Annotated in this window: 51 protein-coding genes, 1 tRNA gene and 2 pseudogenes (1 of these 54 only partly in view); 25 read left to right on the top strand and 29 right to left on the bottom strand. The window is 73.9% G+C overall.

Annotated elements, in window-relative coordinates; genetic code table 11:
- The 3 genes in view from ACYVJ4_RS00820 to ACYVJ4_RS00830 are tightly spaced (at most 53 nt apart) and all read left to right on the top strand, a layout consistent with a single transcriptional unit that may run on beyond the window.
- A protein-coding gene (locus ACYVJ4_RS00820; protein ID WP_460458202.1) for a helix-turn-helix domain-containing protein crosses the window boundary here: on the top strand, positions 1-172 show its 3' portion. It extends 35 nt beyond the left edge of the window; only the last 172 of its 207 coding nucleotides appear in the window; its start codon lies beyond the left edge, outside the window; it ends in the stop codon at positions 170-172.
- Positions 169-399: a helix-turn-helix transcriptional regulator gene (locus tag ACYVJ4_RS00825; protein ID WP_460458203.1), complete on the top strand. Its 231-nt coding sequence runs from the start codon at positions 169-171 to the stop codon at positions 397-399. The genes ACYVJ4_RS00820 and ACYVJ4_RS00825 overlap by 4 nt, the downstream gene beginning before the upstream one ends.
- A 53-nt stretch (positions 400-452) precedes the next feature.
- Positions 453-1,544 (top strand): tyrosine-type recombinase/integrase, encoded by a 1,092-nt coding sequence (locus ACYVJ4_RS00830; RefSeq protein WP_460458204.1) that lies wholly within the window; start codon positions 453-455, stop codon positions 1,542-1,544.
- A 76-nt stretch (positions 1,545-1,620) separates the two neighbouring features.
- Here ACYVJ4_RS00830 and ACYVJ4_RS00835 read toward each other — a convergent pair.
- From ACYVJ4_RS00835 to ACYVJ4_RS00855, 5 genes and pseudogenes are all read right to left on the bottom strand, one after another.
- Positions 1,621-1,693, bottom strand: a tRNA-Thr gene (locus tag ACYVJ4_RS00835).
- A 215-nt stretch (positions 1,694-1,908) separates the two neighbouring features.
- Positions 1,909-4,007, bottom strand: a pseudogene (locus ACYVJ4_RS00840) (catalase).
- 90 nt (positions 4,008-4,097) lie between these two features.
- Positions 4,098-5,039, bottom strand: a complete 942-nt coding sequence (locus ACYVJ4_RS00845) for an SDR family NAD(P)-dependent oxidoreductase (protein ID WP_460458205.1) — start codon at positions 5,037-5,039, stop codon at positions 4,098-4,100.
- Positions 5,036-6,220, bottom strand: a complete 1,185-nt coding sequence (locus tag ACYVJ4_RS00850) for a zinc-dependent alcohol dehydrogenase (RefSeq protein WP_460458206.1) — start codon at positions 6,218-6,220, stop codon at positions 5,036-5,038. The genes ACYVJ4_RS00845 and ACYVJ4_RS00850 overlap by 4 nt, the downstream gene beginning before the upstream one ends.
- A 78-nt stretch (positions 6,221-6,298) precedes the next feature.
- Complete coding sequence (locus ACYVJ4_RS00855) at positions 6,299-6,916, bottom strand: NADPH-dependent F420 reductase (RefSeq protein ID WP_460458207.1); 618 nt, start codon at positions 6,914-6,916, stop codon at positions 6,299-6,301.
- Between the two features lie 163 nt (positions 6,917-7,079).
- Here ACYVJ4_RS00855 and ACYVJ4_RS00860 point away from each other — a divergent pair, with 163 nt between their 5' ends.
- The 4 genes from ACYVJ4_RS00860 (at position 7,080) to ACYVJ4_RS00875 (ending at position 11,129) form a co-directional block, all read left to right on the top strand.
- Positions 7,080-8,564: a cryptochrome/photolyase family protein gene (locus tag ACYVJ4_RS00860; RefSeq protein ID WP_460458208.1), complete on the top strand. Its 1,485-nt coding sequence runs from the start codon at positions 7,080-7,082 to the stop codon at positions 8,562-8,564.
- A 302-nt stretch (positions 8,565-8,866) separates the two neighbouring features.
- Entirely contained in the window at positions 8,867-9,247 is a 381-nt protein-coding gene (locus ACYVJ4_RS00865) for a DUF2127 domain-containing protein (RefSeq protein ID WP_460458209.1), read from the top strand.
- 62 nt (positions 9,248-9,309) lie between these two features.
- Entirely contained in the window at positions 9,310-10,461 is a 1,152-nt protein-coding gene (locus ACYVJ4_RS00870; protein WP_460458210.1) for a sensor histidine kinase, read from the top strand.
- On the top strand, positions 10,458-11,129 hold the full coding sequence (locus tag ACYVJ4_RS00875) for a response regulator (protein ID WP_460458211.1): 672 nt from the start codon (positions 10,458-10,460) through the stop codon (positions 11,127-11,129). Before ACYVJ4_RS00870 ends, ACYVJ4_RS00875 begins: the two co-directional genes overlap by 4 nt.
- Positions 11,130-11,142: 13 nt before the next feature.
- Here the strand turns inward: ACYVJ4_RS00875 and ACYVJ4_RS00880 are convergent, their stop codons facing one another.
- The gene (locus tag ACYVJ4_RS00880; protein WP_460458212.1) at positions 11,143-12,003 is read right to left on the bottom strand and encodes an SGNH/GDSL hydrolase family protein; all 861 of its coding nucleotides are present in this window, start codon (positions 12,001-12,003) and stop codon (positions 11,143-11,145) included.
- Positions 12,004-12,101: 98 nt separating this feature from the next.
- The gene (locus ACYVJ4_RS00885) at positions 12,102-13,007 is read right to left on the bottom strand and encodes a TIGR01777 family oxidoreductase (RefSeq protein ID WP_460458213.1); all 906 of its coding nucleotides are present in this window, start codon (positions 13,005-13,007) and stop codon (positions 12,102-12,104) included.
- An 83-nt stretch (positions 13,008-13,090) separates the two neighbouring features.
- Between ACYVJ4_RS00885 and ACYVJ4_RS00890 the strand changes: the two genes are divergently transcribed.
- A complete protein-coding gene (locus ACYVJ4_RS00890) occupies positions 13,091-13,651 on the top strand; it encodes a dihydrofolate reductase family protein (RefSeq protein ID WP_460458214.1) in 561 nt (186 codons plus the stop codon).
- On the opposite strand, the gene ACYVJ4_RS00895 is transcribed toward ACYVJ4_RS00890, so the two are convergent.
- Together ACYVJ4_RS00895 and ACYVJ4_RS00900 are read right to left on the bottom strand one after the other, a co-directional pair.
- Entirely contained in the window at positions 13,636-13,830 is a 195-nt protein-coding gene (locus tag ACYVJ4_RS00895; protein WP_460458215.1) for a hypothetical protein, read from the bottom strand. The two genes, ACYVJ4_RS00890 and ACYVJ4_RS00895, sit on opposite strands and share 16 nt — an antisense overlap.
- 150 nt (positions 13,831-13,980) lie before the next feature.
- Positions 13,981-15,015, bottom strand: coding sequence for a hypothetical protein (locus tag ACYVJ4_RS00900; protein ID WP_460458216.1), 1,035 nt, complete (start codon positions 15,013-15,015; stop codon positions 13,981-13,983).
- Between the two features lie 117 nt (positions 15,016-15,132).
- On the opposite strand from ACYVJ4_RS00900, the gene ACYVJ4_RS00905 reads away from it, so the two are divergent.
- From ACYVJ4_RS00905 to ACYVJ4_RS00915, 3 genes are all read left to right on the top strand, one after another.
- On the top strand, positions 15,133-16,758 hold the full coding sequence (locus tag ACYVJ4_RS00905) for a hypothetical protein (protein WP_460458217.1): 1,626 nt from the start codon (positions 15,133-15,135) through the stop codon (positions 16,756-16,758).
- 67 nt (positions 16,759-16,825) lie between these two features.
- Positions 16,826-18,016, top strand: a complete 1,191-nt coding sequence (locus tag ACYVJ4_RS00910) for a DivIVA domain-containing protein (protein WP_460458218.1) — start codon at positions 16,826-16,828, stop codon at positions 18,014-18,016.
- 25 nt (positions 18,017-18,041) lie between these two features.
- Positions 18,042-19,130 carry a winged helix DNA-binding domain-containing protein gene (locus ACYVJ4_RS00915; protein ID WP_460458219.1) on the top strand — a complete coding sequence of 363 codons (1,089 nt, stop codon included), beginning with the start codon at positions 18,042-18,044 and terminating at the stop codon, positions 19,128-19,130.
- A gap of 77 nt (positions 19,131-19,207) precedes the next feature.
- On the opposite strand, the gene ACYVJ4_RS00920 is transcribed toward ACYVJ4_RS00915, so the two are convergent.
- Entirely contained in the window at positions 19,208-20,848 is a 1,641-nt protein-coding gene (locus tag ACYVJ4_RS00920) for a serine/threonine-protein kinase (protein WP_460458220.1), read from the bottom strand.
- 24 nt (positions 20,849-20,872) lie between these two features.
- Positions 20,873-21,301: a CBS domain-containing protein gene (locus tag ACYVJ4_RS00925; protein WP_460458221.1), complete on the bottom strand. Its 429-nt coding sequence runs from the start codon at positions 21,299-21,301 to the stop codon at positions 20,873-20,875.
- A gap of 189 nt (positions 21,302-21,490) precedes the next feature.
- On the opposite strand from ACYVJ4_RS00925, the gene ACYVJ4_RS00930 reads away from it, so the two are divergent.
- Positions 21,491-22,924, top strand: coding sequence for an alpha,alpha-trehalose-phosphate synthase (UDP-forming) (locus ACYVJ4_RS00930; RefSeq protein ID WP_460458255.1), 1,434 nt, complete (start codon positions 21,491-21,493; stop codon positions 22,922-22,924).
- Positions 22,921-23,682 (top strand): trehalose-phosphatase, encoded by a 762-nt coding sequence (gene otsB, locus ACYVJ4_RS00935; protein ID WP_460458222.1) that lies wholly within the window; start codon positions 22,921-22,923, stop codon positions 23,680-23,682. The genes ACYVJ4_RS00930 and otsB overlap by 4 nt, the downstream gene beginning before the upstream one ends.
- A 103-nt stretch (positions 23,683-23,785) precedes the next feature.
- On the opposite strand, the gene ACYVJ4_RS00940 is transcribed toward otsB, so the two are convergent.
- On the bottom strand, positions 23,786-24,802 hold the full coding sequence (locus ACYVJ4_RS00940) for a LacI family DNA-binding transcriptional regulator (RefSeq protein WP_460458223.1): 1,017 nt from the start codon (positions 24,800-24,802) through the stop codon (positions 23,786-23,788).
- A gap of 220 nt (positions 24,803-25,022) precedes the next feature.
- Between ACYVJ4_RS00940 and ACYVJ4_RS00945 the strand changes: the two genes are divergently transcribed.
- Both ACYVJ4_RS00945 and ACYVJ4_RS00950 read left to right on the top strand, forming a co-directional pair.
- Entirely contained in the window at positions 25,023-26,129 is a 1,107-nt protein-coding gene (locus tag ACYVJ4_RS00945; RefSeq protein ID WP_460458224.1) for an ABC transporter ATP-binding protein, read from the top strand.
- A 7-nt stretch (positions 26,130-26,136) separates the two neighbouring features.
- A complete protein-coding gene (locus ACYVJ4_RS00950) occupies positions 26,137-27,405 on the top strand; it encodes a DUF4032 domain-containing protein (RefSeq protein ID WP_460458225.1) in 1,269 nt (422 codons plus the stop codon).
- Here ACYVJ4_RS00950 and ACYVJ4_RS00955 read toward each other — a convergent pair.
- Together ACYVJ4_RS00955 and ACYVJ4_RS00960 are read right to left on the bottom strand one after the other, a co-directional pair.
- Positions 27,383-27,823 (bottom strand): NUDIX domain-containing protein, encoded by a 441-nt coding sequence (locus ACYVJ4_RS00955; RefSeq protein ID WP_460458226.1) that lies wholly within the window; start codon positions 27,821-27,823, stop codon positions 27,383-27,385. The genes ACYVJ4_RS00950 and ACYVJ4_RS00955 overlap by 23 nt on opposite strands.
- Before the next feature lie 99 nt (positions 27,824-27,922).
- Complete coding sequence (locus ACYVJ4_RS00960; protein ID WP_460458227.1) at positions 27,923-28,075, bottom strand: hypothetical protein; 153 nt, start codon at positions 28,073-28,075, stop codon at positions 27,923-27,925.
- Here ACYVJ4_RS00960 and ACYVJ4_RS00965 point away from each other — a divergent pair.
- Positions 28,068-28,553 (top strand): annotated as a pseudogene (locus tag ACYVJ4_RS00965) (DinB family protein); the annotation flags it as partial. The gene ACYVJ4_RS00960 and the pseudogene ACYVJ4_RS00965 overlap by 8 nt on opposite strands.
- A 101-nt stretch (positions 28,554-28,654) precedes the next feature.
- Here ACYVJ4_RS00965 and sigJ read toward each other — a convergent pair.
- The 4 genes from sigJ to ACYVJ4_RS00985 all read right to left on the bottom strand — a co-directional run bounded on the left by sigJ (position 28,655) and on the right by ACYVJ4_RS00985 (position 31,141).
- Positions 28,655-29,479: an RNA polymerase sigma factor SigJ gene (gene sigJ / locus ACYVJ4_RS00970; protein WP_460458256.1), complete on the bottom strand. Its 825-nt coding sequence runs from the start codon at positions 29,477-29,479 to the stop codon at positions 28,655-28,657.
- Between the two features lie 82 nt (positions 29,480-29,561).
- The gene (locus tag ACYVJ4_RS00975; protein WP_460458228.1) at positions 29,562-30,146 is read right to left on the bottom strand and encodes a carboxymuconolactone decarboxylase family protein; all 585 of its coding nucleotides are present in this window, start codon (positions 30,144-30,146) and stop codon (positions 29,562-29,564) included.
- A 62-nt stretch (positions 30,147-30,208) separates the two neighbouring features.
- Entirely contained in the window at positions 30,209-30,475 is a 267-nt protein-coding gene (locus tag ACYVJ4_RS00980; RefSeq protein ID WP_460458229.1) for a hypothetical protein, read from the bottom strand.
- 87 nt (positions 30,476-30,562) lie between these two features.
- Complete coding sequence (locus ACYVJ4_RS00985) at positions 30,563-31,141, bottom strand: MarR family winged helix-turn-helix transcriptional regulator (protein ID WP_460458230.1); 579 nt, start codon at positions 31,139-31,141, stop codon at positions 30,563-30,565.
- Between the two features lie 45 nt (positions 31,142-31,186).
- On the opposite strand from ACYVJ4_RS00985, the gene ACYVJ4_RS00990 reads away from it, so the two are divergent.
- Together ACYVJ4_RS00990 and ACYVJ4_RS00995 are read left to right on the top strand one after the other, a co-directional pair.
- Complete coding sequence (locus ACYVJ4_RS00990; protein WP_460458231.1) at positions 31,187-31,618, top strand: SRPBCC family protein; 432 nt, start codon at positions 31,187-31,189, stop codon at positions 31,616-31,618.
- Positions 31,619-31,734: 116 nt separating this feature from the next.
- Complete coding sequence (locus ACYVJ4_RS00995) at positions 31,735-33,207, top strand: FAD-dependent monooxygenase (protein ID WP_460458232.1); 1,473 nt, start codon at positions 31,735-31,737, stop codon at positions 33,205-33,207.
- A gap of 3 nt (positions 33,208-33,210) precedes the next feature.
- Here the strand turns inward: ACYVJ4_RS00995 and ACYVJ4_RS01000 are convergent, their stop codons facing one another.
- The 3 genes from ACYVJ4_RS01000 to ACYVJ4_RS01010 are packed head-to-tail and all read right to left on the bottom strand — an operon-like array spanning position 33,211 to position 34,600.
- Complete coding sequence (locus ACYVJ4_RS01000) at positions 33,211-33,810, bottom strand: maleylpyruvate isomerase family mycothiol-dependent enzyme (protein WP_460458233.1); 600 nt, start codon at positions 33,808-33,810, stop codon at positions 33,211-33,213.
- Positions 33,807-34,259 (bottom strand): SRPBCC family protein, encoded by a 453-nt coding sequence (locus ACYVJ4_RS01005; protein WP_460458234.1) that lies wholly within the window; start codon positions 34,257-34,259, stop codon positions 33,807-33,809. Before ACYVJ4_RS01005 ends, ACYVJ4_RS01000 begins: the two co-directional genes overlap by 4 nt.
- Entirely contained in the window at positions 34,256-34,600 is a 345-nt protein-coding gene (locus tag ACYVJ4_RS01010; protein WP_460458235.1) for an ArsR/SmtB family transcription factor, read from the bottom strand. The genes ACYVJ4_RS01005 and ACYVJ4_RS01010 overlap by 4 nt, the downstream gene beginning before the upstream one ends.
- A 121-nt stretch (positions 34,601-34,721) precedes the next feature.
- On the opposite strand from ACYVJ4_RS01010, the gene ACYVJ4_RS01015 reads away from it, so the two are divergent.
- Both ACYVJ4_RS01015 and ACYVJ4_RS01020 read left to right on the top strand, forming a co-directional pair.
- The gene (locus tag ACYVJ4_RS01015) at positions 34,722-35,453 is read left to right on the top strand and encodes a hypothetical protein (RefSeq protein WP_460458236.1); all 732 of its coding nucleotides are present in this window, start codon (positions 34,722-34,724) and stop codon (positions 35,451-35,453) included.
- Between the two features lie 125 nt (positions 35,454-35,578).
- Positions 35,579-36,448, top strand: coding sequence for a GGDEF domain-containing protein (locus ACYVJ4_RS01020; RefSeq protein ID WP_460458237.1), 870 nt, complete (start codon positions 35,579-35,581; stop codon positions 36,446-36,448).
- A gap of 11 nt (positions 36,449-36,459) precedes the next feature.
- On the opposite strand, the gene rlmB is transcribed toward ACYVJ4_RS01020, so the two are convergent.
- Positions 36,460-37,491 carry a 23S rRNA (guanosine(2251)-2'-O)-methyltransferase RlmB gene (gene rlmB / locus ACYVJ4_RS01025; protein WP_460458238.1) on the bottom strand — a complete coding sequence of 344 codons (1,032 nt, stop codon included), beginning with the start codon at positions 37,489-37,491 and terminating at the stop codon, positions 36,460-36,462.
- Complete coding sequence (gene cysS, locus ACYVJ4_RS01030; RefSeq protein WP_460458239.1) at positions 37,491-38,951, bottom strand: cysteine--tRNA ligase; 1,461 nt, start codon at positions 38,949-38,951, stop codon at positions 37,491-37,493. Before cysS ends, rlmB begins: the two co-directional genes overlap by 1 nt.
- 53 nt (positions 38,952-39,004) lie before the next feature.
- On the opposite strand from cysS, the gene ACYVJ4_RS01035 reads away from it, so the two are divergent.
- A complete protein-coding gene (locus ACYVJ4_RS01035) occupies positions 39,005-40,090 on the top strand; it encodes an S-(hydroxymethyl)mycothiol dehydrogenase (RefSeq protein ID WP_460458240.1) in 1,086 nt (361 codons plus the stop codon).
- Entirely contained in the window at positions 40,087-40,722 is a 636-nt protein-coding gene (locus ACYVJ4_RS01040; RefSeq protein ID WP_460458241.1) for an MBL fold metallo-hydrolase, read from the top strand. Before ACYVJ4_RS01035 ends, ACYVJ4_RS01040 begins: the two co-directional genes overlap by 4 nt.
- 57 nt (positions 40,723-40,779) lie before the next feature.
- On the opposite strand, the gene ispF is transcribed toward ACYVJ4_RS01040, so the two are convergent.
- The 4 genes from ispF to ACYVJ4_RS01060 form a co-directional block, all read right to left on the bottom strand.
- Positions 40,780-41,268, bottom strand: a complete 489-nt coding sequence (gene ispF, locus ACYVJ4_RS01045; protein ID WP_460458242.1) for a 2-C-methyl-D-erythritol 2,4-cyclodiphosphate synthase — start codon at positions 41,266-41,268, stop codon at positions 40,780-40,782.
- On the bottom strand, positions 41,265-41,936 hold the full coding sequence (gene ispD, locus ACYVJ4_RS01050) for a 2-C-methyl-D-erythritol 4-phosphate cytidylyltransferase (RefSeq protein ID WP_460458243.1): 672 nt from the start codon (positions 41,934-41,936) through the stop codon (positions 41,265-41,267). Before ispD ends, ispF begins: the two co-directional genes overlap by 4 nt.
- Positions 41,933-43,015 carry a PIN domain nuclease gene (locus ACYVJ4_RS01055; RefSeq protein ID WP_460458244.1) on the bottom strand — a complete coding sequence of 361 codons (1,083 nt, stop codon included), beginning with the start codon at positions 43,013-43,015 and terminating at the stop codon, positions 41,933-41,935. Before ACYVJ4_RS01055 ends, ispD begins: the two co-directional genes overlap by 4 nt.
- 73 nt (positions 43,016-43,088) lie before the next feature.
- Positions 43,089-43,571: a CarD family transcriptional regulator gene (locus ACYVJ4_RS01060; protein WP_460458245.1), complete on the bottom strand. Its 483-nt coding sequence runs from the start codon at positions 43,569-43,571 to the stop codon at positions 43,089-43,091.
- A gap of 250 nt (positions 43,572-43,821) precedes the next feature.
- Between ACYVJ4_RS01060 and ACYVJ4_RS01065 the strand changes: the two genes are divergently transcribed.
- Complete coding sequence (locus ACYVJ4_RS01065; RefSeq protein ID WP_460458246.1) at positions 43,822-44,298, top strand: hypothetical protein; 477 nt, start codon at positions 43,822-43,824, stop codon at positions 44,296-44,298.
- Between the two features lie 39 nt (positions 44,299-44,337).
- Here the strand turns inward: ACYVJ4_RS01065 and ACYVJ4_RS01070 are convergent, their stop codons facing one another.
- Together ACYVJ4_RS01070 and ACYVJ4_RS01075 are read right to left on the bottom strand one after the other, a co-directional pair.
- On the bottom strand, positions 44,338-45,018 hold the full coding sequence (locus ACYVJ4_RS01070) for a response regulator (protein ID WP_460458247.1): 681 nt from the start codon (positions 45,016-45,018) through the stop codon (positions 44,338-44,340).
- Positions 45,015-46,259, bottom strand: coding sequence for a sensor histidine kinase (locus tag ACYVJ4_RS01075; protein WP_460458248.1), 1,245 nt, complete (start codon positions 46,257-46,259; stop codon positions 45,015-45,017). The genes ACYVJ4_RS01070 and ACYVJ4_RS01075 overlap by 4 nt, the downstream gene beginning before the upstream one ends.
- A 124-nt stretch (positions 46,260-46,383) precedes the next feature.
- On the opposite strand from ACYVJ4_RS01075, the gene phoU reads away from it, so the two are divergent.
- Both phoU and ACYVJ4_RS01085 read left to right on the top strand, forming a co-directional pair.
- Positions 46,384-47,058 (top strand): phosphate signaling complex protein PhoU, encoded by a 675-nt coding sequence (phoU, locus tag ACYVJ4_RS01080; protein WP_460458249.1) that lies wholly within the window; start codon positions 46,384-46,386, stop codon positions 47,056-47,058.
- Between the two features lie 164 nt (positions 47,059-47,222).
- Positions 47,223-48,179 (top strand): hypothetical protein, encoded by a 957-nt coding sequence (locus ACYVJ4_RS01085; protein ID WP_460458250.1) that lies wholly within the window; start codon positions 47,223-47,225, stop codon positions 48,177-48,179.
- The last annotated feature ends 21 nt before the right edge of the window (positions 48,180-48,200 follow it).

The following is a 48,200-nucleotide window of genomic DNA, read 5'->3' on the forward strand; positions in this document are numbered from 1 at the left end:
GACGGTGACAGGGGCGGCCCGACTGTTACGAGTCCACCCTCGCGACGTGCTCGAAGGAGCAGCGAACGGCTCCTTGCCGGCGCACTACCTGGGTCGCCAGCCGTACTTCGACCGAGCAGAACTCATGGCGGCCCTCGCGACGCCGCATCCGGACTCGTCCTCGGAACGGTGAGCGCCGTGACACGGGACGAGTTGTTGGCTCTTCCCCCCGTCATCGATCTGCCCACCGCCGCCGACGCGTTGGGCATCGGCCGGTCGGCTGCCTACGAACTGGTGCGACTTGGCCAGTGGCCGACGCCTGTCGTCCGGTTGGGCCGCCTCATCCGTGTCCCAACGGCGTTCCTCCACGAGCTGCTGGGCCTGACTGCCGCCGACTCGAGCCAGCGCTCGGCAGGCTGAATATGGGCGAGCCCATTCGAAGAGTAGTCCGGCCTAGCGGCCTGGTGCGGTGGGTGGCCGTCGTCGACGTCGGTACGAAGCCTGATGGTCGGCGCGCGCAGTCGCAGCGCACCTTCACCACCCGCCGAGACGCTGCTGCGTGGGTCACTGACGCTCGACGCAGCAGTCGGGAGGGGGCGACCCCCCTCGAGCAGCGAGAAGTCAAGGAGTACCTAGAAGGTTGGTTGTCGGATCGTCGCTCCATCCGCCCCACGACCGTGCGCAACTACCGCGACGCGTTGGCACCCGTGATCCGCCTCCTGGGAGACCGCGGCCTGCAGACCATCGCCCGAGCCGACGTGGACCAAGTCGTGACCTGGATGCTCACCGAAGGCGGCCCGCGCCACAAAGGAGTGGGCCCGACCACCGTCCACCTCACGCTTCGCGTTCTGCGCCACGCCATGCAGGACGCCGTGCGCGACGGTCTGGTCCGACAGAATGTGGTCGACCACGTGGAGAGACCCCGACGCGTCCCGAGGGAGATGCGCACCTGGACTGCTGACGAGGTGGCGATCTTCGCCAGGCGTGCGAAGCGGGACCGCTACCACGCCGCGTGGCTCCTGAGCCTGATGGGGCTGCGGCGCGGCGAGGTCCTCGGACTGCGGTGGGCCGATGTCCAGCTAGCAGGACGGCCACAACTCACCGTTCGACAGTCTCGGGTGCTGGTGACCTCCGACGACATCGTCACGAGCCCTCCGAAGACAAGACGCGGTGCCAGGTCACTGCCGCTCGAGCCCGTGGTCGCCTCCGCACTCGCCGCGTTCGCAGAGTCACAACGAGCCGACCGAGGCCGGGCGGCTGCCGCGTACGCGTCCTCCGGGCTCGTCGTCGTCAACGAGCTGGGCGCGCCGTTGCGCCCCGACGTGTACAGCGATCGGTTCCGACGGCTCGCAGCCGAAGCTGGTCTGCCGCCGATACGCCTGCACGACCTCCGCCACACCGCGCTCACGCTGATGACTCTTCGCGGTGTGCCTCTCCCGGTGGTCGCGGCGTGGGCCGGCCACGCGGACGCTGCCTTCACTCTGCGTACGTACGCCCACTCACAACCCGCCGCCCTGCTGGACGCGGGGCGCAAGCTGGCTCTTGGGGGCAGCGATGCGCCGTGAGCATTCTGTGAGCATCACCGCAACCGCAGCGTCACTGCGGGCGCCGGCGAAGCTCCTGTTGAGCACGAATCGAGAGAGCCGGCAGCGGGACTTGAACCCGCAACCTTCCGATTACAAGTCGGGTGCGCTACCAGTTGCGCCATGCCGGCCGGCACGGACGACGACGCGTCCGCTGCCCCGCAGCGTACCGACCCAGGTACGGCGCCCGGACGCTCTTGACGTCCGGCCGGCAGGCGCTCCGCACCAGCACCGGGCCGCCCGGGGCGCCCCCTCGACCGTCAGTCCCGCTCCCACGGCGGCCACAGCCATCTCCCGCTCGGGACAGCCACCGACCGTCCGTCCTCGTGATGACTCGTGGTCCGGGTCAGACCTCGACCAGCACCTCGGGAAAGCGGTCCCAGGCGCGGTGCAGACCGAGCGCGGTCAGCAGGCCCTTGCGCAGCGCGGCGGTCGACGACCGCCTGCCAGCAGCACGCCCGGGCGGTCGACGTCCACGCCGGCCGTCGCGAGCACCCGCTCGCCGTCGCCCCAGGCCGCCACGGCCTTGCAGTGCCGGTAGGCCTCGTCGAGCAGCACCCGCACCTTGACGTCGTCGGCCCCCTCGGTGCGGCCGGCGACCACGACCGCGTCGAGCTCGATCGACCGCACGGTCAGGAACGTCCGGTCGACGGCGAGCCGCTGCCTGCCGGTGCGGATCTGACCCCCGTGAGGGGCGACGACGTGCACCACCACGCCTTGGGCCTGCAGGCCTTCGCGCAGCTTGACGACACCGGCCAGGTCCGCGCCGTCGGTGGCGACGACGCCCACCACCCGCCCCGCGACCGGCCCCGGCCGGGTGACGACCTGCGAGAGCGCGGGAGAGGGGTCGACGTCTGCCGGCGGCTCGGCGGTGTCGGGCGCTGCCAGCCCCAGCCCCTCCGCCACCAGCCGGCACAGGTCGGCGTCGACGCGCGCGAGCGAGGCCAGCACCCGTTCGCGCACGGGCGTCTCGAAGCACTTGCCCAGCTCGAAGGTGAAGGCCTCGACGATGTGGGTGCGCTCCACGGCGGTCATGCTCCGCCAGAACAGCGTCGCCTGGGAGTGGTGGTCGGAGAACGACACCGGCGCGTCGCGTCCGACCTGGCCCTGCACCCGGCGCGGCACGTGGACGAAGGCGCCCTCGCGGGCGGTCGACAGCTTCGGCTCGCCCCCGTCCAGCGAGTTGGGCCGGTAGGGCGCGACGCCTTCGTGCACGGCCGTCTGGTGCATGCCGTCGCGCAGCATGTCGTTGACCGGGCAGTGCGGGCGGTTGATCGGCAGCTGGGTGAAGTTCGGACCACCCAGGCGGCTCAGCTGCGTGTCCAGGTAGCTGAGCATGCGCCCCTGCAGCAACGGGTCGTCGGTGACGTCGATGCCGGGCACCAGGTGCCCGGTGTGGAAGGCCACCTGCTCGGTCTCGGCGAAGTAGTTGGTGGGGTTGGCCTCCAACGTCATGGTGCCCACGACCTGCACCGGCGCGAGCTCCTCCGGCACGAACTTGGTCGGGTCGAGCAGGTCGATGCCCTCGAACGTCTCGTCCTCGACGTCGGGGAACAGCTGCAACCCCAGCTCCCACACCGGCAGGGCGCCGCCCTCGATGGCGTCGGCGAGGTCGCGTCGGTGGAAGTCGGGGTCCGCGCCTGCCGCCAGCTGCGCCTCCTCCCAGACCAGCGAGTGCACGCCGGCCGCCGGCTTCCAGTGGAACTTGGCCAGGGTCGTGCTGCCGTCGTCCGCGACCAGCCGGAAGGTGTGGACGCCGAAGCCCTCCATCGTCCGGTACGAGCGCGGGATGGCCCGGTCGGACATCGCCCACATCAGCATGTGCGTCGCCTCGGTGTGCAACGACACGAAGTCCCAGAACGTGTCGTGCGCCGACTGCGCCTGCGGGATCTCGCGGTCGGGGTGGGGCTTGCCGGCGTGGATCAGGTCGGGGAACTTGATCGCGTCCTGGATGAAGAACACCGGGATGTTGTTGCCGACGAGGTCGAAGGTGCCTTCGTCGGTGTAGAACTTCGTCGCGAAGCCACGGACGTCACGCGCGGTGTCGGCCGAGCCGCGCGACCCCAGCACCGTGGAGAACCGGACGAAGACCGGGGTCTCGGCCCCGTCCCGGAGGAACGCCGCGCGGCTGACCGCGGACGCGGCTCCGTTCGCGCGGAACGTGCCGTGCGCGGCGGCCCCCCGGGCGTGCACGACGCGCTCGGGGATGCGCTCGTGGTCGAAGTGCGTGATCTTCTCGCGCAGGTGGAAGTCCTCGAGCAGCGTCGGACCGCGCTCGCCGGCCTTGAGGCTGTGGTCCGTGTCGTGCAGCCGCACCCCGTGCGCGGTGGTCAGCCGCTGGCCCTGCTGGGCGCTGCGGCGACGACTGCTGGACGGCGCCGCGCCCGTGGGGCTGAAGGGCTCGGGCGCGCGCTGGTCGTCGTTCGGGCGGGCGGTCTTGGCCATGGGAGCACCTCGTCGTGCGTCGTCAGCGAGACACGGCACTCTGCTCGACCGAGGAGCCGGGGGACCCCCAGCAGGACGACCGTAGACCGGTCACCGGTTCGTCGCAGCGCGAGAACCCGACCGACTGCCGCGCGCGGCCCACCACGACGTCAGCCCCGGGTGACGGCCCCGGAGCTGCTCCCGCTCGGGCTGCGGCTGCAGCACGTTGCCGCTGGTCGGTGCCACCGCCGTCCGCTCCCGGCCGAGCCAGCGGAACAGCGGACCGACCACGGCGTCGTACAGACGCGGGACCACGGTGAAACCCAGCACCATCAACGGGTTCGCCGCCCCGACGTCGAGCAGCCGCGGCGGGTGGTCGAACGCGGCGACGACCCGACGGGCGACGGTCTCGGGGCGGTACACCGGCGGTGGCGGCTTGCCCACCCGACCGCTGTGGTTGGCCGCCTGCGTGTAGATCGGGGTGTCGATGCTCCCGGGCCGCACGAGGCACACGCGGACCCCGGGGACGTCGCGCGTCTCCAGCTGCAGCTGACGGGTCAGCGACCGCACGCCCCACTTGCTGACGACGTACGGGCTCATCCCCGGCACCGCGATGCCTCCGATCACCGAGCCGACGAGGAACAGGCTGCCCCGGCCCTGGGACCGCAGGTGGGGCAGGGCGGCTCGGGCCACGTTGGCGGCCCCGAGCACGTTCACCTGCAGCACGCGGTCGAAGATCTCGGCCGGCACCTCCTCGAACCGGCCGTAGCCGACGACACCGGCTGACTGCACGACGACGTCCAGCCGGCCGAGCCGGGCCACGGCCTGGTCCACGACGTCCTGCACGCCGGCGCCGTCCGTGACGTCGACCGCTGCCGTCGTCACCGAGCCTGCCCCGGCCGCGCGGCAGCGCTCGGCCGTTCGGTTGAGGGAGGTCTGCGACCGGGCGAGCAGGACGAGGTGCTCGCCTCCGCTCGCGGCGAGGTCGGCCACGGCCAGGCCGATGCCGCTCGTGGCGCCGGTGACGAGGACGACCCGCGGGCCGTCCGTCACGGCTGCAGGACCACCTTGACGCAGCCGTCGCTCTTGGCCTGGAACATCTCGTAGCCGTGCGCCGCCTCCTCCAGCGGCAGGCGGTGGGTGGCCAGCTGCTCGAGGTCGAGCGGGTCGTCGTCCGCCAGCGCGACCGGCAGGATGTCGTCGACCCAGCGCTTCACGTGGCACTGGCCCATGCGCAGCTGGATGCCGCGGTCGAACATCTCCATCATCGGCATGGGGTCGAGCTCGCCGCCGTACACACCGCTGACCGACACCGTGCCGCCGCGACGGACGGCCTTCAGCGCCGTGTGCAGGGCGTCCAGCCGGTCGACGGCCGCCTTGTCGCTGAACGGCTTCGCGAGCGCGTCGGGCAGCAGGCCGACCGCCGCGTGCGCCAGCTTGGCGCGCGGAGAGCCGTGCGCCTCCATGCCCACGGCCTCCAGGACGGCGTCGGGGCCACGGCCGTCGGTGAGGTCGATCAGCGTGGCCGCGACGTCGTCGACGTCGTCCAGGCTCACCGTCTCGACGCCGTGGGACGCCGCGAGCGCCAGCCGCTCCGGCACCAGGTCGACCCCGATCACGCGCTCCACCCCGAGGTGCTGGGCCACCCGGGTCGCGAGCTGCCCCACCGGCCCCAGGCCGAGGACCGCGAGCGTCCCGCCCGGGGGGACGTCCGCGTAGACGACGCCCTGCCACGCGGTCGGCAGGATGTCGGACAGGTACAGCACCCGCTCGTCGGGGACGCCGTCCGGCACCTTGATCGGTCCGAAGTGGGCCTGCGGCACCCGCAGGTACTCGGCCTGCCCACCCGGCACCGAGCCGTACAACGACGTGTAGCCGAACAGCGACGCGCCCTTGCCCTGCTCCTTCACCTGCGTGGTCTCGCACTGCGCGAACAGGCCGCGCGAGCACATCCAGCAGGTGCCGCACGAGATGTTGAACGGCACCACGACGCGGTCGCCCGGGGAGATATGGTGGACGTCGGCGCCGACCTCCTCGACGACACCCATCGTCTCGTGCCCGAGGACGTCGCCCGGGTCGAGGAACGGCCCGAGCACCTCGTACAGGTGCAGGTCGCTCCCGCAGATCGCCGTCGACGTCACCCGGACGACGGCGTCCGTCGGCTGCTCGACCCGGGGGTCCGGCACGTCCACGACCTGCACGTCCCTCTTGCCCTGCCACGTCAGTGCCCGCACGTCACCACTCCTCGCCTGCTCGACCTGGTCCGTCCTGCGACCGTCGCACGGCGTCGGCGGACGCGCACGGCGAGGACGTCAGCCGCGAGCGGCCTCGACCGCGTCCGCCGCCTCGGCCGGCGCGAGCATCGCGCCGTAGAGCGGGCCGTCGGTCTGGAACAGCCGACCCGTAGCGAGCGGGCCGACGTCGAGCGGCTCGAACGCGGCGGCTCGCACCAGGTCGGCGGCGGCGCCCTTGGCCACCGGGTCGTCCCCGGCGACGAAGATGGTCAGCGGGTCGACCTCCCGGCCGTCGGCGCGCAGCTCCATCTGGGCCGCGTACATGGCGTTGAAGGCCTTGACCACGACGGCACCCGGCAGCGCCGCGGCCACCGCCTCGGTCTGGCTGGCGCCCTGCAGGTCGAGGTCGCCGTCCCGCTGGGGGTAGTAGTTGGAGGCGCTCACCACCAGCTTGCCCGCCACAGCCGCCGGCGGGAGCTGCAGGCTGGCCGCGAACGGCAGCGCGTCGAGCAGCACGTCGCCGAAGGCGAGCGCCTCGTCGAGGGTGCCGACCCGGGCGGTCGAGCCGGCTCTCGCAGCGAGCTCCGCCAGGCGGTCGGGGTGGCGCGAGGCGAACAGCACCTCGTGACCAGCCCGCGCCCATGACCGACCCAGGGCCGACCCGATGTTGCCGCTCCCCAGGATCCCGATCCTCATGCTCGCTCCTCGACGTCGCAGGTGCTCCGGCACGAGGGTCAAGGTCGCGTCGCGGTCCGTTGTTCCGCGGCGCACGTGGCGCGCGTGGCGCGGTTGGCCGGTCCGCGTTGCTCGATCGCGGGTGGCCTCGAAGACTGGACCTCCCCCACCACCAGGAGCGCCGATGACGCGGCGATGGCTGTTCGCCGACCAGCTGGGCCCGCACTTCGACGTCGGGCGCTCGGGCGTGCTGCTCGTCGAGTCGACGCACGCCCTGCGCCGTCGGCGCTACCACCGGCAGAAGCTGCACCTCGTGCTGTCGGCGCTGCGGCACCGCGCCGCCGAGCTCGGCGACTCTGCGGTGCTGCTGCAGACCGCCACGTACGCCGATGCGCTGCGCGAGCTCGGTGAGCCCGTGCGCGTCTGCGAGCCGACGTCACGCGCCGCGGAGTCGTTGGTGGGTCGGATGCGGGAGGCCGGCGTCGTCGAGGACGTCGACCCCACGCCCGGATTCACGTTGTCGCGCAACGACTTTGCGGCCTGGGCGGGTGATCGCCGGCGTCTGCGCATGGAGGACTTCTACCGGTTCCAGCGCGACCGGCTGGGTTTGCTGCTCGAGCCCGACGGCTCGCCGACGGGCGGCCGGTGGTCGTTCGACGACGAGAACCGCGAGCCGCCGCCGAAGGGGGCCGTGCAGCTCGACGTCCCCCCGCCGTACCGTCCCCGCGAGGACGACGTCGACGCCCAGGTGCGCGAGGACCTCGACCGCTGGACCCGCGACGGCGAGCTCGAGACGGTCGGCGACGACGGGCCTCGGGCCTTCGCCGTCACGCGTCGCGAGGCCCTCGCCGCGCTCGACCGCTTCGTGACCGAGCGGCTGCCGACCTTCGGGCGCTACGAGGACGCGATGCTGCGCGGAGACTGGGCGATGGCGCACAGCCTGCTGTCGGTGCCGTTGAACCTCGGCCTGCTCGACCCTCTCGAGGTGGCGTCGCGTGCGGTGCAGGCGCACGCGGAGGGCACGGCGCCGCTCGCCGCCGTCGAGGGGTTCGTGCGCCAGGTCGTCGGCTGGCGCGAGTACGTCTGGCACCTCTACTGGCACTTCGGCCCGACGTACCGCTCGCGCAGCGCCATGGCTGCGCGCGAGCCTCTCCCGACGTGGTTCGACGAGCTCGACGCCGGCAGCGTCGACGCGGCCTGCCTCTCCGACGTCCTGCAGGGCGTGCGCGAGCGCGGCTGGGTGCACCACATCCCGCGGCTCATGGTGCTCGGCGGCTGGGCCGCGCAGCGCGGCTACGACCCCGACGAGCTGACGACGTGGTTCCAGACCCGGTTCGTCGACGGGTACGACTGGGTGATGCCGGCCAACGTCGTGGGCATGAGCCAGCACGCGGACGGCGGGGCGATGGCGACCAAGCCGTACGTCTCGGGCGGCGCCTACATCAACCGGATGTCGGACTACTGCAGCGGTTGCCGCTACTCGCCCACCGTGCGGGTCGGCGAGAACGCCTGCCCCTTCACCGCGGGGTACTGGGCCTACCTCGACCGCAACGCCGAACGGCTCGACGGCAACGCGCGCATGCGGCGTCCGCTGCAGCAGCGGCACCGCCTGGCCGATCTGGCGGCGGTCGTGGCCCAGGAGAAGGCCCGCGGCGAGGGGCCACCCTGACCGCTCGACCCCAGCATCGCCGTCATCGCAGCGGTCATCGCAGGGAGAGTGCTGCGATCACGACGTCCCGGCTGCGATGACGGCTGCGAAGAGACGCCAAGGGTGGGCACGTCGGCCTTTCGGAAGGTGTCGGCGTCGCCACGCGCCCGCACCTGGGCCCGCGGGCTGTGACGCCACGTCGTCAACCTCGGGACAGGCGTGGGACACCGGTGGGACCGTGGTCCGGTGACGCGGGGACCTCGTGCCGCGCAGGCTCGAGGTCGTCGCCGGGAACCGCCTGGCTCCGCACCGAGGAGATCGCCATGCACCGCAGCCGCGCCCTGCTGGCCGCCATCTGGCTCAACGTGCTCGTCGCCGTCGCGAGCATCGCCTTCGCACTCGTCTTCCTGCCCAAGGGGTCCGACCAGGGCGACCAGGCCGTGCCCTACCCCGTCATCGTCATCGGCCTGGTGCTCGGCGTCGTCGGCCTGATGTCGAGCTACGGCCTGTGGCGCAAGGAGCGCTGGGGCGTGGTGCTCACGCTCGTCGTCCAGGCCCTGCAGATCATCACCGGCGCCCCGGGCATCGTCTTCGGCCCGGACCGCTTCACCCAGATCAGCTCCGTCGTGGGGCTCGCGGTGAACGTGGCGGTCGTCGTCCTGCTGCTCCGTCGCTCCGAGCGCCGCGCGGCGGTGGCCCCCTGACCACGAGCGACACCCCGGGGCGCGCCGGCCGAGCGGCCGGCGCGCTCACGGCGGGACTGCTCGTGGCCTACGTGGTCAGCGGCTACGTCATGGTGCTGTACGTCAGCGGGTGGCGCGGCACGAGCACGCCTCCGTGGTGGGCGAACGTCGCGGCGGTCGCGCTCGTCGCGGCGACGCTCGAACCGGTGCGCCGCTGGCTGCGACAGCACGTCGAGGACGTGCTGCTGCTGCCCGAGAGCTCGCCGTACGACGTCATGTCGACGGTGCAGACCCAGCTCGGTGCGGGAGACCCGCGCGACGTCGTCCCGACCATCGCGGCCAGCATCGCCCACACCCTCGGGCTCCCCCACGTCGAGATCAGCGCGGAGGGCGAGCCGGACGCCGGCGCGCGCTACGGCGCCCCGCCGCCCGGCGTCGAGCCCGTGGAGCTGCCGCTTGCGTACCACGGCGAGGTGGTGGGGCGGCTGGTCGTGACGCCCGGACGACGGTCCGAGCTGACCGCCACGGACCAGCGCCTGCTGCGCGACCTGGCCCAGCAGGTGGGCATCGCCCTGCACGCGGCACGGACGACGCGCGCGCTGCAGGAGTCGCGGGCCGAGCTGGTGGCGGCGCGCGAGGAGGAGCGGCGGCGCATCCGGCGCGACCTGCACGACGGGCTCGGCCCGACGCTCGCCTCCCTGCGGCTGCAGCTGGCGGCCGCGCGACGACTGCTGCCCGGGGACCCCACTGCCGCGGCCTCGATGGTCGACGAGCTGCAGGACGAGGTGCGCTCGACGACGGCCGAGGTGCGGCGGCTCGTCTACGACCTGCGGCCGCCGCTGCTCGACGAGTTCGGACTGGTGGGCGCGCTGCGCACGCGGGCGGTCGCCCAGGACGGGCTGCGCGTCGACATGCAGGCGCCGGACGACCTGCCCGACCTGCCCGCGGCCGTGGAGGTCGCGCTGTTCCGCGTGGCGACCGAGGCCCTGCACAACGTCAGCCGGCACGCGGCGGCCAGCACCGCGACGGTGCGGCTCGAGATCGCCGGGGACGACGTGGTGCTGACGGTCACGGACGACGGTCGCGGGCTCCCCCAGCCGTTGCTGCACGGCGTGGGGCTGCAGGCGATCGCCGAGCGGGTCGAGGAGCTCGGTGGACGCGCCGCGGTCGAGCCGGGGCCGGGCGGCGGCACCGTGGTGACCGCCGCCGTACCCCGCAGGGGAGGCGTGCGATGAGCGACGAATCCGTTGTCGCCCAGCCGTTGCGCGTGCTGGTGGCCGACGACCACACCCTGTTCCGCAAGGGTGTGCGCGCGCTGCTGTCGACGCTGCCGGACGTCGAGGTGGTCGGCGAGGCGGCGACCGGCGAGGAGGCGGTGGCGGCCGCGGCGAGCACCGCGCCCGACCTCGTGCTGATGGATCTCGGCATGCCGGGTGCCGGCGGCCTGCCGGCGATCCGCGCCATCACCGCGGCGCAGCCGGCGACGAACGTGCTGGTCGTGACGATGTTCGAGGACGACGACTCGGTCTTCGAGGCCATGCGCGCCGGGGCCCGCGGTTACGTGCTCAAGGACATGGACGCCGACGACTTCGCCCGCGCGATCCTGGCCGTCGGGCGGGGCGAGGCGCTGTTCTCCCGCGGCATCGCGAGCCGGATGATGTCGTTCTTCGCGCACCCGCCGTCGGCGCCGGTCGCCGGCGACGCCTTCCCCGAGCTGACCGAGAGCGAGCGCAACGTGCTGCGGCTCATGGCGAACGGCGTCAACAACGCCGCCATCGCCAAAGAGCTGCACCTCAGCCCGAAGACGGTGCGGAACTACGTGTCCAGCATCTTCCGCAAGCTCCAGGTCGCGGACCGGGCGCAGGCCATCGTGCGCGCCCGCGAGGCCGGCCTCGAGCGCTGAGCCGCGTCGGGCGTCAGCGGCCGGCCCTCTTGCCGTAGAGGACCTCGAACACCAGGGCGGCCATCTTGCGGTGCCCGCTCACCGACAGGTGGTTCATGTCGGGCGACAGGTCTGGCGGCGTCAGCCGCAGCCCCTGCAGCGCGCCGCCGTCGGTGCGACACCTCGGGTAGAGCCCGCAGACGTCGCCGATGATCGCGAAGTACCGGTCGACCAGACCCTGCAGGTAGGCCTCCTTGGCCGGCAGGACCTTGCCGGTGCGCGTGTCCGCCACGTCGCACGGGCCCGATCCCTTCAGCTTGTCGGGGTTGACCTGCAGAGCGACGCGGTCGTAGGTCTTCACCGACGACCACTGGTCGACGAAGAAGACGCGGGCGTCCGGGAGGTCGCGGGCGAGGGCGTCCATGACGGTGGTCAGCTGCTGCCGGAAGCGCTCGTAGTTCTGGTCGTCGGTGCCGTCGCACTTGATGTCGTTGTCGATCGACTGGATCAGCACCAGGTCCGGCCGCGGTCGCACCGCCGCAGCCTGCAGCTCTTGGTCGATCAGGCTGTCGACGTCCGATCCGTCGATCCCGAACCCGACGGCGTGCCCCTCCACCGCCGGGTTCAGCGCGAGGACGCGCAGGTACAGGCTCTGGACGGCCGGGTTGGTACCGACCGCCCACGAGTTCGCCAGCACGTCGGTGCCAGGGGCGTCCGGGTCGGAGTCGTACCCCGTCGTCCCGGAGTGCCCCAGCACCACGATGGACGACGGGTACGGCGAGGCCGGCGCGCTCGTCGCCGACGACCGCAGCGCAGACGGGGAGGGCGACGCGGATGCCGTGCTGGCCGCGTCCCGGGTCGAGGGTGCGGACGAGCACGAGGCGGCGACCGTCACGGCGACGAGCGCTGCCGCTGACGCACGACCCGCGCGGGCGGGCCAGCGAGCGACCACAGGAGATTGTCGCTCCGGCGCCGCCCCCGAGGTCAAGAGCGTCAGCGAGGGCGGCCGAGCAGGTCGTCGAGCGCGTCGTCCAGGCGCGGGAAGCGGAACGTGAAACCGCTGTCCTGCAACGCCTTCGGCACCGCCCGTCGTCCGGTCAGCGCCAGCGCCGGGTCGGTGCGCAGCAGCACCGCACCGAGCCGGACGGCGAGAGCCGGCGTCGGCGGCGCGGGCGGCCGGTGCAGCACGCGCCGCAGCGACGCCATGAGCTCGGCGTTGCGCACCGGGAACGGCGAGGTCGCGACCAGCACGCCGTCGCGGTCGCCGTCCAGGACGTCGCGCACCACCGCGAGCCAGTCGTCGACGTGCATCCAGCTCACCCACTGCCGGCCGGAGCCGACCCGGCCGCCGAGCCCCCAGCGCGCGAGGCCGGCGAGCCGGTCCAGCGCCGGGGTGTCGCGGTCGAGCACGACACCGGTGCGCAGCACGACCGTCCGCCGCGCCGCCACGCCCTGCACCGCGGCCTCCCAGGCGCGCGCGACGTCGACCATCTGCGGCGGACCGTCGCCCGGCGGTGACGACTCGTCGAGCACGACCTCCCCGGCGTCGCCGTGGATCGCCAGCGTGGACGCCTGCACCCAGACCGGCACCGGCTCGCCCAGCCCGGCAGCAGCACCGGCGAGCGCCCGGGTGGGCTCGACCCGCGACGACGTCAGCAGGGCGAGGCCCTCGGCCGACGGACGCCGGTCGACGATCTCGCCGGCCAGGTTCACGACCGCCGCCCCCTCGAGCTCGGCCGCCCACGCGCCTGCCGTGCGGCCGTCCCACGCGACCTGACGGTGCTCCGCCCCGGGCCGCGGCGAGCGGGTCAGCACCACGACGTCGTCCCCGCGCGCGGCGAGGTCGTGGCACAGCCGTCGTCCGAGCGCGCCGGTGCCCCCCGCCACCACGACCTTCATGCGGCGACCCTAGGACACGCCCGGCGATGACTTCGCGGGCTGCGTGCGGTCTGATCTGCACCGACACCTACCCAGGGGGACCCGTGCGCAAGGTCGTGCTCTACACGCTGATGACGCTGGACGGCGCCGTCGACCACCCCGAGCAGTACTTCGCACCCGAGCCGGGCCGGGCCCCCGTCTTCGACGCGGTGATGGACGAGAACGAGCGCGCCGTGATCGAGCGGCAGGACGTCGTGCTGCTCGGCCGCCGGATGTACGACGAGTGGTCGCAGTTCTGGCCGACGTCCGACATCGAGCCGTTCGCGTCGTTCATCAACCGCGTGCCCAAGCTGGTCGTCACCTCGACGCCGCTGACCTCGGGATGGGCCGGGGCGCAGGCGGTCTCCGGCCCGGTCGAGGAGGTCGTCCGCGACCTGATGGCGCAGGACGGCGGCGACGTCGGCGTGCACGGCAGCATCGAGCTCGCGCAGTCGCTGCTGGCGGCAGGGCTCGTCGACGAGCTGCGGCTCGTGGTGGCCCCCGCGACCGGCTTCACCGGACGACGGCTGTTCCCGGACGACGCCGAGCAGGTCCGCCGGCTCGAGCTGCTCGAGTGCCGCAGCAGCCCGAGCGGCAGCGTGCTGCTCGCCTACCGCGTGCTCTGAACCCGTCCCGGGTGGTCGACGCGCACGAGCCGCTGGGCGAGCTTGCCCTGGGTGACGCGCGGCAGGTCGCTCAGGGCGACCACGTTGCCGCGCCGGGCGCGCACGGCCCGCTGGCGCGGGACGCCGGACGTCGGCGCCGCGGCGGGCGAGGAGCAGGAGGGGCTGGTGCGAGGCGACATGGGCGTGACCTTCCGTCGAGCCGAGCCGGCGGACCGGCGAGGGGTCGCACAGTCGCGCTCAGCGGGCCTTCGGCCGCGGCTGCGTCCCGTGCCCTCGGTGCAGCACCGCGGGCGCGGGATCTGTTCCCCGATCGCGAGAACTCGCGCGGATCAGATCGGGCGGTACGCCGTCACCGTGCTCGGGAAGTGCACGACCGTGCTCGGGCCGCTGATGACCCGCACCTCGGTCCAGGCGTGCAGCGGACCGCCGCAGCCCTTGTCGGCGCCCAGCAGGGTGGCGGTGCCCTGGACGGCGACCGGCAGGTGGTGGCGGGTGGCGGTGATGCGCACCTGGGTGGTCGAGCCGGGCACGACCGTGGTGCCGCAGACGCGCGTGCCGCCGGCCGAGTACTGGCGGACGACGAGCCGCACCTGCACCAGCGAGCCGGTCGACACGTGCCGGGTCACGGCGGCGGTGCACAGGTCCTTGCCGTTGGTGGTCTGGTCGCGCGAGCCGCCCTGGAAGGAGCAGGTGGTCAGGTAGACGTTGCCGGTGACGACGGCCTGCGAACCGGGGGTGTCGGTCGTCGCGAACTCGCCGGTGTGCGTGTACGCGCCGGGCTTGGCGAGGAACGAGCGGCCGGAGTAGCCGCGGTTGGCGTCGTCGTACACGAACCGCTTGGTCTCGCGGGTGGCCGAGGCGACCGGGCCCGTGACCGTGATGGTCGAGCGGGCCGACAGGCGTCGCGTCGACGGCGAGGCCGAGCTGCCCTTGAGCCGCGTCGTCGCGCCGTAGGCGAAGCAGACCGCGCGCTTCTTCACCGAGAAGTACACGCGCGCGTTGAGGGTGCGGGTCTCGCCGCGCACGATGTTGGTGGCCGCGCCCACCTGGTCCTCGATGCTCGTCTCCTCCTTGCAGATGAGGGACACGGCGACGTACTGCACCGAGTCGGCGCTGCCGTCGGTGATCCGCGACGACAGGTCGGCGTGGTAGGTGCCGGGCGAGGGCACCTTGACCGAGCCCAGGCTGACCCGCGTGCCGGTGGCGTTGACCACCGAGCCCGGGTACAGCCAGACCGACGTGCTGCCGGTGTAGGAGGCGGCGGATGCGGGGGCCGCACCCGTCACCAGGCCGGCGAGCAGCCCCAGCACGAGCAGGGCGAGCACGGACGTCGGGGCGAGGCGGCGGCGAGGCAGAGCAGTCACCCGGGGTGTCTCGGCAGCAGCCGCGCCCGACTTGAGCCCCTCCGGACGTGACCCCGGTCACAGGGTTCGCCCGACCGGGGGTGCCGCTGACCGGGTGGCATCTGACACGATGCGTCCATGAGCGGTGACAGCGAGAGGGAGGACCTCGCGGCCCCGCCGAGCACCGAGCCGGCGCCCGGCGCGCCGTCCCCTGCGCCCGCCGCCCCCGCCTTCGGACCCGGCGCGCCTGAGCCCGTCCCGTCGGCCGGTTCGTCCGATACGCGCCCCCAGGTCGCCGAGCAGGCCGTCGAGATCCTCGCCCGCGCCCAGCAGCACGCCGACCGCCTCACCGCGGGCGCCGAGGAGCACGCCAACCGGGTGCGCGTCGAGGCCGACTCCGAGGTGCGCCGGCTGGTCGGCGGCGCCCGGGCGGACGCCGAGCAGCTGACCCGCGAGACCGCCACCAAGCGCGCCGAGATCGAGCAGGCCCACGCCACGGCCGTCGCGGCCGCCCGCGACGCCGAGCACAAGCTGGCCGAGGCCGAGCGCGTGCTGACCTCGGCCCGCGAGGAGGCCCACCACCTGGTGGCCGACGCGAGCGACCAGGCCTCCATGGCCCTCGCCTCCGCCGACCGCACCAGCGAGCAGCTCGTCAGCGAGGCCCGCGACGAGGCGGTGCGGCTGCGCACCGACAGCCGGCGCGAGGCCGACCAGCGGCTGAGCAGCGCCCACGCCGAGCACGCCCGCACCGTGGCGGTCGCGCGCGACGTCCTCGTCATGACCCGCACCGCGTCGGCCCAGCGCGCCTTCGAGCAGCAGGAGCGGCTGCGCGACCGGATGCTCGCCCACGAGCACGAGGTGCGCACCCGCCAGCTGGCGCTGGGCGACGAGGTCGAGCGCACCCTGGCCCAGGCCGAGGCGGACGCCGACGCGCACCGCACCAAGGCCCAGCAGGAGGCCGAGCAGGTGCGCTCCGAGATCGCGGCCGAGCGCGAGGCGCTGGTCGACGAGCTCGAGCAGCGCCGGGCCGAGGCGCAGAGCCGGCACGACGCCGTGATGGCCGAGGCCGACGAGCAGATCGCCTGGGCCCGCAGCACCGTCGACGAGCTGCTGGCCACCGCCGAGCAGGAGGCCCAGCGCTCGCGCGACCAGGGCGAGCACGCCGCGGCCCAGCACCTGGAGGCCACTCGCGCCCGCGCCACCAAGCTGCTCGAGGACGCGCACGCCCAGCGCGAGGCCGCGCAGGCCGAGCACGAGTCCGAGATGGCCCGGCTCGCCGCCGAGGCGCAGTCGACGCTCGAGCAGGCGCACCGCGACGCCGAGGAGCACCGCGCCACCGTCGCCGGCGAGGCCGAGCGGCTGGCGGCGCTGGCCGCGGACGACGAGCCGCGCGCCGCCGAGCGGGCCCTGCGCCGGCTCGACGAGGCCGAGTTCGGCGCCAAGGCCTTGCGCGAGCGCGCCGCCGACAACCTCTCGACCGCCCAGGTCGAGGCCCACACGCTGCGCCGCGACGCCCGCGCCGAGGCCAGCCAGCTCGTCTCGAGCGCCCGCGCCGAGGCCGACCAGCTGCGGGCCGAGGCGCGCCAGCTGCTGGCCGACGCCCGCGCCGAGGTCGGCGCCCTGGCCGAGCGGCGCTCGGCGATCGAGAAAGAGCTCGGCAACCTCTCCGGCGTGATCGAGGCGCTCGCCGTCCCGGAGTCGGTCGAGCAGCTCTCGCAGCAGGCCGCCGGCCCGAGCCGACCACCCGACGGCGACGCCGGCTGAGCCCGGCGACACCCACCCAGACCCCTGACCGGCCACTTCCCTCCAACCCCAAGGTAATGAGACGGACATGAGCGACACCCCCCAGTTCCGCACCGTCCTGCGCGGCTACGAGCCCGCCGAGGTCGACGCCACCTTCCGCGACCTGCGCGAGCAGCTGGCCCGTGCCCGCGAGCAGGCGCAGCAGTCCGGCGACGCCCACCAGCAGGTGGCGCAGCACCAGGCGCGCATCGCCGAGCTCGAGGCCGAGGCGGCGGCGCGGGCCGCCGAGCCGCCGGCCGAGACCGAGCCGACGTTCGAGCGGCTCGGCGCGCGGATCAGCCAGATCCTGGGCCTGGCCGGCGACGAGGCCGCCGAGTTGCGCGACAAGGCGCACGCCGACGCCGAGGAGCACAAGAAGGCCGTGCACGCCTCCACCGAGGCGCAGCGCCAGGAGGCCGACCGCTACGCGGAGGAGCGGCGGGGGGCCGCGGACGCCGAGGCGCAGCGCATCCTGGAGGACGCCAAGCGCAAGGCCGACGAGATGCTCGACGACGCCGACCGCGAGGCCACGGCCCGCCGCGAGGAGGCCGAGGCGGTCTACGAGAACCAGCGCGCGAACGCCGCCAAGGCCGCCGCCGACTTCGAGACCACCCTGGCCCAGCGCCGTCAGCGCTCCGAGAAGGAGTTCATGGAGCGCAGCGCCCTGGCCGAGCAGGAGCTCGAGGCGCTGCAGGAGCGCACCGAGGGCATCCGCCAGGAGTCCGAGCGGAACCAGGCCGAGGCCGCCGAGCAGTCCCGCACCGACGTCGAGGCCGCCCGTCGCCAGGCCGCCGAGATCGTGTCCCAGGCCGAGGCCCGCGCCGCCCGCATCCGGGCCGAGTCCGAGCGCGAGCTGACCGCCGCCACCCAGCGCCGCGACAGCATCAACGCCCAGCTCACCAACGTCCGCCAGATGCTGGCCACGCTGTCGGGCACCTCGCCCGCCGCGTTCGCCCAGCTCGGCGCCGAGGCCGAGGCCCCCGCTGCTGCCGAGGGCGGCGCCGAGACCGCCGTCGACGAGGGCAGCGCCGTCGTCGGCGAGCACGACGAGGCGGCCGACGTGGACGAGGCGGCCGAGGTCGAGGCGGTCGAGGGCGAGGCCGCCGACGTCGAGGACGTCGAGGCGCAGGAGTCCGAGGAGACCGGGGAGACCGAGGGCGACGACGCCGAGGTCACCGACCAGGACGACGAGATCGACGTCACCGAGGACGACGAGGTCGCGGCCCAGCAGCGCCGCTGACCGCTCCCGCCCGAGGGACCACCGCATGACCCGCCGCTCGGCGACCACCACCCTGGTCGCCGAGCGGCTGGCGTCCCAGGGCCTGGCCGGCCGCCGCTCGACGTCCGCGACGGCGGTGGTCGATCGGCTGCTCGCGGTGCAGGCCCAGGACCCGCGCGGGCTCCGGCTCGCCGTCCGCAGCCGCTCGACCGGGCTGACCGCGGCGGACGTCGACACCGAGCTGACCGACGAGCGCAGCCTGCTCGTCACCTGGCTGCACCGCGGCACGCTGCACCTGGTGGCGGCGGCGGACTACTGGTGGCTGCACCCGCTGACCACGCCGCAGCTCGCCACCACCAACCGCACCCGGCTGCGGCAGACCGGCGTGGACGAGCGGCAGGCCGAGACCGGCGTCCAGGTGGTGGTCGACGCCGTGGGCGAGGGGCCGCAGACCCGCGACGCGCTGCGCGCCCGGCTGGACGACGCGGGCGTGCCGACGGCCGGGCAGGCGTTCGTGCACGTGCTGATGGCGGCCTCGCTCGCGGACGACGTCGTGCGCGGCCCGGTGGTCGCGGGCGAGCAGGCCTTCGTGCGGGCCGGGCAGTGGCTCGGCCCGGCGCCGCGACCGCTGGACCGCGACGAGGAGCTGGCCCGGCTGGCCCGGCGCTACCTGGCCGGGCACGCGCCGGCCGACGCGCGCGACCTGGCGTACTGGGCCGGGCTGACGCTGGGCGACGCCCGGCGCGGGTTCGCGGCGGTCGAGGACGAGACGGCTGCGGTCGACGGGCCCTCGCGCGAGGCGGGCGGGCTGCGGCGGCTGGCGTCGTCGTCCAGACGGGTGCCGGCGGTGCCCGGTCCGCGGCTGCTCGGGCCGTTCGACCCCCTGCTGCACGGCTGGCCGTCGCGCGAGCCGGTGGTGGGCGCGCACCAGGGCGTCGTGACGAGCAACGGGGTGTTCCGGCCGAGCGCGCTGGTCGACGGCCGGGTGGTCGCGACGTGGGGCCTGTCCGGCGGTGTGGTGGCGCTGAAGCCGCTGGAGCCGCTCGACGACGCGACGCTGACCGCCCTGCGGCGCGACGCCCGCGCCGTCCTGGCCTACCTCGGGCTGCCCCCCACCGACCTCACCCTCCCCTGACCTTTCCGCCACCCAGGCCGGTTTCCGCCGCCAGGGCCGCCACCCGGCGGCGCAAAGCAGCCCGAGTGGCGGAAAGGTCAGAGGCCGAAGGGGAGCTGGACGGCGGGCCAGGGGTCGGACCCGCCGTGCTGCACGGCCCACACCGCGAGCGCACCCGCCACCAGCATGATCCCGAGCGCCCACCCGACCTGCTGGGACGACGGCACGACCACCCGCAGCGTCGTGCGCGCCCCGCGGCGCAGGGAGCCACCGGCCGGTCCCCACCACGCGGCGAGCAGCGCGATGGTCGCGCCCGCCCCGATGGCCGGCAGCGACCCCGGGTCGGCCGAGCCGTCCGAGGCCGGCAGCGCCAGGCCGGTCGAGAAGGCCGTCGCCACGCCGAGCAGCAGCGGCAGCACGCACGCGAGCACCGTGACCAGCACCGAGCGCACCAGGTGCCAGGGCGAGCTGAGGGTCGCCACGAACGCGTCGCTGCGCCGCGGGCCGCGCTCGTAGCGCCGCCGGGCCAGCGAGAGCCGGTTGCGCTCGACGGTGCGCGCCAGCACGCACAGCACGACGAAGACCACCGCCGTCACGACGGGGTAGGCGAGCGCGCCGCACACCAGCGCGACGAGCAGCGCGGCCACGACGCCCGAGCGCCGCCCGGGCGCCGCCGCCTCGGCCGCGGCCTGCGCGACCTGCGGGTTCACCGCCGACGCCGGCATCGGCAGCAGCTCGTCCATCGGCACGTACGGCGAGCCGACGACCGAGCCCACCACCGGGGCCGGGACGGGCGCCGGCGGCTGCGGCCGGGCCGGTGGCGGCGCGTACGCGGTCGACGGGGAGTACGGCGAGTAGGGCTCCCCGGGCGGGGGCAGCGCCGTGGTGCGGGGCGTGCCCACCGGCACGGTGACGGTGACGTGCTCGCCGCGCGCGTACCGGTCGAGCGCGTCGAGCACGTCGCCCTCGCCGGGCCGGTGCCGCGGGTCGACCGCGAGCGCCGCCGACAGCAGGGGCTGCAGGCGCGCGTCGACGCCCTCGAGGTCGGCCTGCCCGCGCCGCACCCGGTCGATGACGACGTCCATCGGACCGCGGCCGAAGGGCGGGCGACCGCTCGCCGCGAACGACAAGGTGGCGGCCCAGCCCCACCAGTCGGTGGCCTCGGTGACCCGCCCGCCGTCGATGACCTCGGGCGACAGGTACCCGGGCGTGCCCATGACCAGCCCGGTCGAGGTGAGCCGGACGTCGTCCGCGACGTGCGCGATGCCGAAGTCGATGACGACGGGGTCGCCGTCCAGCACCAGGACGTTGGCGGGCTTGAGGTCGCGGTGCACGACCGACACCTGGTGGATCGCCCGCAGCGCGCTCGACAGCCCGCGCCCGAGCCGCAGCAGCTGCGCCGGGGCGAGCGGCCCGCCCTCGCGCACCACGGCGTCGAGCCCCGAGCCGGGGACGAACCGCGTAACGACGTACGGCTGGGCGCCGTCGACGTCCGCGTCGAGCACCTCGGCCACCAGCGGGTGGCGCACGCGGCGCAGGGTCGAGACCTCGCGGGCCAGGCGGGCGCGCGCCTCGGGGTCGTGCGCGACGTGCGCGCGCAGCACCTTGACGGCGACCGCGCGGCCGGCCGGGTCGAGCCCCAGGTGGACGACGCCCATGCCGCCCTCGCCGAGCCGCCCGCGCAGGCGGTACGGACCCAGCTGGGTCACGTCGTCAGCCGTGCGCTCCCCCATGGCCATGCGCACCACGGTACGCGAGCGGGCCTACTGGTTGATGTATCCGACGAGCTGGTCGCGCTCGACCTGGAGCTCGTCGATCCGGTGCTTGACGACGTCCCCGATGCTCACGATCCCGTGCAGCCCGCCGTCGACGACGACCGGGATGTGGCGCACCCGCATGTCGGTCATCAGCCGCATGAGGTGCTCGACGCCGTCGTCCGGGCCGCAGGTCGTGACCTCGGCGGTCATCACGTCGGAGACGGGCAGGTCGAGGACGTCGGCGCCCGCGGTGTGCAGCCGACGGACGACGTCGCGCTCGCTGACGATGCCGTCGACGGACGTGCCGTCGACGGAGACCACGAGGGCGCCGATGCCGTGCTCGGCCAGCTGGGCGATCAGCGAGCGCACCGTGTCGTCCGGCTTGACCGTGACGACCTCGCCGCCCTTGCGCCTGATGACGTCCGAGATCCGCATGACGTTCGCCTCCTGCTCCGGGGGACAGACCGTCGTCTCACCGTAGTGCGTCCGGACTCGCGGCGACAGGTTCGCCAACCCCCCGTAGGGTGGAACGCGAACCCGCCAGACCCGAGGAGCCGACCACTCGTGACCCCCACGGCCGCGCCGTCCACGCCGTCCACCTCGACGACGCACGGGGCGGGCGACCTGCAGGTCTCCGGCGCCGAGCAGGGCACGTACGAGCTCGTCGTGGTCGCCAACCGGCTGCCCGTCGACCGCGTGACGGACGACGACGGCACCGTCACGTGGAAGCAGAGCCCGGGCGGCCTGGTCACCGCCATGCAGTCCGTCATGGCCGGCGAGGACGGCGCGTGGGTCGGCTGGAGCGGCGACCCCGGAGACGCGCCCGAGCCGTTCGACGAGGGCGGCATGCACCTGCACGCCGTCGGGCTGTCGGCGCAGGAGGTCGAGGACCACTACGAGGGCTTCAGCAACGAGACGCTGTGGCCGCTCTACCACGACGTCATCGTGCCGCCGCGCTACCGCCGCCGCTGGTTCGAGGGCTACCGCACGGTCAACCGGCGCTTCGCCGAGACGGCCGCCGCGCTGGCCGCACCCGGCGCGACGGTGTGGGTGCACGACTACCAGCTGCAGCTGGTGCCGGCCATGCTGCGCGAGCTGCGGCCCGACGTCCGGATCGGCTGGTTCGACCACATCCCGTTCCCGCCGGTCGAGCTGTTCGCCCAGCTGCCGTGGCGGCGAGCCGTCGTCGAGGGCCTGCTCGGTGCCGACCTGCTGGGCTTCCAGCGCAAGGCGGACGCCGAGAACTTCGTCCGCGTCTGCCGCCGGCTGCTCGCGCTGCCGACCCGCGGCGACACCGTCACGGTCAAGGACGCCGAGGGCGCCGAGCGCACGGTGCGGGCCACCGCGTTCCCCATCTCGATCGACGCGGCCTCGCTCGAGGAGCTCGCCCGCCGTCCCGAGGTGGCCGAGCGCGCGCGGCAGATCCGCAAGGACCTCGGCGACCCCGAGCACGTGCTGCTCGGCGTCGACCGCCTCGACTACACCAAGGGCATCCGCCACCGCCTCAAGGCCTACGAGGAGCTGCTGCACGACGGCGTGCTCGCGCCGCCCGGCACCGTGCTGGTGCAGGTCGCGACGCCCAGCCGCGAGCGGGTGTCGGCGTACATCCGGCTGCGCGAGCAGGTCGAGGTGACGGTCGGCCGCGCCAACGGCGACTACGGGCAGCTGGGCCAACCCGCCATCCACTACCTGCACCAGTCGTACGGCCGCGACGAGATGGCGGCGCTGTTCCTGGCCGCCGACGTCATGCTCGTGACGCCGCTGCGCGACGGCATGAACCTCGTGGCCAAGGAGTACGTCACATGCCGGCACGACGACGGCGGCGCCCTGGTGCTCTCGGAGTTCACCGGCGCGTACGGCGAGCTCGACCGCGCCTACATCTGCAACCCCCACGACATCTCGGGCCTGAAGCAGGTGATCCGCGAGGCGCTCGACGCCGACCCGCGCGAGAAGGCCCGCCGCATGCGCGCGATGCGCAAGCGCGTGCGCGAGCACGACGTGCAGCGCTGGGCCGACGACTTCCGCCGCGCGCTGGTCACGGCCCCCGAGCGCCCGTGACCGCGGACGACGGGCTGCGGGCTGCCGTGCAGGGCCTGGCCGGGCGGCCGCTGCTCGTCGGGCTGGACTTCGACGGCGTGCTCGCCCCGATCGTGGAGCGACCCGGTCACGCGCGCGCCCTGCCCGGCACGATCGAGGCCGTGCAGGCGCTCGCCGCCCTGCCGTCCGTGACCGTGGCGCTCGTCAGCGGCCGCGCGCTCGCGGACCTCTCGGCCCTCACCGGCCTCACCCCGGACGGCGACGTCCGGCTGGTCGGCAGCCACGGCGCCGAGGTGGCGCCCGACCCCACGCCGGTCGACGAGGCCGCACGGCAGCGGCTGGCCGACGTCCAGGCCCGCCTCGAGGTGCTGGCCGCCGAGCACCCGGGGGCGCACGTCGAGAGCAAGCCCAGCGCCGCCGTCCTGCACACGCGGTCGCTGCCGGCCGCGGTGTCGGCGCGGGTGACGGCCGAGGCGCTCGCCCTGCTGGCCGAGGTCGAGGGCGTGCACGTCACGCGCGGCAAGGAGGTCGTCGAGGCCGCGGTCACCGAGACGAGCAAGGGCCGGGCGATCGGCCGGCTGCGCGACGCGCTCGGCGACCGCGCCGGCGTGCTCTACGTCGGCGACGACGTCACCGACGAGACGGTCTTCACGACGCTGCAGCCCGGCGACGTCGGCGTGAAGGTCGGCGACGGCGACACCGCCGCCGCCCACCGCCTGCCCGACCCCGAGGCCGTCCGCACCCTCCTGCAGACCCTCCCCGCGCTGCTGCGCAGTTGATCACGTCATGCATGGCTAGACCTGCTTCACGTGGCCTGCAACCCTCGACCAGCACACGGAACCCTCGACAAGTACCGACGGCAGGCGGGTCGAGGAGCGGCCGCTAGCGGCGGGCGGGCGCCGCGCCGGTCGAGCCGCGCACGACCAGCTCGGGCCGGAACACGTACTCGGCACGCGGCGCCGGCTGCCCCGAGATCTCGTCGATGAGCGCCCGGACGGCGGCCTCGCCCATCGACTGCACCGACTGCCGCAGCGTGGTCAGCGGCGGATCGGTGAACGCCACGAGCGGTGAGTCGTCGTACCCGACCACGCTGACGTCGTCCGGCACCGACAGGCCCATCGCGCGGGCGGCCCGGATCGCCCCGAGCGCCATCAGGTCCGAGCCGCTGACGATGGCGGTGCAGCCGCGCTCGAGCAGCCGCTGCGCCGCGGCCTGCCCGCCCTCGACGGAGAACAGCGAGCGCTCGATCAGGTCCTCGACGTCGACGCCGGCGCGCACCGACGCCATCGCCTGCCGGAAGCCGGCGATCTTACGGATCGCGGGCACGAACCGCTCGGGGCCGACGGCCAGCCCGATCCTGGTGTGCCCCAGCGCCAGCAGGTGCGCGACGGCCAGCTCGCTCGACGCGATGTCGTCGCACGAGACGTAGGGCGCCTCGACGTCGTCCGCGTAGCCGTTGACCAGCACGATGGGCAGACCGCGCGCGCTGAGCTGGCGGTAGCGCTCGTGGTCGGCGAGCGAGTCGGCGTGCAGCCCGCTGACGAAGATGATGCCGCTGACGCTGCGCTCCAGGAGCATCTGCGTGTAGTCGTCCTCGTGCACGCCCCCAGGGGTCTGGGTGCAGAGCACGGGCGTGAACCCGTGGCGGGCCAACGCGGTCTCGATCACCTGCGCGAAGGCCGGGAAGATGGGGTTGGTGAGCTCGGGCACGATCAGCCCCACGAGCCCCGCGCTCTTGCGGCGCAGCCGGGTGGGCCGCTCGTAGCCGAGGACGTCGAGGGCGGTCAGCACCGCCTGGCGGGTCGAGTCGGCGACGCCGGGCTTGCCGTTCAGCACCCGGCTGACGGTCGCCTCGCTCACGCGGGCCTGCACCGCGATGTCGGCCAGCCGCGCGGCCATCGCCTCCCCCTCGTCGTCGCAAGATCTTGCAGCAAGAGCATACGGGCGCGGTGCGGCCCGGCGTGGAAACTCCGCCGCAAGGACTAGCCGGGACGTCGTCGGGCGGGCAGGATGAGGCGCGCACCACCCGTACGCGGACGTGCACAACTGAAGAGCACGGCCCACCTCTCCACGACGGATCGTCCGGCACGTACCTGCCGGTGGAAGGAAGTGAGAACGCATGGCTACCGTCACCTATGACCAGGCCACCCGCCTCTACCCCGGGGCCGACAAGCCCGCGGTCGACAAGCTGAGCATCGACATCGAGGACGGCGAGTTCCTCGTCCTGGTCGGGCCGTCCGGCTGTGGCAAGACCACCTCCCTGCGCATGCTCGCGGGTCTCGAGGACGTCAACGACGGCCGCATCCTCATCGGTGAGCGCGACGTCACCCACGAGGCGCCGAAAGACCGCGACATCGCGATGGTGTTCCAGAACTACGCGCTGTACCCGCACATGTCGGTGGCCGACAACATGGGCTTCGCGCTCAAGATCGCGGGCACGCCGAAGTCCGAGATCCGTTCTCGCGTCGAGGAAGCAGCCAAGATCCTCGACCTCACGCAGTACCTCGAGCGCAAGCCGAAGGCGCTGTCGGGCGGCCAGCGCCAGCGCGTCGCCATGGGCCGTGCGATCGTGCGCCAGCCGCAGGTGTTCCTCATGGACGAGCCGCTGTCGAACCTCGACGCCAAGCTGCGCGTGCAGACCCGCACCCAGATCGCCTCGCTGCAGCGCCGGCTCGGCATCACGACGGTGTACGTCACCCACGACCAGGTCGAGGCCATGACCATGGGTGACCGCGTCGCGGTGCTCAAGGACGGTCTGCTGCAGCAGGTCGACACCCCGCGCCGCATGTACGACCACCCGAACAACGTCTTCGTGGCCGGCTTCATCGGCTCGCCCGCGATGAACCTCATCGACACCGCGGTCACCGACGGCGGCGTCAAGTTCGGCTCCGGCACCTACCCCGTGGCGCGCGAGCACCTCGACGCGGCCGGCAAGTCGGTGACGATGGGCGTGCGTCCCGAGGACCTCACGCTGACGACCGAGGGCAACGGCCTCGCCGTCACCGTGGACGTCGTCGAGGAGCTCGGCGCGGACGCGTACATCTACGGCCAGGCCGAGGCGCAGCAGCACGTCGAGGGCGGGGACGAGCTGGCCGAGGCCAAGCCGTTCATCGCGCGCGTCGACGGCCGCACCCCGCCGGAGAAGGGCCAGACCGTGTACCTGGCGCCCAAGGAGGGCCACGTGCACATGTTCAACGCCACCTCCGGCGAGCGCATCGGCGACTGAGGTCGCCTTGCCCGACGCCCGTCCGGTTGCGCTGCAGATCACCGCAGCGCAACCGGACCCGGCGCTGCTCGACCTGCCGTGGTCGCTGCCGCTCGAGACCTGGCCGGACGAGACGCTCGCCGCGCTGCCCCGCGGCATCTCGCGCCACGTCGTCCGGTTCGCGCGGCTGTCCGGTCGCGTCATCGCGATCAAGGAGATCCGCGAGGACCTGGCCCGGCGCGAGTACGGGCTGCTGCGGCTGCTGCGGCGCCTCGACGTCCCGTCGGTCGAGCCGGTGGGCGTGGTCACCGGGCGGGTGGCGCGCGACGGCACGCCGCTCGACCCGGCGCTCGTGACGCGGCACCTGCAGTTCTCGCTGCCGTACCGCGCGCTGTTCAGCCAGTCGCTGCGGCCCGACACCGCCCGGCGGCTCGTCGACGCGCTCGCCGTCCTGCTGGTGCGCCTGCACCTCACCGGCTTCTTCTGGGGCGACGTGTCGCTGTCGAACACGCTCTTCCGCCGCGACGCCGGTGCCTTCGCCGCCTACCTGGTCGACGCCGAGACCGGCGAGCTGCACCAGTCGCTGAGCGACGGCCAGCGCGAGCACGACCTCGAGATCGCCCGGGTCAACATCGCCGGCGAGCTGATGGACCTGCAGTCGGGCGGCCTGCTCGAGGAGGACGCCGACCCCCTCGACGTGAGCGAGACGATCATCCACCGCTACCGGTCGCTGTGGGGCGAGCTCACCGGCGCGGAGTCGTTCGAGCAGGGCGAGCGCTGGCGCGTCGACGCGCGCATCCGCAAGCTCAACGACCTCGGCTTCGACGTCGGCGAGCTGTCGATCGCCACCGACCTCGAGGGCGCGACCGTGCAGATCCAGCCCAAGGTCGTGGACGCCGGACACCACTCGCGCCGGCTGCTGCGCCTGACCGGCCTGGACGTCGGCGAGAACCAGGCCCGTCGTCTGCTGAACGACCTCGACTCCTACCAGGCGGCGACCGACCGGCAGGGCGACAGCGAGGAGATCGTGGCCCACGACTGGCTGTCGAACGTCTTCGAGCCGGTGGTGCGCGCGGTGCCGAGACCGTTGCGCGCCAAGCTCGAACCGGCCGAGGTCTTCCACGAGGTGCTCGAGCACCGGTGGTACCTCGCCGAGCAGCGCGGGCGCGACGTCCCGCTGCGCGAGGTGGTCGACGACTACGTCGACAACGTGCTGCCGAGCAAGCCGGACGAGGCCGCGGTGCTCGGCGTCGACACCCAGGCGATGCCCGTCGTCATCCCCCGCGACGACGCCTGACGTCGCGGTCGTCGTCCGGTGGGGCGAAGCCGGTGGCCGCCAGCAGGGCCGTGCGCACCGGGACGTGCACGGGGGGCGGCAGGTCGTCGAGGCCGAACCACCGCAGGTCGTCGTGCTCCTCGGGAGCGACGTTCGCCGGCGTCCCCTGCCAGTCGCGCACGAGCCAGGCGCTCAGCCGCACCGGCTCGTCGCCCGGCTGCACGACGAACGCGCACAGGTGGCTCACGGTCGACGCGTCGACCGTGACCCCGAGCTCCTCGTGCAGCTCGCGCACCAGCGCGTCGAGCTCGGTCTCGCCCGGCTCGACGACACCGCCCGGCAGGTCCCACACGTCGGGGTAGGCGTGCTTGTCCGGACGGCGGTGCGCGAGCAGGACGCGACCGTCACGGACCAGCGCGCCGAGGACCACCTGGTGCATGCGCCGATCCCACCACGGACCCCCGACAGGCCCGCGCCCGCCCTCGGCCCGCTCCTCGGCGGCTGTCGGCGGTCCGCGCCATGATCGCGGCATGACGACCTACTCCGGCACCGACGAGTTCGAGGGCGCGACGTTCGTGCGCGCCAGCTTCAAGGGCGCGACCCTGCGCTTCTCCGACGTCAGCGGCGTGCGCATGCGCAGCGTCGACGTCGGCGGGCTCGACATCGACAGCCACGACCTGGGGATGAGCACGCTCCTCGTCAACGGCGTCGACGTCGTGCCGCTCGTCGAGGCCGAGCTCGACCGGCAGCTGCCGGGTCGGGCGCTGCGCCAGGCCCGGACGCCGGAGGGCCTGCGCGAGGCGTGGGCCGCGGTCTGCGCCGCCTGGGCCACGACGGTCGACGGGACGCCGCGTCAGCTGGTCGACGTCCGGGCCGACGACGAGTGGTCCCTGGCGCAGACGCTGCGGCACCTCGTCCTGGCCACCGACGCCTGGCTGCGCGGTGCCGTGCTGGGCGTCGAGCAGCCGTTCCACGAGATCGGTCAGATCTTCACCGGCGCCGCCGAGATGGGCTTCGACGTGTCGATGTTCCGGGCCGAGCCGCCGTCGTACGACGAGGTGCTCGCCGTGCGGGCCGAGCGGCAGCAGCTGGTGGCGGACTTCCTGGCGACCGTCACGTCCGAGGTGCTCGACGAGCCGCGGGCCGACCCCTGGGGCGGCAGCTGGCACCCGACGGTGGGCGACTGCCTCCGCGTCGTCCTGGACGAGGAGTGGGCGCACCTGCGCTACGTGCGGCGCGACCTCGCGACCTCACGACGGCCTAGCGGCCGTTACCGCGTCAGGGCCGCCTCGTCGTCCAGCCGGCCCAGCTTGTCGGGGTTGCGGACGGCGAAGACCCGGCTGATCCGGCCGTCCTCGACGACGAACGTGATGGCGGTGTCGAAGCCGTCGGCGACGCCCACGACCCGCGCCCCGAGCGCGCCGTTGAGCTGCACCGGGAGCACCTGCGCACCGGCCCCGAACTTGGGGAAGGCGCGCATCAGGTTGGCGACCTTCTTGGCCCCGACCACCGGTGCGGTCACCGCCTGCGCCACCCCGCCACCGTCGGCCACGAGGACGACGTCCGGTGCCAGCACGTCGATCAGGCCTTGCAGGTCGCCCCTGGTGACCGCGGCCAGGAACCGTTCGACCACCTGCTGCTGCTCACCGCGGCTGACGTCCATCCGCGGGCGTCGGGCCGCGACGTGCTCGCGGGCCCGGTGCCCGATCTGCCGCACCGCCGCGGCCGACTTGTCGACGGCCTCGGCGATCTCGTCGTACGGGGTGTCGAACACCTCGCGCAGCACGAAGACGGCGCGCTCGGTCGGCGTCAGCGTCTCGAGCACCGTCAGCATCGCGAACGACACGCTCTCGGCCAGCTCGACGTCGTCCGCCACGTCGGGCGCCGTGAGCAGCGGCTCGGGCAGCCACTCCCCGACGTAGTCCTCGCGACGCCGCGCGTCGGCCCGCAGCCGGTCGAGCGCCTTGCGCGTCACCATGCGCACCAGGAACGCGCGGGGGTCGCGCACCTCCGCCCGGGCGTCGGCACCGATGGCGTCCCAACGGATCCAGGTGTCCTGGACGACGTCCTCGGCGTCGGACGCCGCGCCCAGCATCTCGTACGCGACCGTGAACAGCAGGCGGCGGTGGACGACGAACACGTCGTCGTCCGGACCTCGACCCGGCGCAGCAGCCACGTCACGACCCTACGGCGACCCGCGAGGCCAACGGTCGCAGCCCGCAGGCCGCCGCGAAGCCGTCGGACTCGATGCCGAGCGCCACGTTGGGCCGGGTCGTGAAGTTGGCGAACGCGATCACCGCCGTCAGCTCGACCACGCCGGCGTCACCGAGCTGGGACCGCAGCGAGGCGACCATCTCGTCGGTCACCGTGGGCTCGGTCTCGGTCATCGCCTCGGCGTAGGCGAGCACCTCGCGCTCGAGCGGCGTGAACACGTCGGACTCGCGCCAGCGCGGCACCTGCACGGCCTTGTCGAGGTCGAGGTCCTTGTTGTGCGCCTCGAAGTAGTTGAAGTCCAGGCACCAGGTGCAGCCGACGCGGGACGCGACGGCCATGTGCGCGAACGACTTCAGCTGCTCGTCGCACGCGTGCCACTTCTTCAGCTTGCCGCCGAGCGATCCCATGTCCATCAGCACCTTCTGGTGGTGCCAGTACACGCCGATCGAGGTCGGCACCTGCCCCAGCGTCTTCTTCGCGAACCGCTTCACCAGCCACCCCTTGACGCCGGTGATCTCGGCGGCGGGGATGCGCGTCGTGCCTGTCATGTCGTCCTCCTGTGGTGGTCTCGACATGAAGACGCCGCCCGGCACCGGGTTGTGACAGACCGCTAGACGTCGACCAGCTCCACCGCGACGCCGTCGGGCCAGGACACCTCGACCAGGAGGTCGGTGAAGGTCACCGGGTTCGGCCCGGCGTTGCACGCGAGCCGCAGGTGCCGGGCGTCGTGCTCGACCACTCGCATCCCGCCGTTCGCGGTCCACGCCCCCGTCGCACCGTGCACGTCCTTCCAGACGTTCCAGACGCCGACCTCGAACGGCGGGCGCTGGGCCAGCATCTCGACCGCGACCGGGAACGGGCTGTGGTCCCAGAGCACGAACCGCTCGGCCTCGACGCCGGCGATGCGCTCGCTCCGTGCGACGGTGGCTGCGACCGCGCACGTACTGCTCGCCGAAGCTCTCGCTCATGGCCCGACCTCCCCGGCCTTCTCGGTCTCGCGGGCCGCCGTGGCCTGCGCTGGGCAGCGCCCGTCGGGGCGGCCGCACGCGGCGAAGTCGCACGCCCGGCACCACCAGGCCGGGGCGTCGCCCTGCGCCCGTCGGGCGAGGCGCTGCTCGACCCGCGCCCCCACCAGCCGGTCGAGCAGCGGCTCGAGCGCCCGCCGCTGGCCGGCGGACAGCCCGGCCGCGACGTCGACGACGACCTCGTCGCGCGCGCGCCGCGCGGTGCGGGCCCGACGTCGTCCCTTGGCGGTGAGGCGCACCTCGACGCGCCGCCGGTCGGCTCCCGGTCGTCGTCCGGCCAGGCCCTCGGCCTCGAGCTGGGACACGACGCGCACCGCCCCCGAGTGCGTCAGGCCCAGCACGGAGGCCAGCCGCCCGACGTGGACGCCGTTCGCGAACTCGTCGAGCGCCAGCAGCGCCACCGCCGCGCTGCCGACCACCCCGCTCGCCCGCTCGAGGGCCTCCTGCCCGTCGGCCGCGAGGTTGAGCGACAGCGAGGCGAGCAGGTTGTCGAGCCGATCGATTGCGGGGTCCGCCACCTCATGATTGTATGAGGGCCTCATACAAATGAGGAGATGACACGCATGACCGGTTTCTCAGCCACCGCCGAGGTCGACGTCGACGCCACCCGTGAGCAGGTGTGGGCCGCCCTCACCGAGCCCGAGCAGATCGCGGCGTACATGCAGGGCTCGAAGGTCAGCACGACCTGGGAGGTCGGGTCACCGATCACCTGGGACGGCGAGCACGACGGCCACGCCTACCAGGACAAGGGAGAGGTGCTCACCTACGACGAGCCGCAGGTGCTCTCGGTGACGCACTACAGCCCGATGATGGGCGAGCCGGACGAGCCGAAGAACTACCACACGCTGGTCTACACGCTCGGCGACGCGGACGGCGGCACGCACCTCGAGCTGACGCAGGACGGCTGCGAGAGCGAGGAGCAGGCCGAGCAGTTCAGCCAGAACTGGCAGAGCATGCTCGACGGCCTCAAGGCCCACGTCGAGCAGTCCGGCTGACGCCGGACCCACCGCTCCCTGCATCTCCACCGTAGCGCGCCGACGGGGGCTTGCGGCAAGGCCCCCGTCGTGCCGCAGACTGCTCGGCCGGACGACGACGGACGAGGGGGCGTGGCATGGCAGAGACGGTCGACGTGGCGGTGGTGGGTGCTGGTCCGACCGGGCTGGTGCTGGCCGGCGAGCTGGCGCTGGCGGGGGTCGACGTGGTGCTGCTCGAGCGGCGGCCGACGTCCGAGCTGCTCGGCACCCGGGCGCGCGGGTTCCACGCGCGCACCATCGAGGTGCTCGACCAGCGCGGCATCGCCGACCGGTTCCTCGAGGCCGGTCAGACGGTCAGCGTGCTGTCCTTCAGCACCACGCGGCTCGAGCTCGGCGACTTCCCGACGCGCCACCCGTACACGTTGGGGCTCGGGCAGTCCGGCGTCGAGGAGATCCTGCTCGGGTGGGTCGAGGAGCTCGGCGTCCCGGTGCGCCGAGGGGTCGAGGTCACGGGCATCACCCAGGACGACGACGGCGTCGACGTCCGGCTGGCCGACGGCGGCACCCTGCGCGCCACCTACCTCGTCGGCGCGGACGGCGGTCGCAGCCTCGTGCGCTCGGCGGCGGGCATCGAGTTCGTCGGCCCGGACGCGAGCCGCAGCCACCTCGTCGCCGAGGTCGAGATGACCGAGCAGCCGCCGCCGGGCATCCGCATGGACGACGTCGGCATCCACGCCACCAACGTGCTGCCCGACGGTGCCGTCGGCCTCGTCGTCACCGAGCGCGAGCTGGGCCCGTCGTCCGAGCCGACCCTCGACGAGCTGAAGCAGGCGCTGGTCGCGGTGTACGGCAACGACTTCGGCGCCCACGACCCCCGCTGGATATCACGCTTCACCGACGCGACCCGGCAGGCGGCGACCTACCGGCGAGGGCGCGTGCTCGTCGCGGGGGACGCCGCGCACGTGCACCCGCCCACCGGCGGGCAGGGCATCGGCCTCGGGGTGCAGGACGCCGTCAACCTCGGCTGGAAGCTCGCCCAGGTCGTGCAGCGCGTCTCGCCCGACAGCCTGCTCGACACCTACGAGTCCGAGCGCCACCCCGCCACGGCGCGGGTGCTGACGAACGTGCTGGCCCAGGCGCAGCTGCAGCGCGGCGACGCCCGCACCATGGCGGTGCGAGACACGATCAGCGACCTGCTGGAGTCCGACGAGCCGCGCCGCCGGCTCGCCGGCCTGCTGTCCGGGCTCGACATCCGCTACGACTGGGGCGACGAGCACGCCCTGCTCGGACGACGGGTGCCGGACCTCGACCTGACGACGGACGACGGGCCCACCACCGTCTTCACGCTGCTGCACCCGGCCCGCGCGGTGCTTCTGGACCTCGGCGAGCCGGGCGTCCTCGACGACGTCGCGCGACCGTGGACCGACCGCGTGCGTCACGTGCGCGCCCGCACCGAGGGTCCGTGGGAGCTGCCGGTCGTCGGGCCTGTCGCCGCGCCCACCGCCGTCCTCGCCCGACCCGACGGCCACGTCGCCTGGGTCGGCCAGGGCACGGCCGCCGACCTGGCGGAGGCGCTCACGACCTGGTGCGGCGCAGCGGATCTCGGCTGAGGGTCAGCGCCGTGGCAGGGCCCGCCCGTCGGGGAGGGTGCGGCCGCTGAGCAGGGAGACGAGCGACCCGCCGTCCGCGCGCACGACGTCAGCTCCGTCACCCGACGTCCAGCCGAAGTCGGTGGCCTCGAACCGCACGCCGCTGACGTCGACGCCGAACCACGTGCCCTCGGACGCCGCGAGCAGGTCGAGCACGACCTCGACGGCCTCGGCCGGTGCGACGGGCGGTCGGCCGAGCGCGACGGTGACGTCGAGCGAGTGGATGACCGCGTGGCTCAGCGCCCCACCGGCTCCGCCGCCGGGCGGCTGCCAGCCGTGCAGCCGCTCGGACCGCAGCTGGTCGAGCAGCTCGGACGTCGGGAGGGCGCCGTCGCGCAGCGCCACGGCATTCGACATGGCGGTGAAATCGCCAGCGGCAGAAGCCATCTCGGCGCCGTACTGCTCCGGCGTGAGCCGGGCCGGCATGGTGACGTGCGCGACGAGGTGGCGCACCTGCCACCCCGCGCACAGGGACGGCGCGTCCCAGACGTCGTCCGGGCCGGCGTCGAGCAGGTCGGCCAGGCCGGTGCAGGTCGGGGCGACCCACTGCTGCAGATCGGTCACGAGCGTTCTCCTTCGACGAGTCGGGCGAGGTGCTCCTCGAGCTTGTCGAGGGAGGTGAGGAAGCCGGCCTGGGCCTCGGGGCGCAGCATCCAGTCCGGCACGTGCCGCTGGTGGATGCGCACGGCGGTCGTGCCGTCGCCGAGGTCGTCGAGCGTGCTGGTCGTGTGCATCCCGGTGCCGGTCTCGACCCAGGCGACCAGCGAGGGCGGGACGACGTCCGTGAACGTCGCGACCATGCGGTGGCTGCCACCGCCGCCGACCATCAGGGTCTCGAACCGGCCGCCGGGTCGCAGCTCGACCACGAGCCCGTCGAGCGGCGTCGACATGCCGCGCGGCCCCCAGAACTGCGCCAGCTCGGCCGGGTCGGTCAGGCAGCGCCAGACCAGCTCGCGCGGGGCGCGGAACACCCGCTCGTGCACCAGCTCGGCGTCGCTCGCAGGGGTGCTCACCGGTCGTCGTCCTGCAGCCGGGCCAGGTGCGCGTCGAGGCGGTCCATGCGGTCGGCCCAGGTGCGCCGGCTCTCCTCGATCCACGACAGCGCGGCCTCGAGGGCCGCGGGCTCCAGGCGGCACGGCCGGGTCTGGCGGAGGCGACCGCGGCTGATCAGGCCGCACCGCTCGAGCACCGCGAGGTGCTGCGACACCGCCTGCAGGCTCATGGCGTAGGGCTCGGCCAGCTCGCCGACCGTGGCCTCCCCCGCGCCCAGCCGGGCCACGATGTCGCGCCGCGTCGGGTCGCTCAGCGCGGTGAAGACCGCGTCGAGATCGGGGTCGGCCAGGGCGGTGGGCATGGGCGCTATTCAAGCAGGTGCTTGATCAAGCGTCAACTGGACCACGCCGAAGCGGCCCCGCGACCCGGCACCCGGGGGCACACTGCTGGGCGGACCGCCGTCGTCACGAGGGGTGCGTGCCATGTCGATGTCGTCGCCCGAGCCCGCGCCGTCGCCGCCGCCCGCGCAGCACCCGAGCCCGCCAGCACCCGGAGGGACCGCCGCCGGCGCCGGGCAGCCGAACCTCGGGCTGCGGGCGCAGATCCTGGCCACCGAGCACTGGAGCCTGCTCGCCACGCGCGGCATGACGTGGTCGGAGGTCATGAGCCGCATCGGCATCCACCTGACCGTCTCGTCGGCCTCGCTCGTCGTGCTGGCGCTGCTGGCCCAGGCCTCGGGGTTCGGCACCGCGTTCCGCGTCATGTCGATCGGGCTGGCGGCCGCCGTCCTGGTGCTCGGCACCATGACCCAGATGCGCGTCATCAACGCGAGCGTCGACGACGCGTCGGTCGTGCTGGCCATGAACCGGCTGCGCGCGGCGTACGTCGACCTCGACCCCGCCGTCGAGCCGTACTTCCTGACCTCGACGCACGACGACATGGCCGGCCTGCTGCAGACGTACTTCATGGGCTGGCCGCGCAGCACCCTGAGCCACGTCACGGCGAGCACGAGCCTGTTCATGACCGTCTTCAACGCGATGGTGGCGGGCACGCTCGGTGCCCTCGTGACCGACGCCGCCGGCGGGACGGTCGCGCTCGTGGTCGTCGTGGGCGCGGTGGCCGGCCTGGGCTACCTGGGGGTGCAGCTGCTCATCGGCTCCCGCACGTTCACGAAGGTGCCGCAGACGGCCTACTCGCCGACGCCGCCGGCCTGACGCGAACCGCGCGCCTGGGGTTGCGCTCCGTGACTGATGTGTCACGCTTCGGGGTACCGGGGTTGGCTGACCAGCGGCGTGCGCTGGCGACGGGCGAGGGGGTCCGGGTGGGGGTAGTCGGCTCGGTGACACGTGCCGGGACGAGCGAGGGGCTGGACGCCGCCCTCGACCACCTGCAACGGGAACGCCCGGACGTCGTCTGGGCCTTCGCGTCGGTGGCGTCCGACCGGTACGCCGTCCTCAAGGTGCGCGACCCGCTCGGTCGGGTGCGCGCGGGCGACGTCGTGCGCCCGACGTCCGACGACGGAGCGGTGCTGGTGCACCCCGTCGTCGGCCAGGGCGGTTCCGCGGTCAGCGTCCTGTGGGGACTGGACCGGACGTCGTCCGGGCGGCTCGACGACGTCCGCGACCTGGTGGCCGTGCTGGCCCGGCTGGTCGGGCTCGTCGCCCGCTCCGAGCACGCCCACGTCACCACCGCCCGGCGCTCGCAGGTGCTGCACGAGCAGGCGCACACCGACGAGCTGACCGGGCTGCCCAACCGCCGCGGCTGGTCGACGGTGCTCGAGAGCGAGCAGCCGACCCAGGCCGACGACGAGGCGCCGTCGGTCGTGGTCATCGACCTCGACGGCCTGAAGGAGATCAACGACGTGCAGGGCCACGTCGCGGGCGACGAGTACCTGCAGCTGGCGGCGGCGACGCTCGCCGCCGTGAGCCGCGACAGCGACGTGGTGGCGCGGCTGGGCGGCGACGAGTTCGGGGTGCTGGTGGGCGGCCCCGATCCGGACGCCGCCCAGCCCGTCGTCGCGCGCATCCGCGAGGCCTTCGAGGCCGCCGGCGTGGCGGCCTCGATCGGACACGCGGAGTACGAGAGCGAGGGCGGCCTCGAGCGCACCTGGTGGCGCGCCGACCAGGCGATGTACGCCGAGAAGAAGAAGCGTCGACGCGCCCGCTCGCGGCGGCCGCGCCCGGACCCACCGGTCGACGGCGTCGCCTAGGGACGCCCCGCTCAGCCGCCGTGCGAGCGGCGGCGCGCGACCTCGTACAGCGCCACCCCCGCGGCGACCCCGGCGTTCAGCGACTCGGTGGCGGCGTGCATCGGGATCGAGACCACGAGGTCGCAGGCCTCGCGCACCAGGCGTGACAGCCCCTTGCCCTCCGAGCCCACGACGATGACCAGCGGGTCGTGGGCCACCGCGATCTGCGGCAGCTCCATGTCGCCGTCCATGTCGAGCCCGATGACGAAGCAGCCGTCGGCCTTGAGCTGCTCGAGCGCCCGCGTCAGGTTCGTGGCACGGGCGACCGGCAGCCGGGCCGCCGCGCCGGCGGAGGTCTTCCAGGCCCCGGCGGTCATGCCGGCCGCGCGCCGCTCCGGAACGATCACGCCGTGCCCGCCGAAGGCGGCCGCCGACCGGACGACGGCCCCGAGGTTGCGGGGGTCGGTGATCGCGTCGAGGGCGACGATGAGCGGCGCCTGGCCCGCCTCCTCGGCGGCCCGGACCAGGTCGTCCGGGTGCGCGTACTCGTAGGGCGGCACCTGCAGCGCGAGGCCCTGGTGGATCGCGCCGTCGGTGAGCCGGTCGAGCTCGCCGCGCGGCGTCTCCAGCACCGGGATCGCCCGCAGCGCAGCGGTCTTGAGCGCCTCGCGCACGCGGTCGTCGACGTCGATGCGGCTCGCGACGTACATGGTCGTCACAGGCACCTCGGCGCGCAGCGCCTCGACGACGCTGTTGCGGCCGGCCACCATCTCGCTCGACGTCTTGGACCTGCCCCGCGCCGGCGGACGACCGCCGGGGCGACCGCCCCCGCGCCCGCCCGCCGAGCGCGCCGGCGCGCCACGGCCACCCTTGCTGAGGGCGGCGTCGCGGCGTTCCGCCGCCCGGCGCTTCTTGGCGGCGACATGCTTCTCGCGGTCCTCGGCCTTGGGCGTAGGGCCCTTGCCCTGCAAGCCCTTCCGCTGCTGACCGCCGGAACCGACGAGAGGTCCCTTGCGCGAGGCGCCCTTGCGCACCGCGCCCTTGCGCTGGGAGTTGCCGGCCATCAGGCAGGTCCTTCCGTGGAGCCGGTCGGGCGCGCCAACGTCCAGCGCGACCCCCCGGCGGTGTCCTCGACGGCGATGCCCGCCGCGGTGAGCCGGTCGCGGATCGCGTCGGCGGCGGCGAAGTCGCGGGCCGCTCGCGCGGCCTGCCGGGCGTCGAGCTCGGCCCGCACGAGCGCGTCGAGCGCCGCAGCGGTGCGGTCGTCGGTGCTGGAACCCTTGTGCCACACCGGGTCCAGCGGGTTGATGCCCAGGACGTCGGTCATCGCCACCACCGCACCCAGAGCGGCGAGCGCGCTGGCGTCGTCGCCGTCGTCCAGGGCCGTGTTGCCGGCCCGGACGGTGTCGTGCACGACGGCCAGGCCGCCCGAGACGTTGAGGTCGTCGTCCATCGCCTCGGCGAAGGCCGCCGGAACCGTTGCGCCAGAAGGCACCTCGCCGAGCTCGCGGGCTCGCAGCACGAAGCCCTCGATGCGCTCGACCGCGGCCTCGGCCTCGCGCAGCGAGTCGGGCTGGTACTCGATCATCGAGCGGTAGTGCGCCGCGCCGAGGTAGTAGCGCAGGGCCAACGGCCGCACGTGCTTGAGCACCTCGGTGACGACGAGCGAGTTGCCGAGCGACTTGCTCATCTTCTCGCCGCCGACGGTGACCCAGCCGTTGTGCAGCCAGTACCGCGCGAAGCCGAGACCGGCCGCGCGGGACTGCGCCTGCTCGTTCTCGTGGTGCGGGAAGCGCAGGTCGACGCCGCCGCCGTGGATATCGAAGGTGTCACCGAGGTACTTGCGCGCCATGGCCGAGCACTCGAGGTGCCAGCCCGGTCGGCCGCGGCCGTACGGCGAGTCCCAGCTGGCCGACGCCGGCTCGTCCGGCTTGTGGCCCTTCCACAGCGCGAAGTCGCGCGGGTCGCGCTTGCCGCGCGGGTCGGCGTCCTCGGCCGGGGCCATGTCGTCGATCTTCTGGTGGGTCAGCTCGCCGTAGTCCGGCCAGGACTTCACCTCGAAGTACACGTCGCCCGCGCCGGCTGCCGCGCCGTCGCCGCCCTCGTCACCCGGGTAGGCGTGACCGCCGTCGACGAGCGTCTGCATCAGCTCGACCATCTCGGGGATGTGGCCGGTGGCGCGCGGCTCGTAGGTCGCCGGCAGCACGCCCAGCGCGTCGAGCGCGGCCGACGTCTGGCGCTCGTTCTCGTAGGCCCAGGCGAACCACTCGACGCCCGCGTCGGCCGACTTGGCGAGGATCTTGTCGTCGATGTCCGTGACGTTGCGCACGAGGGTGACGTCGTACCCGTGGCCGGTCGTCAGCCACCGCCGCAGGACGTCGAACGCCACCGTGAACCGCACGTGCCCGATGTGCGGCGAGCCCTGCACCGTGAGGCCGCAGATGTACAGACCCACCTGGCCGGGGCGCAGCGGCTCGAAGTCGCGCAGCTCTCGGGTGGCGGTGTCGTACAGGCGAAGTGTCACCGCACAAGGCTACCGGTGGCACGGCGCTCTCCCTGACCCGTAGATTCGCGAGCATGCCGCAGACCGTGAACGCCGTCATCGCCCGCGCCCAGGGCGCCCCCGTCGAGATCGTGCCGATCGTGGTGCCGGACCCCGGCCCGGGCGAGGCGGTGGTGGAGGTGCAGGCGTGCGGCGTCTGCCACACCGACCTGCACTACCGGGAAGGCGGCATCAACGACGAGTTCCCGTTCCTGCTCGGTCACGAGGCGGCCGGCGTCGTCGAGGCCGTCGGCGAGGGGGTCACGGACGTCGCGCCCGGTGACTTCGTCGTCCTGAACTGGCGGGCGGTGTGCGGCTCGTGCCGGGCCTGCCTGCGCGGCAAGCCCTGGTACTGCTTCAACACCTTCAACGCGACGCAGAAGATGACGCTCGAGGACGGCACCGAGCTCACGCCCGCCCTCGGCATCGGCGCGTTCGCCGAGAAGACCCTCGTGCACGCCGGGCAGTGCACCAAGGTCGACCCCGAGGCGCCGGCCACCGCGGCCGGGCTGCTCGGCTGCGGCGTCATGGCCGGCTTCGGTGCGGCCGTCAACACCGGCGGTGTCGGCCGCGGCGACAGCGTGGCCGTGATCGGCTGCGGCGGCGTGGGCAACGCCGCGATCGCCGGGTCGCGGATCGCCGGTGCCACCACGGTGATCGCCGTGGACGTCGACGACCGCAAGCTCGAGTGGGCCAAGGGGTTCGGCGCGACGCACACGGTCAACAGCCGCAGCACCGACGCGGTCGAGGCGATCCGCGAGCTGACCGGCGGGTTCGGCGCGGACGTCGTCGTCGAGGCGGTGGGGCGGCCCGAGACCTACGAGCAGGCGTTCTACGCCCGCGACCTCGCCGGCACCGTCGTGCTGGTGGGCGTGCCGACGCCCGACCTGAAGGTCGAGCTGCCGCTGATCGAGATCTTCGGCCGCGGCGGCGCGCTGAAGTCGAGCTGGTACGGCGACTGCCTGCCCTCGCGCGACTTCCCCGTGCTGGTCGACCTCTACCGCCAGGGACGCTTCGACCTCGACGCGTTCGTCAGCGAGACGATCGGGCTCGGCGACGTCGAGGCGGCCTTCGACAAGATGCACCGCGGCGAGGTCCTGCGCTCGGTGGTGGTGCTGTGAGCGGCGACGTCCGGGTCGACCACGCGGTCACCAGCGGCACGTTCAGCCTCGACGGCGAGACGTTCGACGTCGACAACAACGTCTGGGTGCTCGGCGACGACGACGAGTGCGTGGTCATCGACGCCCCGCACGACCTCGACGTCATCACCGGCCTCGTCACCGGACGTCGGGTGGTGGCCGTCCTGTGCACGCACGCGCACGACGACCACGTGGATGCCGCCCCCGGGCTCGGCGAGCGGGTCGGGGCGCCGGTGCTGCTCCACCCGGACGACCTCGCCCTCTGGACGCTCACCCACCCGGACCTCGCCCCGGACGGCACGCTGCACGACGGCCAGGTGGTCTCGGTGGGCGGGGTCGACGTCCACGTGCTGCACACGCCCGGGCACTCCCCCGGCGCGGTCTGCTTCCACGTGCCCGCGCTCGGCACGGTCTTCACCGGCGACACGCTATTCGCCGGCGGGCCCGGCGCGACGGGACGCTCGTTCAGCGACTTCCCGACGATCGTGGCCTCGATCCGCGACCGGCTGCTGACCCTCCCGGGCGAGACCGTCGTCCGCACCGGCCACGGCGACACCACGACGGTCGCGGCCGAGGCCCCCCACCTGCAGGAGTGGCTCGACCGCGGCCACTGAGCTGCACTTGTGAAGGGTTTCCAACCCCTCAGACGTGCCTGAAGGGTTGGAAACCCTTCACAAGTCGGCAGGCACGACGAGGGCGGTGGCGATCGCGGCGACGCCCTCGCCGCGCCCCGTCAGTCCGAGCCCGTCGGTCGTGGTGGCGCTCAGCGACACCGGCGCCCCGCACGCCGCCGCGAGCGCCGCCTCGGCCTCGCCCCGGCGCGAGCCCAGCCGCGGCCGGTCGCCCACCAGCTGCACCGCGACGTTGCCGATCTCGAAGCCCGCCACGCGCACGCGCCGCGCCGCCTCCGCGAGCAGCACCGCACCCGGCGCGCCCGCCCAGCGCGGGTCCGAGGTGCCGAAGTGCGTACCGACGTCCCCGATCCCCGCAGCCGAGAACAGCGCGTCGCAGCAGGCGTGCGCCACCACGTCGGCGTCCGAGTGGCCGTCGAGCCCGCGCTCGCCGGGCCAGTCGAGGCCGGCCACCCGCAGCGGGCGGTCCGACCCCTCGGCCGCGAACGCGTGGACGTCGGTGCCGATGCCGACCCGCGGGAGCGTCACGGCTCGAGCCTAGCCAGCAGCCACTCGGCCCGGGCCAGGTCGTCGGCGGTCGTGACCTTGAGCGCCAACGGGTCACCCGGCACGACCACCACCGGCAGGCCGAGCTGCTCGACCAGCGACGCGTCGTCGGTGGCCGGCGCGTCCGTCGCGGCCGCCGCGTGCGCGCGCTCGAGCACCTCGCGCGAGAACCCCTGCGGGGTCTGGACGACGCGCAGCCCGTCGCGGTCGACCGTGCCCACCACGACTCCGTCGGCGTCGACCTGCTTCATCGTGTCGGCCACCGCCAGGCCCGGGACGACGGCCACCGCCCCGCCGCGCACCGCCTCCGCCACCGCCACCACGAGGGACGACGGCGCCAGGGCCCGCGCGGCGTCGTGCACCAGCACCACGTCGCAGCCGACCGGCAGCGCGCCGAGCCCGGCCGCGACGGACGCCCGCCGGTCGGCGCCTCCTGCCACGACGCGCGCCCGACCCGCGAGCAGCTCGGCCGCCGCGCCCACCAGGTCGGTGGGGACGACGGCCACGACCTCCGCGACGCCGGCGTCCAGCACCCGGGCGACGGCGTGCTCGAGCAAGGTCACCCCCGCGAGCTCGACGAACGCCTTGGGCCGGCCGGCCGCCAGCCGCGTGCCCGAGCCGGCCGCGACGACGACGCAGCCGGTGCTCACGCGTCCTGCGGGCGGGAGAAGACCATCCGGCCGTTGGCGGTGGTGAGCACGCTGGTGACGGCGACCGCGACCTCCTGGCCGATCCGCTCGCGGGAGCGCTCGGCGACGACCATCGTGCCGTCGTCCAGGTAGCCGACGGCCTGGCCGGCCTCCTTGCCCGCCTTGATCAGGCTGACCCGCACCACGTCGCCGGCCGTCACCGGCGGGCGCAGCGCGAGGGCGAGGGCGTGCAGGTTCATGACGCTCACCCCGGCGAGCGCGGCCGCCTTGGCGAGGTTGGTGTCGAGGGTGACCAGCGCGGCGCGACGCTCGAGGCAGATGCGGACCAGCTTGGCGTCGACGTCCGGCACCTCGCGGACGGAGTCGGGGATGACCTCGAGGTCGACGGTGCGCTGGCGCCGCAGCGCCTCGAGCGCCTCCAGCCCACGGCGCCCGCGGCCGCGGCGGACGTCGTCGCCGGCGTCGGCCAGGCCCTGCAGCTCGTCGAGCACCGGCTGGGGCACGAGGAAGCCGCCGGTGAGGAACCCCGCCGTCACGACGTCGACGATGCGCCCGTCGACCGCCACCGACGTGTCGAGCACCCGCTCGCCCGAGCCCGCGGACGACGTCCGGCTCAGCCCCGCCTGCGCGCCGAACAGCGCCAGCAGGTCGTGCCGACGGGCCAGCCCCACGCGGTACCCCAGCAGCGCGAGCGTGACGAGGATGAAGCCGAACAGCGGCAGCATCACGACCTGGCTGCCGATCAGCAGCAGCGGCCAGGTGACCGCCGCGGCGACGAGCACGCCGATGGCGGCGCCGATCATGCCCGAGAGCACCTGCTCGGTGGACCGCTGGCGCAGGCTGCGCTCGGCCGAGGCGACCGAGCGCACGGTCAGCCGGGCCACGACGCCGCCGAGCACGTAGCCGACGGCCGCGCCGAGCAGGACGCCGGCCCCGGCCGCGTCGAGCGGGCCGAGGCGCAGGTCGACCGGGTCGGCCGCCACCGCCACCTGGTACCCGAGGCCGGCGAAGAAGACGACGACGAAGAGCCGCAGCAGCTCGATGACGCCGACCGGCACGCGGAGGGGGCGGGGGTTCACCGGACCAGTGTGACGGACGCGCGCCGCCCGGAGGGGCGACGCGCGCCGTGGTGGTGCGGGGTGAGCAGGACGATCAGGAGGCGAGGACCTCGTCGAGGATCGCCTCGGCCTTGTCCTCGTTCGTGTGCTCGGCGAGGGCCAGCTCGCTCACCAGGATCTGGCGGGCCTTGGCCAGCATGCGCTTCTCGCCGGCCGACAGGCCGCGGTCCTTCTCGCGGCGCCACAGGTCGCGGACGACCTCGGCGACCTTGATGACGTCGCCGGAGGCGAGCTTCTCGAGGTTGGCCTTGTAGCGGCGCGACCAGTTGGTCGGCTCCTCGGCGTGCGGCGTGCGCAGGACCTCGAAGACGCGGTCGAGACCCTCCTGGCCGACGACGTCGCGGACGCCGACGAGGTCGCAGTTCTCGGCCGGGACCTCGATGGTGAGGTCTCCCTGCGCGACCTTGAGGACGAGGTAGAGCTTGTCCTCACCCTTGATGGTTCGCGTCTTGACCTGCTCGATCAGTGCCGCTCCGTGGTGCGGGTACACGACCGTCTCGCCGACTGTGAAGACCATGTGTTCTTTTCCCCTTTCGCGGCTACCAGGATAACACGCTGTGACCGCCCAGCAGAAGCCGTCCCGGCGACGTTTGCGCAGGTCAGAGCCGGTGCGAGCCACCGGAAGGGGTCTTGACAGCAGCCCGATCGCATGCTTCACGCGCGCCCGGTCGTGCCGCTCCGCAGCCGCCCGATACGCTGGGCCGCGGACCTGGCCGGCCGACCGGACGGGCCCGTCCACCTGCTGCCGTGCCGAGGAGATCGTCGTCGTGATGCGTCCCAGCCGCCGGGGCCTGGCCGCCCTCGCCCTCGCCGCTCCCCTGCCGCTGCTGGGCGCCTGCGCGTACCTCTCGCCGTCGTCCACCGAGACCGACTACGACGCGGCCAACGGCGTCACCGCGACGGTCGGCGACGTCCTCGCGCGCGACCTCGTGGTCGTCGGCGACAAGGGCGGCGAGGGCCTGGTCTCGGGTGCGCTGGTCAACACCGGGAAGGCCGACGCCGCCGTGACCATCGAGACCAAGGGCCAGCCGCAGCCGGTGAAGGTCACCGTGCCGCCCGGCGGCCTGGTGCGCCTGGGCAGCGGCACCGACGACACCTCCGTCGTCGTGGGTGACCTGGCCCAGGGCGCGGGCTCGCTGCTCGAGGTCACGCTGTCGAGCCCGTCCGGCGGCTCGGTCGTCACCTCGGTGCCGGTCGTGCTCCCGCGGTTCGAGTACGCGACGGTCACGCCGACCGCGAACTGACCGCGCGACGTCCGGGCTCGGCGTCGGGCTGGCTCCGCGCTAGGCGTCGAGCTTGTAGCCCAGCCCCCGCACCGTGGTGAGCATCGTGGGGTTCGACGGGTCGGGCTCGATCTTGGCTCGCAGCCGCTTGACGTGGACGTCGAGCGTCTTGGTGTCGCCGACGTAGTCGCTGCCCCACACCCGGTCGATGAGCTGGATGCGGGTGAGCACGCGCCCGACGTTGCGCAGCAGCAGCTCGAGCAGCTCGAACTCCTTGAGCGGCATGGCCACCTGGCGGCCGTCGACCGTGACGACGTGCCGGTCGACGTCCATGCGCACCCGGCCGGCCTGCAGGGTGGGCGGCACGAGGTCGTCGGGCTCGTGGTGGCGGCGCAGCACGGCCTTGATGCGGGCCAGCAGCTCGCGGCTGGAGTACGGCTTGGTGACGTAGTCGTCGGCGCCGATCTCGAGCCCGACGACCTTGTCGATCTCGGAGTCCTTGGCCGTCAGCATGATGATCGGGACGGCGCTCTGCGACCGCAGCTGGCGGCAGACCTCGGTACCGGACAGGCCGGGCAGCATCAGGTCGAGCAGCACGAGGTCGGCCCCCGCGCGCTCGAAGTCGGCGAGCGCCTGGTGGCCGTCGGGAGCCACGGCCACCTCGTACCCCTCCTTGCGCAGCAGGTACGACAGCGGGTCGCTGAAGGACTCCTCGTCCTCCACGACGAGGATGCGGCTCATCCGCGGGCCTCTTCCGGGGTGCTGGCGGACGCGAGCGCGCCCGAGGTGGTCTGGTGGTGCGGGTCGCCCGCGGCCGGCGGGACGTGCTGCTCGACGTCCGGCTCGGTCTCGGCCTGGTCGGGGCTGGCGGCCGGCAGGCGCATCGTGAACGTCGAGCCCTGGCCGGGCCGGCTCCACACGGTGACCTCGCCGCCGTGGTTGGCCGCAACGTGCTTGACGATCGCGAGCCCGAGGCCGGTGCCGCCGGTGGAGCGCGAGCGGGCCGGGTCGACCCGGTAGAACCGCTCGAAGATGCGGGCCTGCTCGCGGTCGCTGATGCCGACGCCCTGGTCGGTGACCGCGACCTCGACCAGCCCGTGGTGCAGCGTGACGGCCACCGCGACGCGCGTGCCGCTGCCGGAGTACGCGACTGCGTTGTCGACGAGGTTGCGGACGGCGGTCATCAGCAAGTCGGCGTCCCCGAACACCCGCGCGAGCGGCTCGTTCTGGACGACGACCTCGATGTCCTTCGCGGACGCGACCAGCCGGCAGCGGTCGGTGGCCTCGGCGACGACGGCGTCGACCGGCACGAGCTCCGGCGGGTGCAGCGTGTCGGCGACCTGCAGGCGCGAGAGGTCGACGATCTCCTGCACCAGGCGTCCGAGCCGGCTGGACTCGACCTGCATGCGCGAGGCGAAGCGGCGCACGGCCTCGGGGTCGTCGCTGGCGTCGAGCACGGCCTCGGCGAGCAGCGAGATCCCGCCCACCGGCGTCTTGAGCTCGTGGCTGACGTTGGCGACGAAGTCGCGGCGGACCGCCTCGACCCGGTGCGCCTCGGTGCGGTCCTCGACCAGGAGCAGCAGGTGGCCCGAGCTGAGCGGGGCGACGCGCGCGCGCACGGTGAGGCGGCCGCGGCCCAGCGGACCGCGGGCCAGCTCGAGCTCGCTCTCGCGGATCACGCCGTCGCGGCGCACCTGGCGCACCAGGTGGCGCAGCTCGGGGTGGGTCAGCTCGCTGCCGGCGACCAGGCCGTACGCGTACGCCGCGGGGCTGGCCTTGGTGACCGAGTCGTCGGCGGCGACGACGACCGCGGACTCGCGCAGGACCGCGAGGACGTCGGCGACACCGCGGGGCAGCTCGGGCTCGGGCTGCACCGGCACGGTGCGCTGCGACCGCTCGGACCAGCGCACGGCGACCATGGCGATCGCGCCCAGCGCGAGGCCGGCCACGCCGCCGAGGGTCGCAGCAGTTGCGGGGTCCACGACATCCAGCGTACGCACGCCGGACGGGTGGTTCTCGCCGTCGGCAGGCCGCTGACGTGCGACTTCAGCAGATGTTCACCTGGCCAGCCGGTTCCGTTCACCGCCTGCTGGCACGCTCTCGCCCATGCGCGACGCGTTCCACGAAGGACTCGACCACACCAGCGAGCAGCTCGTCGAGATGACCCGGCTCGCCGGCTCGGCCATCGCCCGGGCCACCACTGCCCTGCTCGACGCCGACCTCGCGATCGCCGAGAGCGTCATCGCGGCCGACGAGCAGATCGACCGGATCCAGCGCGAGCTGGACGACCTGGCGCTCGACATGCTCGCCCGTCAGCAGCCGGTGGCCACGGACCTGCGCACCATCGTCACGAGCATGCGGATGAGCGCCGACCTCGAGCGCATGGGAGACCTGGCCCGGCACATCGCCAAGGTCGCGCGGCGCCGGTACCCCGACTCCGCCGTCCCGCCGACGCTGCGCGCGACGCTGCTCGAGATGGGCCAGGTGGCCGAGCGCATCGTGGCCAAGGCCGGGTCGGTCATCGCGTCCAAGGACGTGGCCATGGCCGTGCAGCTCGAGCAGGACGACGACGAGATGGACCGCCTGCACCGGCAGATCTTCGCCGAGCTGCTGGGCGACCGGTGGCAGCACGGCATCGAGGCGGCCGTCGACATCACGCTGGTGGGCCGCTACTACGAGCGCTTCGCCGACCACGCGGTCTCCGTCGCCCGCCGGGTCGTCTACCTCGTGACCGGCGAGTGGCACGAGACCTACGACCCCACCGCCTCCACCACCGCCTGACCCCACCGCCCCCGGGGGCCCGGCGCGTCTCTACAGCCGTCATCGCAGCCAACCTGTCGTGATCACGACGTCCCGGCTGCGATGACGCGTGCGATGAAGCGCCCGCTGGGCCGTCGTCCACAGGGTCACGGCGGCGGAGGTCCGTACTGCGCCACGCTCGTCGGGTGGACGACGACCTCCGCGCGCTCGCCGAGGGACAGCGCGGGCTGGCCCGGCGCGACCAGCTCGCCGGCCTGGGCGTCACGGCGGCGCAGCTGCGCTGGCGCCTGGGCCGGACGTGGCGGCTGGTGCTGCCCCGCGTCGTCGCGCTGGACACCGCATCCCTGACCGACGGACGACGCGCCGCCGCGGCGGCGCTCGAGGCCGGCGAGGGAGCTGTGGTGACCGGTGCGTACGCCTGCGCCTGGCACGGGCTGGACCACGTGCGGCTGGACGGGCAGGTGCACGTGCTCGTCGAGGCCTCGAAGGCCTCGCGCACCACCGGCTTCGCGCGGATCCGGCGCACGACGCTGCACCCGGCGTCCGATCGCGCGGGCGTGGTCGGCTACGCCACGGTGCCGCGCGCGGTCGTCGACTGCGCGTGCGACGCCCGGACGCCGGACGAGGCCGAGGCCGTCGTCGTCCAGGCGGTGCAACGCCGGCTGGTCACGGTCGAGCAGCTGCGGCACGAGCTCGAACGCCGCCGCGCCAACGGCACCCGCGTGGCGCGCGCCGCCCTGGCGGTCGCGGAGGCGGGCGCGTGGTCGGTTCCGGAGGCGTCGGTGCTGCGGGCCGTCGCGGCCAGCACCGTGCTCCCGCACGCGTGGCCCAACCCCGAGCTGCGCCTGCCCGACGGCACGCCCCTGGTGTCGCCCGACCTGTGGTTCGACGACGTCGGGATCGCCGTCATGGTGCACTCGCGCGCCTACCACTCCCGCGACGCCGACTGGGAGCGCACCGTGGAGCAGGACGGCCGGCTGACCGAGCACGGCGTGCTGGTGCTGGCGTTCACCGGCGCCACGGCGCGCCGACGTCCGGACGAGGTGGTGCGGCGGGTCGAGCGCGCGTACCTGACCGCGCGGCGTTCGGGTCGCCGGCGTCCGGACGTGGTGATGGTGCCGCGGGGGCGCGGACTGGCCTGAGGCCCCCCCCCCCCCCCCCCC

The sequence above is a fragment of the Angustibacter peucedani genome (assembly GCF_054779595.1).

What these genes read in the sequence shown, in the direction of transcription:
- rlmB (WP_460458238.1), bottom strand. Translation starts at nt 37,491, where the DNA reads ATGGCCGGCAACTCCCAGCGCAAGGGCGCGGTGCGCAAGGGCGCCTCG.
- ACYVJ4_RS00855 (WP_460458207.1), bottom strand. Translation starts at nt 6,916, where the DNA reads ATGAGGATCGGGATCCTGGGGAGCGGCAACATCGGGTCGGCCCTGGGT.
- ACYVJ4_RS00910 (WP_460458218.1), top strand. Translation starts at nt 16,826, where the DNA reads ATGAGCGACACCCCCCAGTTCCGCACCGTCCTGCGCGGCTACGAGCCC.
- ACYVJ4_RS00920 (WP_460458220.1), bottom strand. Translation starts at nt 20,848, where the DNA reads ATGGCCATGGGGGAGCGCACGGCTGACGACGTGACCCAGCTGGGTCCG.
- ACYVJ4_RS00915 (WP_460458219.1), top strand. Translation starts at nt 18,042, where the DNA reads ATGACCCGCCGCTCGGCGACCACCACCCTGGTCGCCGAGCGGCTGGCG.
- ACYVJ4_RS00995 (WP_460458232.1), top strand. Translation starts at nt 31,735, where the DNA reads ATGGCAGAGACGGTCGACGTGGCGGTGGTGGGTGCTGGTCCGACCGGG.
- ACYVJ4_RS00895 (WP_460458215.1), bottom strand. Translation starts at nt 13,830, where the DNA reads ATGTCGCCTCGCACCAGCCCCTCCTGCTCCTCGCCCGCCGCGGCGCCG.
- ACYVJ4_RS00955 (WP_460458226.1), bottom strand. Translation starts at nt 27,823, where the DNA reads ATGCACCAGGTGGTCCTCGGCGCGCTGGTCCGTGACGGTCGCGTCCTG.
- ACYVJ4_RS00860 (WP_460458208.1), top strand. Translation starts at nt 7,080, where the DNA reads ATGACGCGGCGATGGCTGTTCGCCGACCAGCTGGGCCCGCACTTCGAC.
- ACYVJ4_RS01035 (WP_460458240.1), top strand. Translation starts at nt 39,005, where the DNA reads ATGCCGCAGACCGTGAACGCCGTCATCGCCCGCGCCCAGGGCGCCCCC.
- sigJ (WP_460458256.1), bottom strand. Translation starts at nt 29,479, where the DNA reads ATGCTGGGCGCGGCGTCCGACGCCGAGGACGTCGTCCAGGACACCTGG.
- phoU (WP_460458249.1), top strand. Translation starts at nt 46,384, where the DNA reads ATGCGCGACGCGTTCCACGAAGGACTCGACCACACCAGCGAGCAGCTC.
- ACYVJ4_RS00975 (WP_460458228.1), bottom strand. Translation starts at nt 30,146, where the DNA reads ATGACAGGCACGACGCGCATCCCCGCCGCCGAGATCACCGGCGTCAAG.
- ACYVJ4_RS00875 (WP_460458211.1), top strand. Translation starts at nt 10,458, where the DNA reads ATGAGCGACGAATCCGTTGTCGCCCAGCCGTTGCGCGTGCTGGTGGCC.
- ACYVJ4_RS01070 (WP_460458247.1), bottom strand. Translation starts at nt 45,018, where the DNA reads ATGAGCCGCATCCTCGTCGTGGAGGACGAGGAGTCCTTCAGCGACCCG.
- ACYVJ4_RS00865 (WP_460458209.1), top strand. Translation starts at nt 8,867, where the DNA reads ATGCACCGCAGCCGCGCCCTGCTGGCCGCCATCTGGCTCAACGTGCTC.
- ACYVJ4_RS00885 (WP_460458213.1), bottom strand. Translation starts at nt 13,007, where the DNA reads ATGAAGGTCGTGGTGGCGGGGGGCACCGGCGCGCTCGGACGACGGCTG.
- ACYVJ4_RS00925 (WP_460458221.1), bottom strand. Translation starts at nt 21,301, where the DNA reads ATGCGGATCTCGGACGTCATCAGGCGCAAGGGCGGCGAGGTCGTCACG.
- ACYVJ4_RS00940 (WP_460458223.1), bottom strand. Translation starts at nt 24,802, where the DNA reads ATGGCCGCGCGGCTGGCCGACATCGCGGTGCAGGCCCGCGTGAGCGAG.
- ACYVJ4_RS00990 (WP_460458231.1), top strand. Translation starts at nt 31,187, where the DNA reads ATGACCGGTTTCTCAGCCACCGCCGAGGTCGACGTCGACGCCACCCGT.
- ACYVJ4_RS01015 (WP_460458236.1), top strand. Translation starts at nt 34,722, where the DNA reads ATGTCGATGTCGTCGCCCGAGCCCGCGCCGTCGCCGCCGCCCGCGCAG.
- ACYVJ4_RS01010 (WP_460458235.1), bottom strand. Translation starts at nt 34,600, where the DNA reads ATGCCCACCGCCCTGGCCGACCCCGATCTCGACGCGGTCTTCACCGCG.
- ACYVJ4_RS01060 (WP_460458245.1), bottom strand. Translation starts at nt 43,571, where the DNA reads ATGGTCTTCACAGTCGGCGAGACGGTCGTGTACCCGCACCACGGAGCG.
- ACYVJ4_RS00905 (WP_460458217.1), top strand. Translation starts at nt 15,133, where the DNA reads ATGAGCGGTGACAGCGAGAGGGAGGACCTCGCGGCCCCGCCGAGCACC.
- ACYVJ4_RS00945 (WP_460458224.1), top strand. Translation starts at nt 25,023, where the DNA reads ATGGCTACCGTCACCTATGACCAGGCCACCCGCCTCTACCCCGGGGCC.